Below are 56,603 nucleotides of genomic sequence, written 5' to 3'. Positions count from 1 at the left end.
GTTGGCCAGGATTTCCTGCGCGCTGCGCCCGGAGTAGACGCGCAGCGCGAGATACACCAGTCCGGAGACGATGGCCGAGTCACTGGCGGCGGCGAAGTCCAGTCGCGAGGCATCGCCCGAAGGCACGATCCAGACCATCGACTGGCAACCGTGCAGGCGGTGCGCCTCGGTGCGGAATTCAGCGGGGAATTCAGGCAGCTTGCGGCCGAGGTCGATCAGGTACTGATAGCGCTCGGACCAGTCGCTGAAGAAGGCGAATTCGTCGCGGATCGTGGCCTGGGCTTCGGCGGCGGTGGTTTCGATCGGGAAGTGTGTCCTGGCATCCATGGGTTCAGCCTCGCTTCCAGCGTACGCCCTGCGGCGTGTCTTCAAGAAGAATGCCCTCGCCGGCAAGCTGGTTGCGGATGGCGTCGGCGCGGGCGAAGTCGCGCGCCTGCTTGGCCGCACCCCGCTCGTCGACCAGGGCCTGGATGCGGGCGTCGTCATCGCCGGAGGTGCCGCGGGCGAACCAGGCTGCCGGTGCCTGCTGCAGCAGGCCGAGCGCGCGGCCGCCGGCGCGCAGGCTGGCGCCGAGCGTGGCCAGCGCCAGCAGCGGGCCGTCGCCGCTGGCGTCACCGTTGGCGATCGTGCTGCGCAGCACGCGCGCGTTGCCGGCGATCGCCGCCAGCTCCGCCAGCGCCTGCGGGGTGTTCAGGTCATCGTCGAGCGCGGCTTCGATGGCATTCGGGATCGCGACGTCCACCGGGGCGGCGATCCCGCCGTCCACGGCGCCGTGCTGCGCCAGCAGCGCATCGACGTCGCGCAGCGTCCCGTACAGCCGGTCCAGCGTGCGCACGCTCTGCTCGACCAGGCCGTCCGACCACTCCAGCGGCTGCCGGTAGTGCGCCGACATCAGCGCGTGGCGCAGCGCCTCGGGCGGATGGCGCTGCACCAGGTCGTGGACCTTCTCGATGTTGCCCACCGACTTCGACATCTTGGCGCCGCCGAAGTTGAGCATGCCGTTGTGCAGCCAGAAGCGCGCGAAGGGCGCGCCACCGTGGGCGCACTCGCTCTGCGCGATCTCGTTCTCGTGGTGGGGGAACTGCAGGTCGACGCCGCCGGCGTGGATGTCGATGGTCTCGCCCAGGTGGGCGGCGGCCATCGCCGAGCATTCGATGTGCCAGCCAGGGCGGCCGCGGCCCCAGGGCGAGTCCCAGCCGGGCAGGTCGCCGGTGGAGGGCTTCCAGAGCACGAAGTCGCCCGGGTCGCGCTTGTACGGCGCCACGTCCACGCGCGCGCCGGCGAGCATGTCATCGAGCTCGCGGCGGGAGAGCTTGCCGTAGCCGTCGAAGCTGGCGACCGCGAACAGCACGTGGCTTTCGGCGGCATAGGCGTGGCCGCTTTCGACCAGCCGTTCGATCATGGCGATGATCTCGGCGATGTGCGCCGTGGCTTCGGGTTCGATGTCCGGCGGTGCCACGCCCAGGGCGGCCATGTCTTCGCGGTAGGCGGCGGCGAAGCGGTCGGTGATGGCCGAGATCGGCACGCCCTGCGCGGCGGCGGCGGCGTTGATCTTGTCGTCGACGTCGGTGATGTTGCGGGCGTAGGCCAGCGCGCCGAAGCGGCGGCGCAGGACGCCGGCCAGCACGTCGAACACCACCGGCCCGCGGGCGTTGCCGATGTGCACGTAGTTGTAGACCGTGGGCCCGCAGACATACATCGTGGTGCGGGCGGGGTCGCGTGGCTGGAAGGCCTCGAGCGTGCGGCTGAGGCTGTTGAAGAGTCGGAGGGTCATTTCGCGGGCCGCTTGGCAGACCCGGGATTCTACCGGCGGGGCGCCGTGACAGCCACGATTCAGCCCTCCGGCAGGCCCAGCGCCTACACTCCGCGTTCACCATGCCTGCCTACTTTCCCGCAAAGCGGTGGCTGCCGCTGCTTCTGGCCCCCGCGCTCCTGGTCCCGGTGTTCGCGGCGCAACCCGCGTGGGCGCAGCACACGGTGATCCAGGACGAGAACGTGCGCTACGAGTACGCCCAGGTACTGCGCGCGGAGCCGGTCTACCAGACACTGCGCGCCACCAGCATGGTCGAGCGCTGCGAGCAGTCGAGCCTGGTCCAGCCCGAGGACAGCGAGGAGCGGCGCGGCTTGTCGCGCGTGGTCGGCGCCGTCCGCGACGTGTTGACCCCCGGGAACCGCCGCGATGCGGCGCCGGATACCGACGGTGACGGCGAGGGCGACTGCCGCATGGTGCCGGTGGAGCGCGAGTTCCGCCGCCCGATCGCCTATGACGTCGACTACGTGGTCCGCGGGGTGAAGTACCGCTCGCGGCTGCCGCGCGACCCGGGCAACCGGCTCCGGGTGAAGGTGGCGGTCACCCCGGTCGTGCCCGAAGGCAACGACGACTGAAGGCCTTGCCCGCTGCTGGCCGGCATGGGAAGATCGCTGCAATGCAACACGCCGACGCCCGAGTCCACGACCTCCTGACCTCCGCCCGCATGGCGGCAGGCATGACCTCGCGCGCGCGTCGACCGGAATCCGACCTTTCCCTGGGTTAGACCGGACCGCAGCTGTGTTCCGTCGTTCGAAGCCCGGCCCGAGCCGGGCTTTTTCGTTTCCGTTTCCCATGGACCAAGCCATGACTCCCACGCCGCAGCACTTCCTCAACACCCAGGACTGGACCCGCGCCCAACTCGACGCTGTGCTCGCCGAGGCCGCGCGCATGAAGCGCGAGCCGATCGGCGATGCGCTGAAGGGCAAGTCGATCGCCCTGGTGTTCTTCAATCCATCGATGCGCACCCGCACCAGCTTCGAGCTCGGCGCCTTCCAGCTCGGCGCGCACGCGGTGGTGCTGCAGCCGGGCAAGGATGCCTGGCCGATCGAGTTCGAGCTGGGCACGGTGATGGACGGCGAGACCGAGGAACACATCGCCGAGGTCGCGCGCGTGCTGAGCCAGTACGTCGACATGATCGGCGTGCGCGCCTTCCCGAAGTTCATCGACTGGGCGGTGGACCGCGAGGACCGGGTGCTGAAAGGCTTCGCGAAGTACGCCACGGTGCCGGTCATCAACATGGAGACCATCACCCATCCCTGCCAGGAGCTGGCGCATGCGCTGGCGCTGCAGGAGCACTTCGGCACCAGCGACCTGCGCGGGAAGAAGTACGTGCTGACCTGGACGTATCACCCGAAGCCGCTCAACACCGCGGTCGCCAATTCTGCGCTGACCATCGCCACGCGGATGGGCATGGACGTGACCCTGCTGTGCCCGACGCCGGAGTACGTGCTGGACGGGCGCTACATGGATTGGGCCGAAGCCAACGTGGCCGAGAGCGGCGGCTCGCTGGCCGTCAGCCACGACATCGAATCCGCCTACGCCGGCGCCGACGTGGTCTACGCCAAGAGCTGGGGCGCGCTGCCGTACTTCGGCAACTGGGCCCCGGAGAAGCCGGTCCGCGACCAGTACCGGCACTTCATGGTCGACGAGGCCAAGATGGCGCGCACCAACGGTGCCGTCTTCAGCCACTGCCTGCCGCTGCGCCGCAACGTCAAGGCCAGCGACGCGGTCATGGACTCGCCGGCCTGCATCGCCGTGCAGGAGGCGGGGAACCGGCTGCACGTGCAGAAGGCGGTGATGCGCACGCTGGTGGGCGCGCGCTGACGGTCTACCCACCATCCCCCGACTCTTATGGGAGCGGCTATAGCCGCGATCCGGCGACAACGATCGCGGCTGCAGCCGCTCCCACAGTTCCCCCATCCAGAGATCCGACATGACCGCTTCCGCTTCCGAATCCAAAGACATCGTCCTCGCCTTCTCCGGCGGCCTCGACACCAGCTTCTGCGTGCCGTGGCTGCAGGAGCGCGGCTGGGCCGTGCACACCGTCTTCGCCGACACCGGCGGCGTGGACGCGGCCGAGCGCGAGGCGATCGAAGCGCGGGCGGCCGAGTTGGGCGTGGCCAGCCACGTCACCATCGACGGCGGCCCGGCGATCTGGGAGGGCTTCGTGAAGCCCTTCGTCCACGCCGGTGAGGCCTACCAGGGCCAGTACCCGCTGCTGGTCTCCGACCGCTACCTGATCGTCGACGCCGCGCTGGCGCGCGCGAAGGACCTCGGCACCAACGCGATCGCCCACGGCTGCACCGGCATGGGCAACGACCAGGTGCGCTTCGACCTCGCGGTCAAGGCCAGCGGCGACTACCGCATCGTGGCGCCGATCCGCGAGATCCAGAAGGAACACACGCAGACGCGCGCCTACGAACAGGCCTACCTGGAAGCGCGGGGCTTCGGCGTGCAGTCCAGGCAGAAGGCCTACACCATCAACGAGAACCTGCTGGGCATCACCATGTCCGGCGGCGAGATCGATCGCTGGGAAGCGCCGGGTGAGGGCGCGCGCGGCTGGTGCGCGCCGCGCAGCGCCTGGCCGGCCGAGCCGCTGCAGGTCGCGCTGCGCTTCATCGGTGGCGAAGCAGTGGCGATCGATGGCCAGGACATGCCGGGCGAACAGATCCTGGCCCGGCTCAACCGCATGTTCGCCTCCTATGGCGTCGGGCGCGGCATGTATACCGGCGACACCACCATCGGCCTGAAGGGCCGCATCGTGTACGAAGCGCCGGGATTGGCCGCGCTGCTGGTCGCGCATCGCGCGCTCGAGGAAGCCGTGCTCAGCAAGCAGCAGAACCGCTTCAAGCCCGACGTCGGCCGCAAGTGGGTGGAGCTGGTGTACGAAGGCTTCTACCACGACCCGCTGAAGACCGACCTCGAGGCCTTCCTGGCCTCGTCGCAACGCATGGTCAACGGCGAGGTGATGCTGGAAACCCGCGGCGGGCGGGTCGACGCCGTGGCCGTGCGTTCGCCGCACATCCTCAACGCCAGCGGTGCCACCTATGCGCAGTCCGCCGACTGGGGCGTGGAAGAGGCCGAAGGCTTCATCAAGCTGTTTGGCATGAGCAGCACCCTGTGGGCCGAGGTCAACAGGTCGTGACCGGATTCTCTGGCAGCGCTTCCCACAGGAGTCTGGCGTCGTGATCGACAGGGTTCTTGAACACCTGGCCGCGCTGGTGTCTTTCGATACCCGCAATCCGCCGCGGGCGATCGGCACCGGCGGCATCTTCGACTACATCCGCGCGCAGCTGCCGGACTTCGAAGTGACCGTGACCGACCACGGCGCCGGCGCGGTGTCGCTGTTCGCGCGCCGCGGCGCTCCGTCGCTGCTGTTCAACGTGCACCTGGACACGGTGCCGGATTCGCCGGCGTGGACGGCCGATCCGCACGTGCTGCGCGTCGAAGGCGACCGTGCGATCGGCCTCGGCGCCTGCGACATCAAGGGCGCGGCCGCGTGCCTGGTCGCGGCTGCGCAGGCCGTGGACGGCGATGCCGCCTTCCTTTTCTCCAGCGACGAGGAGGCCAACGACCCGCGCTGCATCGCTGCCTTCCTGGCCACCGACCACGGCTTCCGCCAGGTGCTGGTGGCCGAGCCCACCGGTTGCGAGGCCGTGCTCGCCCATCGCGGCATCGCCGCCGTGCAGCTGCGTTTCCACGGCGAGGCCGGCCATGCCTCGGGCGCGCAGGCGCTCTCGGCGAGCGCCGTGCACAAGGCGATGCGCTGGGGCGTGGATGCATTGGCGCTTGCCGAAGCCGAGGCCCACCAGCGCTTCGGCGGCCTGACCGGCTTGCGCTTCAACATCGGTCGCGTCGAAGGCGGCATCAAGGCCAACGTGATCGCGCCCGCGGCCGAAGTGCGCTTCGGATTTCGTCCGCTGCCTTCGCACGATGTGGCGCAGCTGCACGCGCGCTTCCAAGCCCTGGCGCCGGAAGGCAGCGACTACACCGCCACCTTCCACGGCCCTTCGCTGCCCGCGGGCGACACCGCAGCCGCCGAAGAACGCCGCCTGGCCGCCCGCGACCTGGCGGAAGGCTTCGACCTGCCCATCGGCAACGCCGTCGACTTCTGGACCGAAGCCTCGCTGTTCTCCGCCGCCGGCCTCGACGCCATCGTCTTCGGACCCGGCCACATCGCCCAGGCCCACACCGCCGATGAATGGGTGTCGCTTGACCAACTGCGCACCTATGCCGCGGCGGTGGTGGGGATCATTAAAAGCCAGAGCATTTCAGCCACGGATTTGCGCGGATGAACGCGGATAAAGCAAAGACAGAAAAGGAGCGCTCTTTTGCCACGGATTCGCGCGGATTACGCGGATTGGGTCAAGGCGAGTTCGAAGAGGAAATCCCTGTGAAACATGTGTTGTGGGGCAGGGCGCGATAATTCGGCTGGCCTCGCCATGATCCGCGTAATCCGCGCAAATTCGCGGCAAAAAGGGCTCTTGCTCCACCCGCGTTCATCCGCACGATCCGTGGCATAAAGGCCGTTGCTCTATCCGCGTTCATCCGCGCAAATCCGTGGCAAAAAAGCTTTTGCCTCTCTCCCAGCCCCACGAAGCAGCAACCCATGCAAGCACACGTACAGACCCGCCAGACCATCGTTCGACTGTTGTCGGGGATGGGCAGCGCGAAAGAGATCAGCCAGTACCTGAAGCGCTTTTCGCAGCTGGATGCGAAGCGCTTCGCGGTGGTGAAGGTCGGCGGCGCGGTGCTGCGCGACGACCTCGAGGCGCTGACCTCGTCGCTGGCCTTCCTGCAGCAGGTGGGGCTGACGCCGATCGTGGTCCACGGCGCCGGGCCGCAGCTCGACCAGGCGATGCGCGAGGCCGGCATCGAGAAGCGCACCATCGACAACCTGCGGCATACCGATGCCGCGGGGCTGGCGATCGTGCGCCGGGTGATGCGGCAGCAGAACCTGCGCCTGGTCGAGGCACTGCAGGTGGAGGGCGTGCGCGCGACCTCGATCCAGTCGGGCGTGTTCGAGTGCAGCTTCCTCGACCGCGAGCGCTACGGCCTGGTGGGCCAGGTGGTGCGCGTGGACACCGACGGCATCGGCGCGGCGATCAAGGCCGGTTCGATCCCGGTGATCACCTCGCTTGGCGAGACCGCCGAAGGCCAGATCGTCAATGTCAACGCCGACTGGGCCGCCAACGAGCTGATCAAGGCCATCCAGCCCTACAAGATCGTCTTCCTCACCGGCACCGGCGGCCTGCTGGGTCCGGATGACAAGGTGATCGATTCGATCAACCTCAGCACCGAGTACGAGGAACTGCTGGCGCAGCCCTGGCTGCACTCGGGCATGCGCCTGAAGATCGAGCAGATCCACGATCTGCTGATGGTGCTGCCGCCGTCATCGTCGGTGTCGATCACCCGGCCCGACCAGCTGGCGCGCGAGCTGTTCACCCACAAGGGCTCCGGCACCCTGGTGCGTCGCGGCGAGCGCGTGCTGCGTGCGGCCGCCTGGAGTGAGCTCGACCTGTCGCGGCTGCGGATGCTGATCGAGTCGGCCTTTGGCCGCAGCCTGCTGCCGGACTATTTCGAGCGCACGCCGCTGCTGCGGGCCTATGTCAGCGAGAACTACCGTACCGCCGTGATCCTGACCGAAGTCGACGGCGTGCCCTATCTCGACAAGTTCGCCGTGCTCGACGATGCCCAGGGCGAAGGCCTGGGGCGCGCCGTCTGGCAGGTGATGCGCGAAGAAACACCGAGCCTGTTCTGGCGCTCGCGCAACGGCAACGCGGCGAATGCCTTCTACTATTCCGAGTCCGACGGATGCTTCAAGCAGGACATGTGGAAGGTGTTCTGGTACGGCATGGACAAGTTCCCGGAGATCGAGCGCGCGGTCGCCCACTGCGCCACGCGCCCGGCCACCCTGGTGGATGTGAAAGAGAAGGAGGAGGGCTTCGATGGCTAGGACCGTTGGCATCGTGGGCGCGCGCGGGCACACCGGCGCCGAACTGATCCGGCTGCTGGCCGCGCATCCCGGCTTCGAGCTCGCGGCGGTGTCATCGCGTGAGCTCGACGGGCAGCGCGTGTCCGACCATGTACCCGAGTATCGCGGCGAGCTGCGCTACCGGAGCCTCGCGCATGAGGAACTCGGTGGCCTCGGGCTCGATGCCTGGATACTGGCGCTGCCGAACGGCAAGTCGGAGGCCTGCATCGCATCGCTGGGCACGGCAGGCGCTCACGCCGATACCGATGCCGACGTCGATGTCCAGGCCGATGCCGTCGACGCCGATGGCCCGGTGATCGTCGACCTTTCGGCCGATCACCGCTTCAGTGACGCCTGGTACTACGGCTTGCCGGAACTCACGCGCGGCACGTACGCGGGCCAGCGTCGCATCGCCAATCCCGGTTGCTACGCCAGTGCCATGCAGCTTGCGGTGGCGCCGATGCTCGGCCTGATCGAGGGCCCGGTGCAGTGCTTCGGCGTGTCCGGCTACTCCGGCGCCGGCACCACGCCGTCGGACCGCAACAACGCCGACAAGCTCCGCGACAACCTCATGCCTTACGCGCTGGTGGACCACCTGCACGAGCGCGAGGTCACCCACCACCTGGGCACGCCGGTCGAGTTCATGCCGCACGTCGCGGCGCACTTCCGCGGCATCACCCTGACCGCGAACATGCACCTGCGCGAGCCGATCGCCCTCGACGCGGTCGCGGCCCGCTACCACGCGCGCTACAACGCCGAACCGCTGCTGCGCGTCACCGACGACGCACCCTGGGTCAGCGCCATCGCCGGCCGCCACGGCGTCGAAGTCGGCGGCTTCACGCTGTCGGCCGACGGTCGCCGGCTGGTGGTGGTGTCCACGCTCGACAACCTGCTCAAGGGCGCCGCCACCCAGGCGTTGCAAAACCTCAACCTCGCCTTCGGCTACCCCGAGACCCAGGGCATCCCGTTCGACTGATCACCCATGCCGCTGACCACCGCCCCACGCCCTCACCACCGCGACCACCATCAGCCCCCTTGTGGGAGCGGCTATAGCCGCGATTCGTCGGGCAAAAAAGGCACGACACCGCCGTGTAGCGGCGCTTGGTCGCGGCTATAGCCGCTCCTACAACAGCAGTAAAAATGGAGAACGACATGACCGACCTCCTCTGGCAGAAGCCCGGTGTCACCGTCGACAGCGACATCCAGGCCTTCCTGGCCGGTGACGACGTCATCCTCGACCGCGACTTCTTCCTGCACGACATCCAGGCCAGCCGTGCCCACGCCGAAGGCCTCGCGCGCATCGGCATCCTGGCCGCGGACGAACTGGCCGGCATCGCGCGCGAACTCGACGCGCTGGCCGACGACTTCCAAAGCGGCGGCTTCGTGCTCGATGCACGCTACGAGGATGGCCACTCCGCCATCGAAGCGCGCCTGACCGAACGCCTCGGCGACGCCGGCCGCCGCATCCACACCGGCCGCAGCCGCAACGACCAGGTGCTGGTGGCCACGCGGCTGTGGCTGAAGGAGAAGCTGGCACGGACCCGCGCGCTGTGCATCGAGACCGCCACTATCGCGCTGGAGCGCGCACACGCCGAGGCCGACGTTCCTCTGCCCGGCTACACCCACCTGCAGCGCGCCGTCGTGTCCTCGCTTGGCATGTGGTGGTCGGCCTGGGCGGAGGCCTTCATCGACAACGCCGCACGCGCCGGCGACACCCTGGCCTGGATCGACGCCAACCCGCTTGGAAGCGCCGCCGGCTATGGCGTCAATCTGCCGCTGGAGCGCGACCACACCACCGCGGCCCTCGGCTTCGGTCGCCTGCAGGTGGCGGCGACCTATGCGCAGCTTTCGCGCGGCAAGTTCGAGATGGCCGCGCTGGAAGCCCTGTCCAGCGCCATGCTCGACCTGCGCCGCCTGGCCTGGGACCTGAGCCTGTTCACCTCGGGCGAGTACGGCTTCGCCAGGCTACCGGCGCAATACACCACGGGCAGCTCGATCATGCCCAACAAGCGCAATCCCGACGTCATCGAGCTGATGCGCGCGACCTATGCCAGTGTCGCCGCCGCGCGCACCGAGATCGAGCAGCTGCTGTCGCTGCCGTCCGGCTACCACCGCGATCTGCAGCTGTCCAAGGGCGCGCTGTTCCACGGCTTCGGCAAGGGCCTGCAGGCGCTGGCGCTCTTGCCCGACCTGCTGCGCAACCTCGACTGGGACACGGAGCGCATGCGCGCCGCGCTGGAGCCGTCGATGTATGCGACCGATCTCGCCGTCGATATGGCGCGCGACGGCCTGCCGTTCCGCGAGGCCTATCGCCAAGCCGCCGATCCGGTGCGCTGGGCTGAAGGTGATCCCGCCGCGAGCCTTGCCGCGCGCACGTCTCCCGGCGCTGCGGGCGATCTGCGGCTGGAAATGCTGCGCGCGCGACTTGAAGCATCGGGCACCGTGTAGCGTGCCGACGCGGCTGGCGTGTGATGCTGTTGCGTCAGCCCCCACCGGGTTGCAGCCAAGGAAGCCTTACGTGGAGCCGACGCAGTGAGTAATGCCAGGACCAGTGCCCGAAAGCGCAGCGTGAGCCTCGCCCTGCAGGGCGGCGGCGCGCATGGCGCGTTCACCTGGGGTGTCCTCGACGCATTGCTCGAGGACGGGCGCCTGGATCTCCGCGGCGCCAGCGGCACCAGCGCCGGCGCGATGAACGCAGTCGTGCTGGCCCATGGCCTGCTCGAAGGCGGCCCCGAAGCCGCGCGCGAAGCCTTGGCCCGCTTCTGGACCGCGGTCGGCGGCAGTGCGCCGCTGCTGCAGGCGGGGGCAGGATCCGCCGATGGCCGGCCCTCGCCCATGGCGTCGCTGATGCTGCAGTGGAGCGGCTTCCTGGCTCCGTCGCAGTTCAACCCGCTGGGCTACGACCCGCTGCGCGACATCGTCGAGGCGCAGGTCGATTTCGAGCGCCTGCGCGCGCAGCGCAAGTTCGATCTGTTCATCGCCGCGACCCATGCCAATACCGGCCGGCTGCGCCTGTTCCGCACGCCGGAGCTGAGCGCCGACGTGGTGCTTGCCTCGTCCTGCCTGCCTGCGCTGTATGCCGCGGTGGAGATCGACGGCGAGCCGTACTGGGACGGCGCCTTCGCCGCCAACCCGCCGGTGCTTCCGCTGCTGGCGGAGTGCAGGGTCGACGACGTGCTGCTGGTGCTGCTGAGCCCGGTCAGCCACGGCGAACTGCCGCGTTCGGCCGCGGACATCCGTGACCGCACCCAGGCGCTGGCGTTCAACGCCGCCTTCCTCGCCGAGATGCGCAGCCTGGTCCGGATGCGCGAGTTCGTGCGCCGCTCGATCGTGCCGTGGCTGGTGAAGGAGCATCCGGTGCGTCGCAAGCGCATGCACATGGTCGCCGACGATGAACTGATGGCGCGGCTCGACGACGATTCGAAGTCGACCACCAGCCTGCCGTTCCTTGAAACCCTGCGCGACCACGGCCGCGCCCGGGCGCGGGAATGGCTGGACGCACACGCGGCCGAGGTGGGGAAGCGCTCGACGGTGGATATCGCGTCGTTTCGCTGACGTTCGCTTCAGCGTACGCGCGCAGCCGAGATGTCTTCCAGACACCTCGGCCGGCACGCCTGCCACGCGCCGCACAGCATCACCAACACGCTCACGGCCAACATCGCGAACGGCCAGGCCAGGCTGCCGCTCGCATCCTTGAGGATGCCGAACAGCAGCGGCCCGAGGCAGGCCAGCGTGTAGCCCAGGCCCTGGGTGAAGCCCGACAGCGCCGCTGACCCCGCGGGGGTGCGCGTGCGCAGGTTGATCAGGGTCAGGCCGAGCGGGAAGGTGCAGCCGCCGATTCCGACCAGGGTCGCCCACAGCCAAGGCGCCGCCATCGGCGCCAGCCAGAGGCCGGCGAAGCCCGCGAACTGCGCCAGCGCGCAGATCACCGCCAGCGCGAAGGTGTTGGGCATGCGCACCGCAAGCGCCGGTACCACCAGTCCGCCAAGCAGGCTGAAGCCTGTGTACAGGGCCACCATGGCGCCGCCGTAGGCCGGCGATGCACCGGCGTCGGTGAAGATCCGGGGCATCCAGGTGAACATGGCGTAGGTCGCCAGCGAGGTCATGCCGAACATCAGCGCCATGCCCCAGCCCAGGGACGTGTGCCAGACCCGGCTGCGCGAACCCGGGGTGGATTCGAGCCCGGTGGCGCCGGCGGAGGACGTCGCGTCGGAGGGTGCCGTGGATCCGTGCCGCAGCAACACCAGCCACGGCAGCATCGCCAGCACTGCCAGCAGCGCCCAGAAGCCCATCGACAGCCGCCAGCCGAAGGCATCCGCCAGCGGAACCGCGAGCAGCGCCGCCATGATCGTGCCCGCCTGGAGCGCGGTGATGTAGACCACGCTCAGCGTGCCCACACGATGCGGGAAATGGCGTTTCACCAGCGGCGGCAGCACCACGTTGCCGATGCCCATGCCCGCCAGCGCCAGCAGCGAACCGCCGATGAGCAGGGGCATGCCGCCGGCCAGCGAGCGCAGCACAAGGCCCGCCGCGGCCAGCGCCATGGCCAGCAGCACGGTGCGCTCGAGTCCGATGCGGCGGGTGATCGCCGGCGTGCCGGCGCCGAAGGCCGCGAACGCCGCGGCGGGCAGCATGCCGATGAAGCCGGCCATGCTGGCGCCGAAGCCAAACTCCCGGCCCACGACATCGAGCAGCGGCGTGATCGAGGTGACGGCCGTGCGCAGGTTGAAGGCCGCAAGCGTGATGCCGGCAAGCGCCAGCAGCCAGCCGCGTGCGTGGGGGCCGCCGGTGGCGGCGTGGGAAGCCGGCATGCTGCAGTGTCCAGGCGCGCCCGGGAGGCGCTGAAAGCAGAAAACCGGCCGTGGGGCCGGTTTTTGCGTGGTCACCAAGTGGTCGGGGAGACAGGATTTGAACCTGCGACTTCTACGTCCCGAACGTAGCGCTCTACCAGGCTGAGCTACACCCCGACAGGTGAGCTGCGCATTTTAGGGACTCCGGGGCCGGAAGGGCAAGCCTTGCGTGCGCCGGCGGCCGGGGCGGCGGCGCCAGTCGCTAGAATGGCGGGCCAATCCGCATGGCCTGCACCGGAGCCCGCCTTGATCAAGCCACGCACGCCCCCGGGCGTCCTCGAACTGCTGCCGCGCGAGCAGGTCGCCTTCCAGCGCATGCTCGACACCATCCGCCGCACCTTCGAGGCATGGGGCTTCCTGCCGGTGGAAACGCCGGTATTCGAGCTCTCCGAGGTGCTGCTGACCAAGACCGGTGGCGAGACCGAGCGCCAGGTGTATTTCGTGCAGTCCACCGGCGCGCTGGAGAAAGCCCAGGGCGGCGGCGGGCAGGACGTGCCGGAAATGGCGCTGCGCTTCGACCTGACGGTGCCGCTGGCCCGCTACGTGGCCGAGCACGAGCACCACCTCGCCTTCCCGTTCCGCCGCTACCAGATGCAGCGCGTGTACCGCGGCGAGCGCGCGCAGCGCGGCCGCTTCCGCGAGTTCTACCAGTGCGACATCGACGTGATCGGCAAGGACACGCTGTCGCCGCGCTTCGAGGCCGAGGTACCGGCGGTGATCAACGCCGTGTTCGATGCGCTGGGCATCGGTGAATTCACCATCCAGCTCAACCATCGCAAGCTGCTGCGCGGGTTCTTCGCCGGGCAGGGCATCGATGACGCGGCGCAGCCGCTGGTGCTGCGCGAGATCGACAAGCTCGACAAGCGCGGCGAAGAGGCCGTGCGCGCGACGCTGGAGGGCGAGGGCTTCGGCCTGTTGCCGGAGGTGGCCGAGCGGCTGCTGGCCTTCTCGCGCATCCGTTCCAACGGCCATGGCGATGCGCTCGCGAAGCTCGATGCGCTCGGCGCCGGCACGCCGCAGTTCGAGGAGGGACGCGACGAGCTGCGCGCGCTGCTCGGCATGCTGAAGGCGATGGGCGTGCCGGAGTCGCGCTACGCGATCAACCTCTCCATCGCGCGTGGCCTGGACTACTACACCGGCATGGTCTACGAGACCACGCTGGACGCGAACCCGGGCATCGGCTCGATCTGTTCCGGCGGCCGCTACGACGACCTGGCCGGTCACTACACCAAGTCGAAGCTCCCCGGCGTCGGCATCTCCATCGGCCTGACGCGCCTGTTCTGGCAGCTGCGCGAAGCCGGCCTGGTGGCCGCGGAGCGCAGTCCGGTGGACGTGCTGGTGGCGCTGTTCGACGACGCCGGCCTGGACGATGCGCTGGCGCTCTCGCAGCGGCTGCGCGCGGCGGGCCTGAACGTGGAGACCCAGTTCGAGCCGCGCAAGCTCGGCAAGCAGTTCCAGTACGCCGACCGCGCCGGCATCCGCCACGTGGTGGTGCGCGGCGCGGACGAGGTCGCGCGCGGCGTGGCGACGGTGAAGGACCTGCTCAACGGCGAGCAGGTCGAGGTCACGCTGGAAGGGCTGGCGGATGCGCTGCTCGCGCGATGCCGGGTGGATGAAGCCAACGCCGTCGTCGGGGCGCTTGCCGGGTCCGCCGCGGGTCCGGCGATCGCATCCGCCAAAGGAGACGCACGATGAAGCCCGTACTTCTTGACGGACTGTCGCTGACCCGCCCGCAGCTGGTGGCCGTGGCCCACGGCGCCCAGGTGTCGCTGGACGAAGGCGCGCTGCGCGCAGTGGCGCGCGCCGCCGATTTCCTCGCCGAGCAGGTGCGGCGCGAAGAGCCGATCTATGGCGTGTCCACCGGCTTCGGCAGCAACGCCGACAAGCTGCTCGGCGCCCATCCGCTGCGCGATGAACTGCCGGGTGGCGCGCCTTCCGGCCGCTCCCTGCACGCCGAGCTGCAGCGCAACCTGATCATCACCCACGCCGTCTGCGTGGGCGAGCCGATGTCGGCGCCGGTGGTGCGCGCGATGATGTGCATTCGCGTCAACACGCTGCTGCGCGGGCACTCGGGCATCCGCGTGTCCACGCTGCAGGCGATGGCTCAGCTGCTCAACGCCGGCGTGGTGCCGGTCGTGCCACAGCTGGGCTCGGTCGGTGCCTCGGGCGACCTGGCGCCGCTGTCGCACCTCGCGATCGTGTTGCTGGGCGGCGGCGAAGCCTTCGTCGAGGGCGAGCGCATGCCGGGCGCCGATGCGCTCCAGCGCGTGGGTCTGGCGCCGGTCGAACTCTCCTACAAGGAAGGCCTGGCCCTCAACAACGGCACCGCGCAGATGCTGGCGATGGGCGTGCTGGCACTGGCGAAGCTGGAGGACCTGCTCGACACCGCGGACCTTGCCGCGGCGATGACGCTCGACGCCTTCGCCGGCCGCCTGGGCGCCTACGCCGAGGACGTGCACGCGCTGCGCCCGCATCCGGGCCAGGTCGCGGCCGCCGCGCAGCTGCGCGCGCTGCTGGGCGGTTCGACGCTGGCCGACATCGCCTACCACCTGGTGCCGCGCTTCCGGCAGTGGTTGCCGGGCAGCTGGGACGAGCCCGGCGCGCAGGCGCTGCCCTTCGACATCGGCTGGGACTGGGTGCCGACCAGCCAGCGCCACGGCCGCGAGAAGTTCTACCAGCGCTTCAAGCCCTTCCGCGGCGGCAAGAAGCACCAGCCGCAGGACAGCTATTCGCTGCGCTGCGTGCCGCAGGTGCACGGCGCGGTGCGCGACGCCGCGGCCCAGGCCGCGCGCGTGCTCGAGGTCGAGCTCAACGCGGTCACCGACAATCCGCTGGTGTTCCCCGACAAGGCCGCCGGGCACGTCGGAGGCGCGTTCGTTGAAAGCACGGTGATCTCCGCCGGGCACTTCCACGGCATGCCGCTGGCGCTGGCGATGAGCTACCTCAAGGCCGCCCTTCCGGTGCTGGCCTCGATCAGCGAGCGCCGGCTCAACAAGCTGGTCGACCCCGCCACCAGCGACGGCCTGCCGGCCTTCCTGATCGGCAACGAGGACGGCACCGAGTCGGGCTTCATGATCGTGCAGTACACCGCCGCGGCGATCGTCAACGACCTCGCCAGCCGCGCGCATCCGGCCAGCGTCTACTCGGTGCCGACCAGCGCGAACGCGGAAGACCACGTGTCGATGGGCGCCAACGAGGCGCGCCACGTGCTGGCCATGGCCGACGACCTGGGCAAGGTTCTGGGCCTGGAGCTCTACACCGCCGCGCAGGCGCTGGACCTGCGCCGCGACATGATCAACGCCGCGCGCGACCTGGCGCGGCGCGGCGATGCGGCGGCGCTGGCGGCCAAGGTGTCGGGCGCGCCGGCCGCGGGCACGCCGGACCACGCATGCTTCATGGAGGAAGTCGAAGCGCTGCGCGTGGAGCTCGCGGAGAGCGAACCCTTCCATCCCGGCCGCGCCGTCGATGTGGCGCACGGCGTGATCCGCGGCCGCATCGCGAGCATGGAGCGCGACCGCGCGATGGACGGCGACGTGGCCGAGGCCGTGCGCCTGGTCTGCGACGGCGTGCTGCTGGCCGCCGTGCGCGACGCGGGGCAGGGCGCTTGAACCTGCCCCTGCACCTGGGCTGGCCGGGTGCACTGGAAGCGGGCCTGATCGCACTGCTGGTCGGCCTGTTGGCCTACGCGCTGTTCCACGCCATCGGCCTGCGTGCGCGCTGGCCGGAGGGGCATGCGATCGGCTGGGCCTGCCTGGCCGCGATCGCGATCAGCGCCGGCATCGACACCTGGCACCTGTTCTACATGGGCGTGGTCAAGCTCGAGTCGCCGGTGTACGCGCGCATCGCGCTGTCGAAGATCCATGACCCCGACGGGCTTGGCATCCGCGTGCTGATGGAAGTCATCGGCGCCCTGGCCGGTGTCGCCCTGGGCTGGATGCTGGCGGAGCGCCGCCGGGCCTGAGGGCCGCGACCGCCGCGTCCGCCGCGTCCGCCGAGGCCGCCGGTCCCTTGAACCCGTTACCTGTCTTGGCTGCCCGCCCGCGCCGGGAGGGGTTGCGCGCCCGCGATCGACGTGCGTTAATGTGCTAACGCATTAATACATTGGTCTAGATGAAGCAGCGCCCCGCTCCCGTGCCGAAGAAGGATGCCGATGCCGGCTTCAAGGCCTTGGCCAAGGCGCTTGCGTCCCTGCAGGACCCTGCCGAGGTCGCGGCGTTCCTGCGCGACCTGTGCACCCCGGCCGAACTCGAGGCCATGACCGACCGCTGGCGCGTGGTGCCGCTGCTGCTCGAGGGCGTGCCCTACCGCGAGATCCACCAGCGCACCGGCGTCAGCGTCACCACCGTGGGCCGCGTCGCCCGCACCCTGGAGCACGGCGAAGGCGGCTACGCGGCCGCCGTCCGCGAGCAGTTCCCGCGCCTCCTCGACCGACACTGAAGTCCCCGCCATGAGTCCGATCTCCTCCGCGGCACCGCGCGAGCGGCTGCGCATTGCCATCCAGAAATCCGGCCGCCTGGGCGAACCCGCGCGCGCCCTGCTGGCGTCCTGCGGCCTGTCCTGGCGCGAGGGCCGCGACCGCTTGTTCTGCCACGGCGAATCGCTGCCGGTCGACCTGCTGCTGGTGCGCGACGACGACATCCCCGGCCTGATCGCCGACGGCGTCTGCGACCTCGGCATCGTCGGGCGCAACGTGCTCGACGAGACCAATGCCGGCCGTGAGGCGCTGGGTGCGGCCGCCGCGGCGAGCGAGCTGCGACCGCTGGGCTTCGGCGACTGCCGGCTCGACATCGCCATCCCCGATGGCGTCGAGTGGACCGGGCCGGAGCAGCTCGCCGGGCTGCGCATCGCCACCAGCTATCCGGCGCTCCTGAAGCAGTGGCTGGACGTGCAGGGCATCGTTGCGGGCGCGGTGACGCTGTCGGGCTCGGTCGAGATCGCGCCGCGGCTGGGCCAGGCGGACGCGGTCTGCGACCTGGTGTCGAGCGGCGCGACGCTGGCGGCCAACCGGCTGGTGCCGGTGATGACCCTGTTGCGCAGCGAGGCGGTGCTGGCCGGACCGCTGCACGCCTTCGGCGACGCCCGCGACGACCTCGCGCAGATGCTGCGGCGACGCCTGGACGGCGTGCTGAAGCTGCGCGACAGCCGCCTGCTGATGTTCCAGGCCTCCCGCAGTGCGCTCCCCGGCCTGCTGGCGCTGCTGCCGGACGCCGAACCGCCCACGGTGATGCAGGTCGACGGCAAGGACACGCTCGCGCTGCAGGCGCTGTGCCACGGCGCGATGGGCTGGCAGCGCCTGGAGGACCTGAAGCTGGCCGGTGCACGCGGACTGATGGTGCTGCCGATCGAGAGGACGCTGGCATGAAGCGGCTGGACTGGAATGCGCTCGATTCGATCGGGCGCGCGGAGGCGCTGCGGCGGCCGGTGCAGGACATGGCGGTCGAAGTGACCGCGACCGTGGCCCGGATCATCGATGCGGTGGTCGACGGCGGCGACGCGGCCGTGCGCGACCTGGGCCGCAGGTTCGACGGCGTCGACCTCGAGGATGCCCGCGTCGGCGCGGACGCGTTCGAGGCCGCGATGGCAGCCGTGCCGCCGGCCCTGCTGGATGCGCTGCGCGCCGCCGCCTCGCGCATCGAGGCCTTCCACCGCGCCGGCATGCAGGCCGACTACGCGGTGGAGACGGCGCCGGGCGTGCGCTGCGCGCGCATGGCGCGGCCGATCCGCCGCGTCGGCCTGTACGTGCCCGCGGGCAGCGCGCCGCTGCCGTCGACGGTGCTGATGCTGGGCGTGCCGGCGCGGCTGGCGGGCTGCGCCGGGGTGGTGATGTGCACGCCGCCGCGCGCCGACGGCAGCGTGGACCCGACCGTGCTCGCCGCTGCGCGCCTGTGCGGGATCACGCGCGTGCACCGCGTTGGCGGTGCGCAGGCGATCGCGGCGATGGCCTGCGGCACCGCCACCTTCCCGGCCTGCGACAAGCTGTTCGGGCCCGGCAATGCCTGGGTGACCGAGGCCAAGCGCCAGGTCGCGCAGCGCGGGTTGGCGTCGATCGACATGCCCGCCGGGCCGTCCGAGGTGCTGGTGGTCGCTGATGCGGGCGCGAACCCGGCCTGGGTCGCCGCCGACCTGCTGTCGCAGGCCGAGCACGGGCCGGACTCGCAGGTGCTGCTGGTGTCCGACAGCGACGCGCTGCTCGACGCCGTGGCCGTGGCGATTGCCGCGCAGCTCGAGCGCCTGCCGCGGGCGGCCATCGCGCGCGAGGCGCTGTCGCGCTCGCGGCTGCTCAAGGTCGACGGACTTGCGCAGGCCTTCGACGTCAGCAACGCGTACGCGCCCGAACACCTGATCCTCGCCCTGCGCGAACCGCGCGCGTGGCTGGACCGCGTGCAGGTGGCGGGCTCGGTGTTCCTCGGCGACCACACGCCCGAGGCGCTGGGCGACTACTGCAGCGGCACCAACCACGTGCTGCCCACGGCCGGCGCCGCGGTCGCGACCAGCGGCGTGTCGGTCTCGAGCTTCCAGAACTTCATCAGCGTGCAGGAGGCGACGGCTGAGGGCATCGCGGCCATCGGCCCGGACGCGCTCGCCATGGCCACCGCCGAGGGCCTCGAGGCGCACGCCAGCGCCGTGCGCCTGCGCCTGGAGCGGGCGGCATGAGCGCGCTCGGACTGCTGCGCCCGGACCTGCGCGGGTTCGCCGGCTACCGCTCCGCGCGCTCGGACATCGCTCGAGGCGAGGTGTGGCTCAACGCCAACGAGTCGGCCTGGCCCAACGCCGCCGATCCCGCGGGGCGCTGCCAGCGCTATCCGGAGCCGCAGCCCGACGTCCTGCGCGCCGTGCTGGCAGCGCTGTATGGCTGCGCGCCCGGGCAGCTGCTGGTCGGCCGCGGCAGCGACGAGGCCATCGACCTGCTGGTGCGCGCGCTGTGCCGCCCGGGCGAGGACGCGGTGCTGGTGACGCCGCCGGTGTTCGGCATGTACGCGGTCAGCGCGCGGCTGCAGGGCGCGCGCCTGGTCGAGGTGCCGCTGGAGGAGGCCGGCGGCGATTTCGTGCTCGACCCTGGCGCGGTCATCGGCAAGGCGCTGCGCTCGGGCGCGCGCATCGTCTTCCTCTGCTCGCCGTCCAACCCCACCGGCGGACTGGTGTCGCACGTGGACATCGAGACCATCGCACGCGCGCTGGACGGGCGCGCGCTGGTGGTGGTCGACGAAGCCTACGTCGAATACACGGATCAGCCGTCGGCGGTGGCGCTGCTGTCACGCCTGCCAAACCTGGCCGTGCTGAGGACGCTGTCCAAGGCGCACGCGCTCGCCGCGGCCCGCATCGGCTGCGTGATCGCGGACGCGGCCCTGGTCGCCGCGTTGCGCGCCTGCCAGGCGCCGTATCCCGTGCCGGCGCCCTGCGCCGCGCTGGCGCTGGCCGCGCTTGCGCCCGATGCGCTCGCCGCCACGCGCGCGCGCGCCGCGGATGCCGTGGCGGAGCGCGAGCCGATGCGCTCGGCGCTGGCAGCGCTGCCGAACGTGCGCCGGGTGTATCCGTCACAGGGCAACTTCCTGCTGCTGCGCTTCGCCGACGCCGGCGCGGCGCTCAAGGCGCTGCTGGCCGCCGGCGTGGTGGTGCGCGACCAGCGCGCTGCGCCTGGCCTCGATGACGCGCTGCGCATCACCGTGGGCACGGCCGCGGAGAACGCGCGCGTGCTCGCCGCACTGTCGGCGCTGGAGGTGGCGGCATGACCCCGATCCTCTTCATCGATCGCGACGGCACCCTGATCGAGGAGCCCGAGGACTTCCAGGTCGATGCGCTGGACAAGCTGCGCTTCTGCCGCGACGTGGTCCCGGCCCTGCTCAGGCTGCGCGACGCCGGCTATGCCTTCGTGATCGTCAGCAACCAGGACGGCCTCGGCACGCCGGCGTATCCGCAGGCGGACTTCGATGGCCCGCAGGCGCTGATGCTGCAGGTGTTCGAGAGCCAGGGCATCAGCTTCCGCGAGGTCCTCATCGACCGCAGCCTGCCAGGTGACAACGCGCCCACCCGCAAGCCGGGACTGGGCCTGGTGGTGCCGCTGCTGCGCGACCGCGGCATCGACTGGGCGCGCGCGGCGATGGTCGGCGATCGCGACACCGACCTGGAGTTCGCGGGGAACCTCGGCATCCGCGGCTTCAAGCTGCGCGGCCGCTTCGGCGGCGATTGGGACTGGCCGGCAATCGCGCACGCGCTGGTCGACGCGCCGCGCCAGGCGCGCGTGGAACGCGAGACGCGCGAGACCCGCATCCGCGTCGAACTCGACCTCGACGCCGCCGCGCCGCCGCGCATCCGCACCGGGCTGGCCTTCTTCGACCACATGCTCGAACAGATCGGCACCCACGGCGGCATCGCGCTGGCCATCGAGGCCGACGGCGACCTGCATGTCGACGAGCACCACACCGTCGAGGACACGGCGCTGGCGCTGGGCCAGGCCTTGCGCGAGGCGCTGGGCGACAAGCGCGGCATCGGCCGCTACGGCTTCACCTTGCCGATGGACGACGCCCTGGCCAGCGCCGCGCTCGACTTCGGTGGCCGGCCCTGGCTGCAGTTCACCGGCAGCTTCCGCCGCGAGCGCGTGGGCGACCTGCCGACCGAGCTGGTGCCGCACTTCTTCCGCTCGTTGTGCGATTCCGCTGCGCTCAACCTGCATATCGAGGTCCGCGGCGAGAACGACCACCATATGGTCGAGGCCTGCTTCAAGGCCTTTGCGCGCGCGCTGCGCCAGGCCGTCGCCCGCACCGGCCGCGACCTGCCCAGCACCAAGGGCGCCCTGTGAGCGCGCCGGTCGCGGTGATCGACGCCGGCGGCGCCAACCTCGGCTCGGTCTGCTACGCGCTGGAGCGCCTGGGCGCGATGCCGCGCATCGTGCGCGACGCGGATGGCCTGCGCGGCGCGGCGCGCGTGATCCTGCCGGGGGTCGGCGCCGCGGCGCCGGCGATGCGCCTGCTGCGCGACCAGGGCTTCGTCGAGGCGCTGCCTGCGCTCGAGGTCCCGCTGCTCGGCATCTGCCTGGGCATGCAGCTGCTGTTCGAACACTCCGCGGAAGGCGACGTGGAGTGCCTCGGTCTGCTGCCGGGCGTGGTGCGCCGCATGCGGCCGGCGCCGGGCCTGCGCGTGCCGCACATCGGCTGGAACCGCCTGTGCGCGCGCCGCGCCTCGCCGCTCATGGCAGGCATCGACGACGGCGCCTGGGCCTACTTCGTGCACGGCTATGCGGCCGCGCCGGGTGCCGACTGCGTCGCCTATGCGATGCACGGGTCCGCCTTCTCCGCAGTCGTCGAACGTGGCCGCGTCGCTGGCGCACAGTTCCACCCGGAGCGGTCGGCCACCGCCGGCGCGCGACTGCTGCGCAATTTCCTGGAGGCCGCATGAGCTTCACCGTCTATCCCGCCATCGACGTGCGCGAAGGCCGCGTGGTGCGCCTGGCGCAGGGCGACTATGCGCGCGAGTCGCGCTATCCGGCCGACCCGCTGGCGCAGGCGCTGGCCTATGCCGGCCGCGGCGCGCGCTGGCTGCACCTGGTCGACCTCGACGCTGCGCGCGCGGGCGGCTACACGCAGGCGCCGCTGCTGCGCGCCATCCGCGCCGACAGCGCGCTGCAGGTGCAGACCGGTGGCGGCGTGCGCCACGAGGACGACGTCGCCGCGATCCTCGACGCCGGCGCCGCGCGCGTGGTGGTGGGGTCGCTGGCCGTGCGCGAGCGCGAGCGCGTCGCCGGCTGGATCGAGCGCTTCGGCGCCGAGCGCATCGTGGTCGCGCTCGACGTGCGCCGCGGTGCCGACGGCGCTTGGCGCCCGGGCGTGCACGGCTGGACGGAAGAGGGCACGGAGCGGCTGGAGGACCTCGCCGGTTTCCATGCCCGGGCGGGACTGCGCCACCTGCTGTGCACCGACATCGGACGCGACGGCATGCTGGCCGGACCCAACCTCGCGTTGTACGACACGCTTCGCGCCTGCGTGCCGGGGCTGCAGGTGCAGGCGAGCGGCGGCGCCCGCGACGCCGCCGACGTCGCCGCCGCGCGCCGCGCCGGCTGCGCGGGCATCGTGCTGGGCAAGGCGCTGCTGGAAGGTCGCGTCGACCTGGCGGAGGCGCTGGCCGCGGGTGCGCCCGCCACCGTCGGCCGCGACGCCGGCTTCGGGCGGCCGCCGTGCTGAGCCGCCGCGTCATTGCCTGCCTCGACGTGCGCGACGGCCGCGTGGTCAAGGGCGTGCGCTTCCGCGACCACGTCGACGCCGGCGACATCGTCGAGCTGGCTACGCTGTACGCGCGCGAAGGCGCTGACGAACTCGTGTTCTACGACATCACCGCCAGCCCCGCGGGGCGGACGGTCGACGTCGCCTGGGTCGAGCGCCTCGGGCGCCTGCTCGACATCCCGTTCTGCGTCGCCGGCGGCATCCGCAGCGTGGCGGATGCGCGCAGCGTGCTGCAGGCCGGCGCCGACAAGGTCTCGGTCAACACGCCCGCGCTGGAGCGCCCGGCGCTGGTGTCCGAGCTGGCCGCCGCCTTTGGCCGGCAGTGCGTGGTCGCCGGCGTCGATTCGCTGCGCGACGCCGACGGCCAGTGGCGTGTGCGCAGCCACACCGGCGACGCCGCCGTGATGCGCGACAGCGGCCGGCCCACGCTCGACTGGATCGACGAGCTGCAGGCGCTGGGCGCGGGCGAGATCGTCCTCAACTGCATGGGCAGCGACGGCGTGCGCGCCGGCTACGACATCGCGCAGCTGCGCGCCGCGCGCGCGCGCTGCGACGTGCCATTGGTGGCGTCCGGCGGCGCGGGCGCGATCGGACACTTCGCAGCCGTATTCGAAGAGGCGGACGTGGACGGGGCGCTCGCCGCCAGCGTCTTCCACTCCGGCGAGGTCCGGATCCCGGAACTCAAGCGCGGGCTGCGCGCCCGCGGAATCGAGGTGCGCGATGACTGAACCGCTCGCCATGCCGACGCTCGACTGGGGCAAGCAGGGCGGCCTGGTGCCGGCCGTGGTGCAGGACGCGGGCAGCCACCGCGTGCTGATGCTGGGCTACATGAGCCCGGAGTCGCTGCAACACACGCTCGCCACCGGCTTTGCCACGTTCCACAGCCGCAGCCGGCAGCGGCTCTGGACCAAGGGCGAGACCAGCGGCCACCACCTGCGCGTGGTCGCGCTGGAGGCCGACTGCGACGCCGACGCGCTGCTGCTGCGCGTGGTGCCCGCGGGTCCCACCTGCCATCTCGGCCGCACCAGCTGTTTCCCCGGCGCCGCCGGCAGCGGGCTGGGCGCGCTGGATGCCGTGGTCGCCGAGCGCGCACGCACGATGCCCGAGGGCCACTACACGACGAATCTGCTGGCCGCCGGCGTCCACCGCGTGGCGCAGAAGGTCGGCGAGGAAGGCGTGGAGACCGCGCTCGCCGCCGTGGCCCAGCACGACGCGGCGCTGCTGGGCGAGGCCGCCGACCTGGCCTACCACCTGCTGGTGCTGCTGCGTGCCCGTGGCCTGGGCCTGGCCGACGTCGAGCGCGTGCTGGCGGAGCGCGCGGGCTGAGGCGCCGCTTGCTCAGGCCGCCGAGATCGAAGTGCGCACGCAGTCGCGGCCGTTGGCCTTGGCCGCGTACAGCGCCTGGTCGGCGACCTGCAGCGCGTCGTCGATGTCGTCGATGGTGCCCGGGACCACGGTGTGCACCCCCACGCTCCCGGAGATGCGTACGTTCGGGCCCTGCTGCGACTCGCAGGGCGCGGAGGAGATGGCGCGCCGCACCTCCTCGGCCACGGCGACCGCCGCGCGCAGGTCGATGCCGGGCAGCACGATCACGAATTCCTCGCCGCCGAAGCGCGCGAGAAGCGCCTCGTGGGGCCGCAGCGCCTGGCCGATCCGTCGGGCCGCCGCGCGCAGCACGTCATCGCCCACCAGGTGGCCGTGTTCGTCGTTGATGGCCTTGAAGAAGTCCAGGTCGACCATCAGCAGCGACAGCGGCCGACGGTCCTGGTTGCAGGCCACCAGCAGGCGTTCGAAGGCGTCGTGGAAGTGCGAGCGGTTGTACAGGCCGGTCAGGCCGTCGCGGCGCGAGGACTCGCGCAGGCGCGAATGTGCCTGCTCCAGCTGGTCGAGCGTGCGCTGCAGTTCGCGCGTCCGCGTGGCCACCGTGCGCTCGAGCTGCACGTTGGCCTGGCTGACGATGCGTTCGTTCTCGTTGCGCAGCGAAGCGTAGCGGTAGCTGAGCGCGACCGAGAGGAACAGCATCTCCAGGGCGGAGCCGATCTGCACGCCGTACTCGGTGTAGAAGGTCTTGGGGATCACCCCGAAGGCGACCAGGGTGAAGACCGCCGTGCCGGCGAGGAACATCGACCACGACAGCAGGAACAGCCGCGCCGGCCGGTAGCCCTTGCGCAGCGCCACCACGCTGACCACGGTGATCCAGACGATGCTCGCCAGCACCGCCAGCGACACCGCCGGGGTGATCAGGCGGTAGGGCACGAACACCGCCGCGATGCCGAAGCAGGCGAAGGCGGAGATGGCGATGATGCTCACCCGGTTGCCCGTCGGCCAGCGGTCGCCCAGCCCCAGGAACACGCGCGCGAACTGGTGCATGCCGATCAGCGCCAGGCTGATCGACAGCGGCACCGATTTGTCGGCCAGCCAGACGTTGTTGGGCCACAGGTATTCGAAGCCCAGCCCGTTGAGGCAGAACAGCACCAGGCCGAAGGCGCTGATGTGGAACAGGTACCAGAAGTAGCTGGCGTCGCGCAGCACCAGCCACAGCACCAGGTTGTAGAAGAACAGCGCCAGCAGGATGCCGTAGTACAGGCCGATCGCCAGCTGCGCGTCGCGCGAGAGTTCGGTGAACGCGCCTGGCGTGTACAGCACCAGCGGCACCTGCATCGAACTCTGGCTTTGCACCCGGAACAGGATGTCCACCGGCTGGCCGGGGGGCAGGTCGAGCATGAAGTTGGGATGCCGGTAGCGGATGGCGCGTTCGCTGAAGGGCAGGGTGTCGCCGCCGGCGTGGTGCTCGACGTGGCCGTCGGGGTAGCGCAGGTAGACGTCGAGGTGGTCGCTGAGCGGATAGGTCTGCACCATCAGCCAGCGAGGTTCGTCCGGATTGCGATTGACCACGCGCGCATGGACCCAGAAGGCGCCGTCCTGGAAGCCGAAGGCCGGGTTGCCACCGGGCAAGGGCCTGAAGCCGCCAGCCTCAAGCGCGCGCCATGCATCGGCCAGGGTGTCCGTCGCGGCGGTGTCGTGGCGATAGGTGACATGTGGCGAGAGCGCGATTTCGCCGGTATCGGCGGAGAGTTCGATCACGCTGCTGGCGCTGGCGCTGGCGCTGGCGGTGAGCGGCAGGGCGAACAGCATCAGCAGCGCCAGAAGCACGGCCATTCGCGTCATTCCCGATACCACGACGTTCATCCAGACGTCCCCTCTACCGCGTCCATGACTGCAACGGAAAGCATCGCAGGCCAATCATATGCCTGCAGGACCTCGCAGGGTAAACGGGGGACGACGGCATAATGGGCCATCTCAATCCGCCGGGTGTGTTGATGCAAAGGATCCGATGCCTTGCCGCGATGCTGCTGCTTTTGGCCACCGGAGTTGCCGGCGCGGCGCAATGGCAGGGGCAGGTTTTCGATGATCGCGATGGGGACGGTATCGCCGCCCCGGGCGAAGCGGGCATCGCGGGGGTCATCGTGTCCGATGGCAGGTCGTTGGCGCGGACCGATGGCGAAGGCCGCTACCGCCTGGATGCGGAAGACGGCGCGCCGGTGTTCGTGGTCAAGCCCGCGGGCTGGCGCATGCCGCTGCGCACGGACGGGCTGCCCGCGGCCTGGCTTGCGCCGCAGGCCGGGCTCGGCGTGCAGCGGGGCGATTTCGCGCTGCTGCGCGACACCGGCATGGGTGATGACGCGCTGTCCGTACTGCTGTTCGCGGATCCGCAGGTGAAGTCGGTCGCCGACATCGACTATTACGCGCGCGATATCGTCGCGCCGCTGCTGGGTGGCGATGCGCATGGCGCCGACTTCGGCATCAGCCTCGGCGACATCGTCGACGACGTGGTCGATCTGTACCCGGGGATCAACGCAGTGACCACGCGCCTGGGCGTGCCGTGGCTGCACGTGCCTGGCAACCACGACATCGATCCGGATGCGCTGGGCGACGACGCCTCGCTGTCGGCGTTCCGCGCCAGCTACGGCCCCGACACGTTCGCCTGGGAAGAGGGCGCCGCGAGCTTCGTCGTGCTTGATGACGTGGTACAGCTGCCGGGCGAGCGGCCGGGCTATGTCGGCGGCCTGCGCGAAGACCAGTTCGCGTTCCTCGAAGCCTGGCTGCCGAGCGTGCCGAAGGATCGCCTGCTGGTGCTTGGCGTGCACATCCCGCTGTTCGATACCGCTGCCCCCGGGCGCGCGGAGACCTTCCGCAGCGCCGACCGCGAGCGCCTGTTCGCCCTGCTGCGTCCGTTCCCGAAGCTGCTGGTGCTCAGCGGCCATCGCCATACGCAGCGCCACCATCGCCACGGCGTCGCCGAAGGCTGGCACGGATCAACGCCCTTGCACGAGTTCAACGTCGGTGCCGCCAGCGGCGCGTTCTGGTCGGGCGCACCTGATGCCGAAGGCATCCCCGACGCGACCATGGCCGACGGCACGCCCAACGGCCACGCCCTGCTGGAGGTCGATGCCGACGGCGGTTACCGCCTGTCATGGCATCCGGCGCGTCTCGCGGCCGATGACCCGGCGCGCACGCAGGCCATGCACCTGCACGCGCCGCGCGTGCTGCGGCAGGGCGCGTACCCGGCGTGGGCCGTGTACGCCAACGTCTACATGGGCGAGGCGGACACGCGCGTGGAGTACCGGGTGGACGGGGGCGAATGGCGTGCGATGGTGCGCGTGGAACGGCCCGACCCCTGGCTCATGGCCGAGAACGCACGCGACGATGCCGCGCCCGCGCTGCGCGGCCGTGACCGCTCGCCCGAAGCCGAGCCGTCCGTGCACCTCTGGCGCGGTGCGCTGCCGACCGACCTTGCGCCGGGCGAGCATCGCATCGAGGTCCGCGCCTTCGACCGCTGGCAGGGCGAGCAGCGCGCCGGCACCGGGTACCGCCTGGACGCCGGCTGAGTCGATCGCATGCCCAACAAGCGACCTCTTCCGGCCGGGCCGGCCAATCTCGGCCCGCTTGATCAGCTCAGGGCCGGAAAGATGCCCGAGCGCCTGCTGCGGCTCGCGGTCGGCCTGTGGCTGTATGGCCTTTCCGTCGCGCTGATGATCCGGGGCGCGCTCGGCGCGGCGCCCTGGGACGTGTTCCACCAGGGTGCGGCGCTGCACCTGCCGATGTCATTCGGCGTGGTCATGATCCTGACGTCGGTCGTGGTGCTGCTGGCGTGGATCCCGCTGCGGCAGATGCCGGGACTGGGCACCGTGGCCAACGCGCTCCTGGTCGGGCCGTTCGCGGACCTCAACCTGCGGCTGATCGCGACCCCGGACGGCCTGCTGCCGCGCTGCCTGTTGATGCTCGCCGGAGTGCTGGTATGCGCGTTCGCGACCGGCCTCTATATCGGTGCGCAGCTCGGGCCCGGCCCGCGCGACGGCCTGATGACCGGGCTGGCGCGCCGCAGCGGCCGTTCGATCCGCCTGGTGCGCACCCTCATCGAGCTTGCGGTGCTGGCCGCCGGCGTGCTGCTGGGTGGCGTCTTCGGCGTCGGCACCATCGTGTTCGCGCTCGGCGTCGGTCCGGTGACCCAGTTCTTCATGCAGCGGCTGATGGTGCCCCTGCATCCGCCGGTGGACCGGCCGCGGCCGCTGCCGCGGGAGCGGGGCTGAGCGCCGGGCCGCCGCGGGCTGCCGGGTTGGCGCCCGCGCTGATGGCTCAGGCGGCGTCGACGTCGGCGAAGGATTCCGCGCGCGGGTGGCCGTTGGCGGCTTCACCGGTGCGCGCGTCGGGGTAGTCCTCGCGGCGGTCGACCAGCACGGTGCGCAGGCCTGCTTCGCGCGCAGCGTCCAGTTCCTCGACGACATCGGACAGGAACACGATGTCGCGGGCCTGGCGGCCCAGTTCGCCGGCGATGTTCGCGTAGCTTGCGGCCTCGCGCTTGCCGCCGACCGCAGTGTCGAAGAATGCCGAGAACAGCGGGCGCAGGTCGCCGGCGTCGGAGTGGCCGAAGAACAGGTGCTGCGCCGGCACCGAACCCGAGGAATACACCGCCAGCGGATGGCCCGCTGCGTGCCAGCCCTGCAGCGCGTCGACCGCGTCCGGATACACATGCGCGGTGAAGTCGGCATTGCGGTAGCCGCCGCTCCACATCAGCCCCTGCAGCGCCTTGAGCGCGGTGTGCTTGCGGTCCTCGTCGATCCAGCCCTGCAGCACCTCGACAATCATCGCGTCATCGCACATTGCGCCGTGTTCGGTCGCCACCTGGTCCAGCCAGCGCCGCACCTCGGGGTCCTTGCCATGCTCGCGAACGAAGCGCGGCAGCTCGCGGCGAGCGTAGGGAAACAGCACGTCGCGCACGAACGAGATGCTGCCGGCGGTGCCTTCGATGTCGGTGAGGATTGTCGGTTTCATGGAGAGCCATTTTTTGCCACGGATTTACGCGGATGGACGCGGATCAAGCCAAAGCCGCGAGCGTCGGGAACCGTGCGGTGTTGAAGATTGGAGGAAGAGCTTTTTGCCACGGATCACGCGGATAGGAGCAGATGGAAAATGGTTTCATGTGGCAATGTCCTATCTGCCTTTATCCGCGTGATCCGCGTAATCCGTGGCAAAGAATGCTTTTTCGCCTTATCCGCGTTCATCCGCGTAAATCCGTGGCAAAAAAGCTTCTTGGCTTTCAGCGAGCGCCTTTCTCGTAGCGCGGGAATTTCTGTGCGATGTCGGTACCGGTGAAATGGCCGACCCAGCCGTCGGGCTGCTGGAAGAAGCGGATGGCGACGAATTCGGGGTCCGGACCCATGTCGAACCAGTGCGTGGTGCCGTCGGGGACGGCGATCAGGTCGTCCTTGACGCACTCGATCTCGTACACGCGCTTGTCCACGTGCAGGGTGAACAGGCCGGAGCCGGCGACGAACAGGCGGACTTCGTCTTCCTTGTGGAAGTGTTCGTCGAGGAAGGTCGCGCGCATCTGCTCGCGCTTCGGGTTGTCCGGCGCGATGCTGATCACGTCGACCGTGGTGAAGCCGCGCTCGGCGCTGATGCGGTCGATGTCCTCGCGGTAGGCGGCCAGGACCTCGTCCTGCGACGCGCCGGCGGCGATCGGCCGGTTGGCCTGCCAGCGTTCGAAGGTGACGCCGATGGCGCCGAGTTCGCGGGCGATGGCGTCACCGTCGGAGGTGTCGAGCAGGGCGGCGCCGGGGGCGTCGTCGGCGAAGATGCGCAGGCGGCTCATGGCGGGGTCTCCAGTCAGTGGCCGGCGGTCAGCCGGCGCAGCTCAAGCTCGCAGCCGAGCAGGAATTCGAAGGCTTCCAGATGGCGGCGCGCCTCGGCCATGTCGCGGCCCCAGGCGTACAGGCCGTGGCCATCGATCAGGTAGCCCCACATCGGGCCGCGGTCGAGCAGGGCATCCACCTGGGCGGCGAGCGTCGGCATGTCCTGCGAGTTGGGCAGCACCGGCACGTCGATCGCAGCTTCGTGGGTGGCGTTTCCGCGGAAGGCCTTGAGCAGTTCGTAGCCCTCCAGGCGCACGTGGCCGACGCCGGCATACAGCCGGGATGCGATGGTCTGCGCGCGCGAATGGGTATGCAGTACGCAGCCGACTTCCGGGAAGCGGGCGTAGATCTGCGTGTGCAGCAGGGTCTCGGCGGACGGACGGTGGTCACTGCCCACGGCTTGCCCATCCATGTCGACGACCATGATGTCGCCCTCGCACAGCTTGCCCTTGTCGCGGCCGGACACGGTGATCGCGGCATGGCGCTCGTCCAGCCGGTGCGAGAAGTTGCTGCTGGTCGCCGGCGTCCAGCCGAGCGCGGCCAGCTCACGCACGTTGACGATGAGCTCGCCGGCAAGCTCGCGCAGCCGGTGGCTGTCATAGGGCAGGGCATCGTTCATCCCGCGAGTTTAGCGCTGCCGGGCGACGTTGGCCCACTCGCCGCGATGGCCGCTGGCATGACACTGTCAGGCGGGGATGTGGGTTGGAAGAGCATTTTTGCCACGGATTTACGCGGATGAACGCGGATCAAGCCAGAGCAACGAGCTGGAGCGAAGAGCCAATCAATGCTGAAAGTCCAGAATCAAGAGCTTTTTTGCCGGATTACGCGGATAAGAGCAGATAGGTCATCGCAACATCCAACCCGCTTTTCATCTGCTTTTATCCGCGTGATCCGTGGCAAAGAATGCTTTTTGCTCTATCCGCGTTCATCCGCGTAAATCCGTGGCAAAAAGCTCTTCTGCTTTTCAGGAACCTGCCGCCCGCGGCTCAGGAGCCGCCGCTGCCGCGGCGACAGGGGCGTCCTTCAGCGGCAGGATCTTGAAGCCCGCGTAGGCCATGCCGAGCGCGATCAGCGGCCCCACGAGGTTGAAGAAGGCGTAGGGCAGGTAGTCCAGCGTGGCGACGCCGAGCGTGGCCGCCATGTAGGCGCCGCAGGTATTCCAGGGCACCAGCGGCGAGGTGATGGTGCCGCCGTCCTCCAGCGCCCGCGACAGGTTTTCCGGTGCCAGGCCGCGGCGGCGGTATTCCGGCTGGTACAGGCGGCCCGGCAGCACGATGGCCATGTACTGGTCGGCGGCCACGATGTTCGTGCCGAAGGCGGTGGCGATGGTCGCGGCGATCAGCGAACCGGTCGACTTGGCCGCGCCCACCACGCTGCGGATCATGCGTTCAAGCAGGCCGGTGCGCTCCATCACCGCGCCAAAGCCCAGCGCGGAGACGATCAGCCACACGGTGTTGAGCATGCTGACCATGCCGCCGCGGGTCAGCAGGTCGTCGACGGCCGGGTTGCCGGTGGCGGCCTTGTAGCCTTCGAACATCGCCTTCCACGCGCCCGACAGCAGCGCCATCGGCCGCGAGATCTCCGCGTTGTCGGCCAGCGCCACAGTGAGGCCGGGCTGGAAGATCAAAGCGAACACGCCGCCCAGCAGCGCGCCGACCATGATCGTGGGGTAGGCCGGGAAGCGCAGCACCGCCAGCGCGAACACCACCACCATCGGGATCAGCAGGTACCAGCCAAGCGTGAAGTGGGCGCCCAGCAGCTCCGGCAGGTTGCCGAAGCCGGCCTCGCCCGTGCCGCCGCCGCTGCCGCCAGCCAGGCCGATCACGGTGAACAGCACCAGGGCCACGGCCAGGCTGGGGATCGTGGTCCAGGTCAGGTGGCGGATGTGCGCGAACAGCTCGGCACCGGCCGCGGCCGGCGCGATGATCGTGGTATCGGAGATCGGCGACATCTTGTCGCCGAAGTAGGCGCCGGAGATGATCGCGCCGGCCGTGATCGGCAGCGACATGTCCATGCCCTGGGCCACGCCGATCAGGGCCACGCCGAGGGTGCCTGCGACCGTCCACGAACTGCCGATCGCGAGCGCGACGATGGCGCAGATCAGGCACGCGGCCGGGTAGAAGTACGCCGGATGCATCAGGTGCATGCCGTAGACGATCAGCGTCGGCACCGTGCCGCTCAGGATCCAGGTGCCGATCAGCGCGCCCACCGAGAGCAGGATGAAGATAGGCACCACCGCCAGCGCCACGCCGTGGACCAGGCTGCCCTGGATGTCGTCCCATGCGATGCCGTTGCGCAGCCCGACGATCGCGGCTACGCCGCTGGCCAGCATCAGCGCGACCTGGTTGGCGCCGTAGGACGCGTCGTCGGCGTACAGGTAGACCGCGCAAACCAGCGCCGCCACCAGGAACAGCAGCGGAGTGAGTGCCTGCAGCAGGCTGGGCTCGCGTGGGGCGGAGCCGTGTGGACGCTCGGTCGTCATCTGCCTTGTTCCCGTGCGGCCTCAGGCCTTGTTGAGCTTGCTGTTGCGGTAGCCGTAGCCGAAATAGATCACCTGGCCGATGACCGTCCACAGCACGAAGATCTTCCAGTGCTCCATGAACGACTGCATGAACAGGAACAGGCAGGCGACCACGCCCAGCGGGCAGACCAGCCAGAACAGCGGCACCCGGAACGGACGATGCAGGTCGGGGCGCGTGTAGCGCAGCACCAGCACGCCCAGGCACACGGTGGCGAACGCGATCAGCGTGCCCATGGACACCAGCTCGCCAAGCACGCTGAGCGGCATGAAGCCGGCCAGCAGGCTGGCGACGATGCCGACGAGGATCGTGCCGACGTACGGGGTGTGGAACTTCGGATGCACCTTGCCGAGCACCTTGGGCAACAGGCCGTCGCGTGCCATCGAATAGAAGATGCGCGGCTGCGCCATCAGCATCACCAGGATCACCGACGACAGGCCGGCGATGGCACCGATCTCGACCGCGGTCTTGAGCCATCCCAGGTTGGCGCCGGGGTTGTCGCGCATGGCGAGCTCCAGCGCGGTCGCCACCGGCTTGCTGGTGCCGAGTTCCGCGTAGGGCGCCATGCCCACCAGCACCGCGCACACGGCGATGTAGATCACGGTGCAGATCACCAGCGAGCCGAGGATGCCGATGGGCATGTCGCGCTGCGGGTTCTTGGCTTCGCCCGCCGCGGTGGAGACGGCGTCGAAGCCGATGTAGGCGAAGAATACGATGGTCGCGGCGCGGAACACGCCATCCATGCCGAACTGGCCCGGCCCGACGTTCTCCGGAATGAACGGCGTGAAGTTGGCGGGGTTGATGTACTGGAATCCGAAGGCCAGGAAGGCGGCGATGACCGTGACCTTGATCGCGACCACGATCGCGTTCACGAACGCCGACTGGGTCATGCCGACGTAGCACAGGCCGGTGACCGCGGCGACGATCATGACCGCGGGCAGGTTGATGACGCCTGCAGTGCGCACGAACCCGCCGTCGGCCCAGGTGATGGGTGCCGTGGCGAGCTCCGCCGGGAACGGCAGCCCCAGGGTGGTGGTCAGGAAGCTCACGAGATAGCCGGACCAGCCGACCGCGACCGTCGCGGATGCGAACAGGTATTCAAGCACCAGGCACCAGCCGATGAACCAGGCGGTGAATTCGCCAAGCGTGGCGTAGGAGTAGGAGTAGGCGCTGCCGGAGACCGGCATCATCGCCGAGAATTCGGCGTAGCACAGGCCGGCCAGTGCGCAGGCGAAGCCGGCAAGCATGAAGCTGAGCATGATGGCCGGGCCGGCATGGTTGGCGGCGGCCTGGCCGGTCAGCACGAAGATGCCGGCGCCGATCACCGCGCCCACGCCAAGCAGGATCAGGTGGCGCGCGGTCAGGGTCCGTTTGAGGGTGGCCTCGCCATCGAGGCTGCCTTCGACCGGTTCACCCGCATCGACGTGTGGCGCGGCCTCGACCGGCTTGACCCTCATGAGCCCTTTCAGCATGCGCAGCTTCTCCCCTCGTTGGTTGTTGCCGGAACGGCATCCCCGGGAGCCGTGCCGCTATGGAGGCGCAGCGCGCCGTAGCCGCCGTACCTTGCCAAAGCGCTTGCGCACACACAAGCGGCAGTGCAGCGCGAATGCTTCGGCCGGGCCGGCCGGTGGGGATGGGGCGCGAACGATTCGCGGGAGCCCATAATGGGTGCCGCTTCTTCCCATGGCGCCGCGGATGCGGTGTGCAGAATGACGCACCAGGCACTGGCTTCGCTCGAATCCGCATTCATGATCCACGCCGCGGCCTGCCCCGGCGAAGCGGGCGAGGCGCGCCTGTTCATCGAATTGCTGCGCGACCTCGGCGATCCCTTCGTGCGCGACCGGCTCGACGGCCATTTCACCGCCTCCGCCTGGCTGGTCAGCGCCGATGGCCGGCGCGCGCTGCTCACGCACCACCGCAAGCTCGACCGCTGGCTGCAGCCCGGCGGCCATGCCGACGGCGACGTCGACCTGGCGCGGGTGGCGCTGCGCGAGGCCGGCGAGGAGAGCGGACTGCAGGGCCTGCGGATCGAAGGCGGCATCTTCGACCTGGATCGCCACTGGATCCCCGAGCGCAAGGAGGTCCCAGGACACTGGCACCACGATGTCCGCTACGTGGTGCGCGCCGGAAGCCATGAAGACTTCGTGGTCAGCGAGGAATCACACGCGCTGGCCTGGCTGGAGGTTGAAGTGATCGCCGCCGACGAAACGATGGACCCTTCGCTGCGCCGGATGGCGCGCAAATGGCTTGCGTGCACATCTCCGTAGAAGGTTGCGCCCGTGGCAAGAAAGCTTTTGGCGCGGTCACCGCCGCGGCCGCTCCTTCAGGCTAGTAGAGGATCCGCGTGCGCAGCGTGCCGGTGACTTCGGCCAGCTGGGCGCGCAGCGCCCGGGCCTGCTCGGGCGTCGCCGCGACGTCGATCACCACGTAGCCGACGTTGGCATCGGTGCGCAGGTATTGGCCGTCGATGTTGAGCCCGGCCTGCGAAAACACTTCGTTCACCTGCGACAGCACGCCCGGCACGTTGCGGTGGATGTGCAGGATGCGCTGGCTGCCCTCATGGCCCGGCAGGGTGACTTCGGGGAAGTTGACCGCCGACAGCGTGCTGCCGTTGTCGCTGTAGCGCACCAGCTTGGCCGCGACCTCCAGGCCGATGTTGTCCTGCGCCTCCAGGGTGCTGCCGCCGACGTGCGGGGTCAGCAGCACGTTGTCGAAGCGGGTCAGCGGGGATTGGAAGGCCTCGTCGTTGCCCTTGGGCTCGACCGGGAACACATCGACCGCGGCGCCGCCCACGTGCCCGCTTTCAAGCGCCGCGGCCAGCGCGTCGATGTCGACCACGGTGCCGCGCGACGCGTTGACCAGGTGCACGCCGGGCTTCATCGCCGCAAGCTCGGTGGCGCCGATCATCATCCGCGTGGCCGCGGTCTCGGGCACGTGCAGGGTGACCACGTCGGCGCGCGCGAACAGGTCGTCCAGGCCGGCGGCGGCGCGCGCGTTGCCCAGCGACAGCTTGGCTTCGACGTCGTGGAACAGCACCCGCATCCCCAGGCCCTCGGCCAGCAGGCCCACCTGGGTGCCGATGTGGCCGTAGCCGATGATGCCAAGCGTCTTGCCGCGCACCTCGTGGCTGCCGGTGGCCGACTTCAGCCAGCCGCCGCGCAGGCAGGCGGCGTGGCGCGCGGGCACGCCGCGCATCAGCATGATGACTTCGGCCAGCACCAGCTCGGCCACGCTTCGGGTGTTGGAGTAGGGCGCGTTGAACACCGGCACGCCCTGGCGGGCGGCGGCCTCCAGGTCCACCTGGTTGGTGCCGATGCAGAAGCAGCCCACCGCCATCAGCCGCCGCGCTTCGCCCAGCACATCGGCGCTCAGCTGCGTGCGCGAGCGGATGCCGACGATGTGCGCCTCGCGGATGCGCTCGCGCAGCATCGCCTCTGGCAGCGAGCCGGCGTGGGTTTCGATGTCGGAATAGCCGGCGTCGCGGAACGCGGCCACTGCGCTCGGGCTCAGGCCCTCCAGCAGCAGCACGCGGATGTCCTTGCGGGGATAGGAGGTCTTCATCGGGGGCAGCAGGCCGTGGGCGGGCCCTCAGTGTGCCAGCGGCAGGGCCATGCTGCACTGCAGCGCTGGACGCTGGCCGGTCCCGCTGGCAGGCTGCAGTTCCTACCCGGGCGGTTTGCGATGAGCGACGCGAAACTCGAATCCCTGCGCATGGCGGTGCCCGGCTTGCGGGTGCTCACCGCGCCCGACGAACTGCTGCACTACGGACGCGACTGGACGCGGCGCTGGACGCCGGCACCTTTGGCGATTGCGCTGCCCGGCGATGTCGGACAGGTGCAGGCCGTGCTGCGATGGGCCAGCGCGGAAGGCGTGGCGGTGGTGCCCTCGGGCGGCCGCACGGGCCTGTCCGGTGGTGCGGTCGCGGCCAGCGGCGAGCTGGTGCTGAGTCTTGAGCGCATGCGCCGGGTGCTGGCCTTCGACCCGGTCGATCGCACGCTCACCGTCGAGGCCGGCGCGGCGCTGGAGGCCGTGCAGGAGGCCGCGCGCGAACATGGCCTGCAGTACCCGGTCGACTTCGCCGCGCGCGGCTCCTGCACCATCGGCGGCAACATTGCCACCAATGCCGGCGGCATCCGCGTGCTGCGCTACGGCAACACCCGCGAGTGGGTGGCGGGGCTGAAGCTGGTCACTGCCGGCGGCGAGCTGCTCGATCTCAACCGCGGGCTGGTCAAGAACTCCAGCGGCTACGACCTGCGGCACCTGGCGATCGCCTCGGAAGGCACGCTCGGCGTGGTGGTCGAGGCCACGCTGAAGCTTGCGCCGCCGCCGCCGCCGGTGGCCACGCTGCTGCTGGCGCTGCCCTCGTTCGAGGTGCTGCTGCAGGTGTTCCAGGCGCTGCGCGGGCGGCTGGCGCTGGAGGCGTTCGAGTTCTTCACCGACGTGGCGCTGCGGCACGTGGCAGCGCACGGGGCGCAGGTGCCGTTCGAGCGCGGGTATCCGTATTACGTGGTGCTGGATGCGGCGGCCACGGGGCCGGATGACGCGCAGTTGCTCGAGGCGTTCGCGCACTGTGCGGAGCAGGGCTGGGTGGAGGATGGCGTGGTCGCGCAGTCGCAGGCGCAGGCAGCGCAGCTGTGGCGCCTGCGCGAGGGCATCACCGAGGCGCTGGCGCCCTTCGTGCCCTACAAGAACGACGTCGCGGTGCGGGTGTCGGCGATGCCGGCCTTCCTGGACGAGGCACGGGGGCTGCTGGCGGCGGAGTATCCGGAGTTCGAGGTCGTCTGGTTCGGGCACATCGGCGATGGCAACCTGCATATCAACGTGCTGAAGCCGGCCGCTCTGGACCAGGACACGTTCGTCGCGCGCTGCGGCGATGTCACCGCGCATCTGGCAGGGTTGGTTCAGCGCCACGAGGGCACCATCTCGGCGGAACACGGTATCGGCCTGGTCAAGAAGTCGTACCTGGGTTCCACGCGCAGCACGGCGGAGATCGCGGTGATGCGTGCGCTGCGTGCAGCACTTGACCCGGCAGGTATCCTCAACCCCGGAAAACTTTTCGATCCCCCATCCAGGTAACCACGCATGATCCGTATCGCACTTGCCTGCGCGTTCGCGCTCGCCATCGCCGCTCCCGTCCACGGGTCCAGTTTCGCCGGTACGTCGGCGGGTGCTGGCTCTGCGTCCAGTGGGGCTTCGTCCGGGTCGACTTCGGGCAACGACAAGGTCGTGCTGCAGGCGCGCGAGGATGCGGCGGGCTTCGTCGCCAGTGATGGGCGGATCCGCGGGGCGCGGCTGGAGGCGGCATTGCGCCATCTGCGCGAGCATTCGGTCGAGGCGCGGGCGGCCGGAGATCTCGAGCTGGCGCGGGCGATTCTGGCGCGTTGATTTGGCGGCCCGCTGGAAAGCAACAGCCGGCATCGCCCCTGCATCCAGCATCGCCCCTGTCTTTGTGGTCCGCCTTTGTGGGAGCAGCTATAGCTGCGATTCCCACATGACGCGACGTCTCGCCAAAGGCGCGCGGTACGGCGGGTCGGTGGGTACTCCGTGGGCTGCCCCGCTGCGCGGGCCTTTATGCCCACTGCGCACCCCCCAACCCGCCTTGCAGCGCCTTCCCGCGGGCCGCCGGAAGGCAACAGCCGGCATCGCCCCTGCCTCCAACATCGCCCCTGCCTTTGTGGTCTGCCTTTGTAGGAGCAGCTATAGCTGCGATTCCCACATGACGCGACGTCTCGCCGAAGCCGCGCGGTACGGCGGGTCGGTGGGTACTCCGTGGGCTGTCCCGCTTCGCGGGCCTTTATGCCCACTGCGCACCCCCCAACCCGCCTTGCGGCGCCTTCCCGCGGGCCGCTGGGAAGCAACAGCCCGGATCGCTTCCCCTGCCTTTGCAGGAGCAGCTGTAGCTGCGCTTTCCACATGACGCGACGTCTCGTCGAAGCCGCAGCCGCGCTGGTGGCAGCGGGTTTGCTGTTGCTGGTGGCAATGCCCGTGTACGCGCAGTCGGTGAGCTTGGAGCCGGCAGTGGCGCAGCCGGTGGACGTGCAGTTGGAAGGCACGAGGCAGCACGCGGCTGGGCTCGGGATCGAGCCGGTGTCGGCGCTGTCGGTGTCGGAGGCTGCCGCCACGGAGATGCTGGTGGTCGAGGTGCTGGGGCTGCTGCCGCCGCGTTGGCGTGCGCGCGAGCGTGCGCTGCGGCTGTCCTGGCGCGATGACCTGCCGGTGGATGTGCACGGGCGGATCCGGGGCGACCGCATCGCGCTGTCGCGGGCGCTGCTTGACGGCTTGCTGGTCGACAGCATTCCGCCTGACAGCAGGCTGCCCGACGACATGCTGATCGCCCGGGACTGGGTCGATGAACAGGCCACTGTCGGGGGAAAGGGCAGCGATGTCGTGCCGCGCGCGGCCGTGGCGGCGCTCGTGCACGAGCTTGCACACGACTGGGACCGGGAGCAGGGGCTGTCACGGGATCCGAGGCTGCTTGATCTGGCGGGCTGGCAGGTGCGTCCGCTGTGGCCGGGGCGCAGTGCGGCCAATGCCTTCGGTGAGCGCAGTCCGGATGCCTACGAGCTGCACTCGCCGGCGGAATTCGTGGCGGTGAACCTCGAATACTTCCTGCTCGATCCCGGCTACGCCTGTCGGCGGCCGGCGTTGCACGCGCATTTCGCTGCGCATTTCGAGTGGGCGCCTGAGAGGCAGGACTGCGCGGCCACGCTGCCCTACGTCGATGCGGGCGCGCTGGCCGATGCGGACGCGGAGCCGTTGCTGGAGCTCGATCCGGCGCGCGTGGTGGCGGTGGACTACCTGCTGGCCGGCAACGGCGAGGCGATGATGAGCCGCTGGGGGCACACGATGCTGCGCCTGGTGGTCTGTGCGCCGGGCAGGACGCCAGGGCCGGACTGTCGCCTGGATCTCGAGCATCATCGGGTGCTGTCGTTCCGGGCGTTCGTCGACGATCTGCAGCTGTCGAGCTGGCGGGGGCTGACGGGTGGCTATCCGTCGCGGCTGTTCGTGCTGCCGCTGCAGCAGGTGGTGGACGAGTACACGCGCGTGGAGCTGCGGCCGCTGGATTCGATCCCGTTGCGCCTGTCCGCCGACGAGATCACCGCACTGCTCGAGCGCGCGGCACGCGTGCACTGGAGCTATGACGGGCGGTATCGCTTCGTGGGCAACAACTGCGCAGTCGAAACGTGGAAGCTGCTGCATGACGGCCTGCCGCGCGCGGCCGCGGCGGACCTCGACAGCATCACGCCCAAGGGCCTGCTGCGGCGGCTGCGCCGCGAGGGCCTGGTGGATGACGCGCAAGTGCCGGCCGATCCCGGTGAGGCGCGCAGGCTGGGGTATCGCTTCGAACCCTGGAGTGCGCACTACCAGGCGTTGTACGACACCGCGCGCGAAGGTCTGGGGCTGGAGGAGGCCAACGTGGAGGGCTGGCTGCGCACCGATCCTGCGCAACGTGCGCGGTGGTTACAGCGGGGCGACATGCGTGTCTCGGCGGCGCTCTTGCTCCTGGAGGAAGCCGCGCTGCGGCGCGAGGAGCAGGGCGCGCGTGATGCGCTCAAGCGTCGCATGTTCCAGGCCGGAAGCCAGCGTGCGGCCGGCGCCACGGAGGCGGGTGTGGACGCGGATGCAAGTGCACGTGCGAGTGCGAGTGCAGGTGCGGGAGAAATGCTGCCCCTGCTGACCGAGGCGCTGCGCGAGGGCGGCGTGCTCGCAAGCCCCGCGGGACTGCTGTCGCTCCCGGGCTACGGCCTGCCGCAGGCTGCGGAGCGCGAGCAGGCTCGCGACAGTGCCGGAGAACGCGCCGCCCGCCTGCGTGACCTGGACACGCGCCTGCACGCGGCCGCACGCGATTGGTTGCCGCCCACGGCGCGCGAATCACTGGAACAGACCGAAGCCAACGTCGCCGCACTCGGCGCGCATCTGCGCGAGCTTCACCAGGCCGAAGGCGGCCTCGACCTGTAGGAGCAGCTATAGCTGCGACCCGGCCAGTCCACGCCCTCCACCTGTGGGAGCGGCTATAGCCGCTCCTGTAAAAGCCGCTTGTGTCTTCGCTTTGCCTTGGCGTACAGGTGAGAGCGGCGGCGCTCAGTCGGCGCGGCCGGAGAACTCGCCGCTGGTGGTGTTGACCAGCACGCGCTCGCCGTTGGCGATGTACTCGGGCACCTGGATTTCCAGCCCGGTCGACAGCCGCGCCGGCTTCGGGCGCTTGGTCGCAGTGCCGCCCTTGAGCTCGGGCGGGGTTTCAACGACTTCCAGCGCCACCGTCTGCGGCAGCTGCACGGCGATCGGCATGTCGTCGATGATCTGCACGAAGCAGCCGCCGAGTCCGTCGCTGATGTAGCCCGCGTCGTCGCCGACCACGTCGGGGTCGAGGGTGTAGGGCGTGAAGTCTTCGTCGTCCATGAACACGAAGGCCTCGCCGTCCCTGTACGAGAAGCTGGCCTGGCGGCGCAGCAGCTCGACTTCCTTCAACTCGTCGTCGCCGTCGAACGAGGCGTCGGTCTTGTTGCCGCCGGGCACGCTGTACATGGTGAAGCGGAAGCGAACGTTGCCGCCGCGGCCCTGCGGCGAGCTGCGGTCGATGTCGCGCACCTGGTAGACGGTGCCGTTGTGCTCGACCACGTTGCCCTTCTTGACGTCGTAAGCCTTCATTGCCGGATCCTTATCGGGGTGCGAGGCGCACGGCGCCGTCGAGGCGGATGGTCTCGCCGTTGATGTAGCGGTTGCGGGCGAGGTACGCGACCACGTCGGCGAATTCTTCCGGGCGGCCCAAGCGCGAGGGGAACGGGATCGAGGCCGACAGCGACTGCTGCACCTCTTCGGGCATGCCTTCCATCATCGGCGTCCAGAAGATGCCCGGGGCGATGGTGTTGACGCGGATGCCGAAGCGGGCGAGCTCGCGCGCCATCGGCAGGGTCATGCCGACCACGCCGCCCTTCGACGCCGAGTACGCGGCCTGGCCGACCTGGCCTTCGTAGGCCGCGACTGAGGCGGTGTTGATGATCACGCCGCGCTCGCCGTCCTCGCCGGCATCGTTGTGCTGCATCAGCGCGGCGCCGGCCTTGGCGACGTTGAAGCTGCCGACCAGGTTGACCATCACCGTCGACTGGAAGCGGCCCAGCGGCATCGCCCCGTCGCGGCCGAGCACGCGGCCGGCACCGAGGATGCCGGCGCAGTTGACGACCATGTTCAGGCCGCCGAGGAACGCCTTGGCCGCATCGACGTTTGCGACCACGGCGTCTTCGCTGGTGACGTCGGTGCTGAAGTAGCGCGCATTGGCCTCGCCAAGCGATGTGATCGCGGCCGCGCCCTTGTCGTCGTTGACGTCGAACAGGGCGACCTTGCCGCCGTCGGCGACGATGCGGGTGGCGACGGCGAGGCCGAGGCCGGAGACACCGCCGGTGACGACGGCGCGGATCGAATCTGCTTGCATGGCGGGTCCGAAGATAGCGGAAACCGTGGATTTTACCGGACTGCGGCAAGTCACGACGGGCCCCGCATTTTGTGGGAGCGGCTATAGCCGCTCCCACAGGGGATCGGTGCCCGCTCCTACAAAAGCGGTGGATCGGTGCGGAGGCGCTTGGCGAGGTCTTCCGGCGGCAGCCCCGGGGCGAACAGGAAGCCCTGGCCCACCTGCACGCCGAGGTCGAGCAGGAAGCTGCGCTGCTCCGTGGTCTCGATGCCTTCGGCAACCAGCCCCAGGCCGAGGCTGCGGGCGATGCCGGCCACCGCCTGGCAAACGGCAACGTCGGACTGGTTGCGCGGCACGCCGGCCACGAACAGCTGGCTCAGCTTCAGGCCCTGGATCGGCAGGCGGCGCAGGTAGTTGAGCGCGCTGTAGCCCTCGCCGAAATCATCGATGGCCAGGCTCACGCCCAGCGCGCGCAGGGCCGCGAAGTTGCCCAGCGTTTCCGGCGCGTCCTCGATCAGCACCCGCTCGGTGAACTCCAGCTCAAGCGCCGACCCGGGCAGCCCGAATTCGCGCAGCAGGCCCTTCACGGACGCCACGAGGTCACTGCCCAGCAGCTGCCGGTACGACACGTTCACCGCCAGGCGCACGATGCCGAGGCCATCGTCGCGCCAGGCCGCGACCTGCCGGCAGGCTTCGCGCAGCACCCAGTGGCCGATGCGCACGATGTCGCCGGTGCCCTCGGCCTGGGCGATGAAATGGTCCGGGCGCATTTCGCCCAGGCGCTGGTTGCGCCAGCGGATCAGCGCCTCGGCGCCGACGATGCGGCCGCTGTAAAGCTCCACCTGCGGCTGGTAGACCAGATGGAACTCGTCGTTGTCGGCGGCGTGGCGCAGCTGGGTCTCGAACTGCAGCCGCTCGCGCTGCGATTGCGCCAGCGCCGGCGTGTACGACAGCCGGCCGTTGCGCGTGCGCCGCTTGCTTTCATACATCGCGGCGTCGGCGTGCTGGATCAGCGATTGCGTGTCGGTGCCGTCCTGCGGCGAGCGCGCGATGCCGATGCTGGCCGTGACCACGAACTCGTCCTTGTCGAAGCCGAAGCCCACCGAGAAGGCCTCGAGGATCGCGTCGGCCAGGCGCTCGGGGCGCCCCTGGTCGCCGCCGCAGTCGCAGGCGACCAGGAACTCGTCGCCGCCGAAGCGCGCGATCAGGCCCTGGTCGCCCACCGCCGCACGCAGGCGTCCGGCGGCCGCGGCCAGCAGGCTGTCGCCGGCGGCATGGCCAAGCACGTCGTTGACCAGCTTGAATCGATCCAGGTCGATGTACAGCACCGCCACCGGCGCCAGGTCGGCGCCGCCGAGGTGCGTGGCGATCTCCTCCAGCATAGCGTCGCGGTTGAGCAGCCCGGTGAGCGGATCGCTGCGCGCCAGCACGCGCAGGGTCTGCTCGCCGTGCTTGCTGGTGGTGATGTCCTGCAGGGTGCCGGTGACCCGCGCCTTGCCGGCTACGCCGGAACCGCTCTCGCCGATCACGCGCACCCAGAACGCCGCGCCGTTCGCACGCGCGCCCTCCAGGTCGAGTTCGAACCCGGTGCCGTCGCTGGAGGTGTCCAGCGCGCTGCGCAAACGGTCTGCGTCGGCCGGCTGCAGGCACTCCATCACCGCGTCCATGGACGCAGGGCGCTGCGCCTGCGACAGGATGTGCGCGGCCTCGTCGGTGAGGTAGAGCCGGCCGCTTGCGCGATCCCATTCCCAGCCGCCGATGCTGGCCAGGGACTGCACGCGGTCGAAGAGGGCGCTGTCGCGCTTGAGCTCGGTGACGTCGGAAAACATCGACAGCACCTGGTCGGGGCTGTCGGCTCCGGCGGCGAAGTGCGGCACCGCGGTCACCGCCAGCCACAGCAGGCGCCGGCGCACGCGGTGGTAGAGGCCGATCAGGGTACTGCCCACCAGGCGCCCCTCGCGCAGCGCGCGCATCGCGGGGAATTCCGACATCGGCATCTCGCTGCCGTCGGCGCGCAGCAGCATCCAGTGCTGCGGCAGGCTGCCGTCGCGCGGGACCCGCTCGCCCTGGTTCAGGGACAGTATCCGCAGCGCGGCGGTGTTGGCGTGCAGCACTGCCGCGTTCGCCGCCTGGATGACGATGCCCTTGTCCATCACCTCCATCAGGTCGTGGTAGCGCGCCTCCGCCTCGCGGCGCCGGCTGAGGTCGCGCGCCACGGCCACGACGCAGCGCTGGCCGCCGTGGTCGAAGCCGGCCGAGTGCACCTCCACCGGGAAGCGCGTGCCGTCGGCGCGCATGTTGCTGACCTCGATGACGAAGGTCTCGCCGCGGTCGAGCGCCTCCAGCACCGGCGTCATGTGGTCTTCGGGCAGGTCCGGGTTGAGGACGTGGATCGGCTGGCCCACGATCTCGTGGCGCGGACGGCGGTAGGCCGCCATGCCGGCCTTGTTGAGGTCGACCACGATGCCGTCGGCGCTGATCAGGCTGACCGGATCCGGCACGGCGTCGAAGAGGGCGTGATAGCGCAGCTGCGCATGCTGGGCGTCGGCGCTGGCCGCGCGCAGCGCCGCGGCGGCCTCGCACAGCAGTGCGCGCACGCGTTCGGGGATCAGGGGGTCGCCGGCGGCGGCATCGAGCGCGTCCAGGACCTGCGCATTGGCACCATCGGCTGATGGCTGCAGGGGCGGGTCCGGTGGCCGCGACCTGTTCACCGCGCGGACAGCGCCCTGGTCACTTTGCTGCCGGTATCACGGCCGAGGATGGCGGACAGCCAGGCCCCGGTGTCGGCCAGCGCATCGAGGTCGACCCCCGTTTCCACGCCAAGCCCCTGCAGCATGTAGACCAGGTCCTCGGTGGCCAGGTTGCCGCTGGCGCCCCTGGCATACGGGCAGCCACCCGTGCCGGAGACCGCGGCGTCGACCACCGCCACGCCTTCTTCGAGGCAGGCCAGCACGTTGGCCAGCGCCTGTCCCCAGGTGTCGTGGAAGTGCACGGCCAGCGCCGGCATCGGCACCTCGGCGGCCACCGCCAGCAGCATCTCGCGCGCCTTGCCCGGCGTGCCGACGCCGATGGTGTCGCCCAGCGAGATTTCGTAGCAGCCCATGCCGTGCAGCGCGCGCGCCACCCGCACCACGTCGGCCAGGGGCACCTCTCCCTGGTAGGGGCAGCCGAGCACTGTGGACACGTAGCCGCGCACGCGCACGCCGTCGGCGCGGGCGCGCTCGAGCACCGGGGCGAATCGCGCAAGCGACTCATCGATGCCGGCGTTGGTGTTGCGCCGGTTGAACGCCTCCGAGGCCGCGGTGAACACCGCTACCTCGTCGGCCCCGGCGGCGTAGGCGCGTTCATAGCCCTGCAGATTGGGCACCAGCACCGGGTAGCGCACGCCGGCGCGGCGCGTGATCCCGGCGTAGACCTCGGCGGCATCGGCCAGCTGCGGGACCCATTTCGGGCTGACGAAGCTGGTCGCCTCGACGGTCTGCAATCCGGTGGCGGAAAGGCGGTCGATCAGCTCGACCTTGTCCGCGGTGGAGACCATCGCGGACTCGTTCTGGAGGCCGTCGCGCGGCCCCACCTCGACGATGCGTACCTGCCGGGGGAGCGTCACCCTCAGTCTTCCAGGGTGACCAGGACGGCGTCGGCCTCGACGAAGTCGCCTTCGCCGGCAAGCAGCTCCGCGACCACGCCATCGCGCGGGGCCTTGAGCGCAAGCTCCATTTTCATCGCTTCCATCACCAGCAATTCCTGTCCCTCGCTGACGTGTTCCCCGGGCTTCACCCTGGTGACCACGATACGCCCGGGCATCGGTGCCGCAACCCGGTTGCCACCGCCGGTTTCACCGCCGCGCGTGGCCTCATAGGCGGCGATCCGCTCGAAGCGCCAGCGCCGGCGCCCGTCATGGACGAGCACGGCAGCGGCATCGATATCGACCGGGAAACGCAGGCCCCGGCCGTTGAAACGTGCCTGCAGGATTCCAGAGGCCATCGTCGCGCCTTCGACTTCCAGCGTCCCGGCATCCTCGAATCCGATCCGGTAGTCGCCGGCGGCGCCGTGTGCGATCGCAACGTGGCGCGCATCGCCTTCGCCCAGCACCAGCCGGCGCAGGCCGGCATGGCCCAGGCGCCAGCCGTCGGCGATCGCCCAGGGCGAGCCCGGGTCGCTACTGCCGGTGGCGGCACGGCAGGCCCCGGCCTCGGCGCCCAGCAGCATCGCCACCGCCGCCGCGGCGCGGGCGTCGGCGTGGCCCTGGACGTCGCCGTCGTCGCCGATGAACTCGTCCAGGTGCCGGTCCAGGTAGCCGGTGTCGATGCGCCCCTCGACCACGGCCGGATGCCGCGCCAGGCGCTCGAGGAAGGCGATGTTCGACTTCGGCCCCTCGATCACGCAGGCCGCCAGCGCCGCGCGCAGCCGCGCCAGCGCACCATCGCGGTCGGCGGCGTGGACGATCAGCTTGGCGATCATGGGGTCGTAGAAGATCGTGACCACGTCCCCCTCGACCACGCCCGAGTCGATGCGCACGCCCTCGGCGTCGCGCGGCAGGCGCAGGCGCTGCAGGCGGCCGGAGCCCGGCAGGAAGCCGGCGTCGGGATCCTCCGCGTACAGGCGCACCTCGATCGCATGGCCGCGCCGTGGCACCGCGTCCTGCGCCAGCGGCAGCGGCTCGCCGGCGGCCACGCGCAGCTGCCATTCGACGAGATCGAGCCCGGTGACCATCTCGGTCACCGGATGTTCGACCTGCAGTCGCGTGTTGATCTCCATGAAGAAGAACTCGCCCGAAGGCGCGACGATGAACTCCACCGTGCCCGCGTTCTGGTAGCCGATCGCGCGCGCGGCCAGCACCGCGGCATCGCCCATGCGCGCGCGCAGCTCGGGGGTCAGGAAGGGCGAGGGCGCCTCTTCCAGCACCTTCTGGTAGCGGCGCTGCGCCGAGCACTCGCGCTCGTTGAGGTGGATCGTGTTGCCCTGCGAATCCGCGAACACCTGGATCTCGATGTGCCGCGGCGATTCGATATAGCGCTCCAGCAGCACCCGGTCGCGGCCGAAGGCGTTGCGCGCCTCGCGCTGGCAGCTTTCCAGCGCCGGCAGGAACTCATCGGCCGCGCGCACGATGCGCATGCCCTTGCCGCCGCCGCCGAACGCGGCCTTGATCATCAGCGGGAAGCCCACGCGCCCGGCCTCGCGCGCCAGCAGCTCCGGCGACTGGTCCTCGCCGGTGTAGCCCGGCACGACCGGCACGCCCGCCGCGGCCATCAGGTCCTTGGCGCCGGCCTTGCTGCCCATGCGCCGCATCGACTCCGCCTTCGGCCCGATGAACACCATGCCCGCCGCCTCGACCGCATCGGCGAAGTCCGCGTTCTCGCTCAGGAAGCCGTAGCCCGGATGGATCGCCTGCGCGCCGCTGGCAAGCGCCGCCTCGATGATGGCGTCGCCGCGCAGGTAGCTGTCCTGCGGCCGCGGCCCCCCGATCGGATGCGCCTCGTCGGCCAGCTTCACGTGCTGCGCATCGGCATCGGCCTCCGAGTACACGGCGACCGTGGCGATGCCCATGCGGCGGGCGGTGCGGATGACGCGGCAGGCGATTTCGCCGCGGTTGGCGATCAGGATTTTGGAGAGCATTTTTTGGCCACGGATTTACGCGGATAAACGCGGATAGAGCAGAGTCTAGGAGAAAACGCGGCGGCGGAACCCGGGACGGGGGCCGAAGTTGAGGAGGAGGTCCACGCGGATGCGGGTGGCCTTGAGGTAGTTCAGGAGTTGCGCGTCGTGGGTCGGGGTCAGGTGGCGGGCGGCCTTGATTTCGACGAGCAGGCAACCCTCAACCAGCATGTCGGCGCGGAACTCGCCCACGACCTGATCGTGGAAGCGGACTGCAATGGCCACCTGCCTCTCGACTCGGAGCCCACACTCCTTGAGCCGTATCGCGAGCGCCGACTCGTACACGCTCTCCAGAAACCCATGCCCCAACTCGTTGTACGAATCAAAGAACGCCCCAATGACCGTTCACTGAGCCCCCGAAGCACCAATCCCTTCCCACTCGCATCCATGCGCACCCATCCTTGGTTCTTGGTTCTTTCTCCTGCTCTTGCCCTATCCGCGTTTATCCGCGTAAATCCGTGGCAAAAAATGCTCTTGATTCACTCCACCCACGAAGCCTTCCGCTTATCGAGAAACGCGCCCAGGCCTTCCTGGCCTTCGGCGGAAACCCGCAGTGCGGCGATGAGTGCGGCGTTGTCCTGGTCCAGGCGGTCGCGGTCGGTGGCGGCGGCGGCTTCGCGGACCAGGCGCTTGGCATCGGCGGAGGCGTGCGGCGCGGCCTTGAGCAGCAGGGCGAGCTGGCGGTCGACCGCGGCGTCGAGGTCTTCCGCGGCGACGACTTCATGCAGCAGGCCGATGCGCAGCGCCTCGGCCGCGTCGAACACCTCCGCCGTGGCGAAGTAGCGCCGTGCATTGCGCGCGCCGATCGCGGTGATGACGTAGGGCGAGATCACCGCCGGCAGCAGGCCGAGGCGGCTTTCGGTCAGGCCGAATTTTGCCTCCGGCACGCCGATCGCGATGTCGCAGCAGGCCACCAGGCCGACGCCGCCGCCGAAGGCCGCACCGTGCACGCGGGCGACGGTCGGCTTGGGCAACTCGTCCAGCGTGCGCATCAGCCCGGCCAGGCGCAGCGAATCCTCGCGGTTGGCGGCTTCGCCCGCGGCGGCCATGCCGCGCATCCAGTTGAGGTCGGCGCCTGCGGAGAACGAGGCGCCGGAGCCTTCAAGGACCACGGCGCGCACCGAACGGTCGCCGGCCAGGCCTTCCAAGGTCGCGGTCAGGTCGGCGATCAGGACGTCGTCGAAGGCGTTGTGCAGGGCCGGGCGGTCCAGGCACAGGCGGGCGATCGCGCCTTCGCGGGCAAGGGTCAGGCTGGATGGCATCGGTGGGTCCCCAAGGGCAAAAAACAAATGATAGCCGTGGCCCGCGGCTGCGTTATGATGAGAACAGTTCCCATTTGGACCCGCCCTTGAGGCTGACAGAACTCCCGCGCCGGGTCCGTGGCGTGGTTGATCGCGTCGAGGCGCGCTCGGACAACGACGCCACCGCACGCCGCCTGCGCGACCTCGGATTCGTCGCGGGCGAGGAGGTCAGGATCACCGCGACCGGCCCGTTCGGCGCCGAACCGCTGCTGGTGCAGGTCGGCTACACGCGATTCGCGCTGAGGCGCGAGGAGGCCGCGCGCGTGGTGCTGGCCGATATCGGCACGGACGCGGACGCGTCGGCATGAGCCCCCCCGCGCAGGCGGTGCCGCGGCTGGCCCTGGTCGGCAACCCCAACTGCGGCAAGACCGCGCTGTTCAACCAGCTCACCGGCAGCCGGCAGAAGGTGGCCAATTACGCCGGCGTCACCGTCGAGCGCAAGGAGGGCCGTCTGCTCGGACCGTCCGGCCGTGCCTACGCGGTGCTGGACCTGCCCGGCGCCTACAGCCTGGCGCCTTCGAGCCTGGACGAGGCGATCACGCGCGATCTCTGCCGCGGCTTCTATCCCGGCGAGCCCGCGCCCGATGTCATCGTCTGCGTGGTCGACGCCACCAACCTGCGCTTGCACCTGCGCTTCGCGCTCGAAGTGCGCGAGCTGGGCGTGCCGATGGTGCTGGCGCTGAACATGGTCGATGTCGCCAAGCGCCGCGGCGTGCACATCGACCGCGCCGCGCTGGAGGCCGAGCTTGGCGTGCCGGTGGTCGAGACGGTCGCCGTGCGCCAGGACGGCACGACCGCGCTGGTCGAGCGGATCGAGGCCATGGCGCAGGCCCCGCACGCCCCCGGCAAGCACCTGGGTGGCGCGGACGCGGCAGCCGGCGAGGACGCGCTGCACGCCGAGACCCGCCGCCTGCTGGCGCTGGCCGTCAGCATGCCCACGCGCACCGCGCACATCGACGACACGCTTGACCGCTGGCTGCTGCACCCGGTGTTCGGGCTGCTGACGCTGGCAGTGGTGATGTTCCTGATCTTCCAGGCGGTCTACGCCTGGGCGACGCCGGCGATGGACCTGATCGAGGCCGGCACCGCGTGGCTCGGCACGACCGTGGGCGGCGCCATGCCCGAGGGGCCGCTGCGCAGCCTGCTGGTCGACGGCATCATCGCCGGCCTGGGCGGCGTGGTCGTGTTCCTGCCGCAGATCCTGGTGCTGTTCGCCTTCATCCTGGCGCTGGAGGAATCCGGCTACCTGCCGCGCGCGGCCTTCCTGCTCGATCGCATGATGGCGGCGGCGGGCCTGTCCGGGCGCTCCTTCATCCCGCTGCTGTCGAGCTTCGCCTGCGCGGTGCCGGGCATCATGTCCACGCGCTCCATCCAGGACCCGCGCGACCGCATCGCCACGATCATGGTGGCGCCGCTGATGACCTGCTCGGCGCGGCTGCCGGTGTATGCGCTGCTGATCGGCGCCTTCATCCCGCAGCGGCAGGTGGGTGGGCTGTTCAACATGCAGGGCCTGGTGCTGTTCGGCCTGTACGTGGCCGGGATCCTGAGCGCGCTGGGGGTGTCCTGGGCGATGAAGCGCTGGCGCCGCGACCAGCGCGAACACCCGCTGATGCTCGAGCTGCCCTCGTACCGGCTGCCGCACCCGCGCGACCTGCTGATCGGGCTGCACGAGCGCGGGATGATCTTCCTCAAGCGCGTGGGCGGCATCATCTTCGCGCTGACGGTGCTGCTGTGGGTGCTGCTGTCGTTCCCGGCGGCGCCGGCGGACGCGGTGGGACCGGCGATCGACTACAGCTTTGCCGGCCGCATCGGGCATGCGCTGGCGGTGGTGTTCGCGCCGATCGGCTTCAACTGGCAGATCTGCATCGCGCTGATCCCGGGGCTGGCGGCGCGCGAGGTCGCGGTGTCGTCGCTGGCCACGGTGTATGCGCTGTCGGCGGTGAACGATGACGCCGCCAGCGAGGCCCTGCTGTCGATCATCAGCGACGGCTGGTCGCTCGCCACCGGGCTGTCGCTGCTGGTGTGGTTCATCTACGCGCCGCAGTGCATCGCGACCTGGGCGGCGATCCGGCGCGAGACCGGATCGTGGGCGCTGATGGCGGGCAATGCGGCGGCCCTGTTCGCGCTGGCCTACCTGGCGTCGCTGCTCACCTACCAGCTCGCCGCGGCGCTGGGGGCGGGCTGATGGATGCCGGGCTGATGCTGCAGTACGTGGTGGTCGCGGCGGTGGTCGCGCTCAGCGCGTGGATGGTGCTGCGCCGGCAGTTCCCGGCCGCCACGCGGCGATTGCGCATGGCCCTGGCGATCCCGCTGGTGCGCGACGGGAGGCCGGAGTGGATGCGGACGATGGGCCGGCGGATCGCGCCGCCGGTGACGCACGGCGGGCAGGGGTGCGGGACGTGTGGAGGCTGCGACTGAGCGGTCAGTGCCGCGAGCGGGAGTTGGGCTTCTTTGGCGTGCGGCGCATGTCGTTGGTGGGCATGAGCTCCACCGCCAGGGTGAAGGTGCGGGCGTCGCCGGGGTGGATGGCGCCGACGCCAACCACCTGGTGCGAGACCTCGGTGCCTTCATCATCGCGGATGGTCAGCACCACCGAGTACTCCCAGGCGCCGCCTTCGGCTGGGTGTCGGATCTCGCCCTCCACCTGCAGCGCACGGGTGACCTGGCTGGGCTCGGACTTGTCGTCGAAGCGCAGGTAATGGCGGCACGACGGGCAGACCGTCGCGCTCTCCAGGATCATGGTCTTGCAGTGCGGGCAGGTGCGCGTGGCACCTGCCGCGCCGGGGCGTGAACTCACGAGACCAGGTCGAGGCCGGCCTTGTCCTTGTCCTTCTGCGACTTGTCGTCCTTGCCCTTGCCCGGGGTGGCGCCGTCGTCCCAGCCGCACTCCACGTTGCCACGGATGCGCGAGCCGGCGGCGACCGTCAGGGTGCCGGCGGAGATGTCGCCGATGACCACGGCGGAGGGCTGCAGCTCGACGCGGTCGGCGGATTCGATATTGCCTTCGAGCTCGCCGGCCACGGTCACGCGCTTGGCGCGGACGCCTCCGTTGAGGCGGGCGCCGCCATCGATGGTCAGGTCGCCCTCGACGTTGACGTCGCCCTTGAACTTGCCGGCGATGCGGACGTGGCCGCTGCCGGAGATCTTGCCTTCGATGGTGAGGTCGGAGGCGATGATCGATTCCCTGGCCTGCGGCGCGGCCGGAGCGGGCGCCGGCCGGCTGGCGGCCTGCTGCTGGAAGGGCGGTTCGACCGGCTGGAAATCGGCCACGGCGGGGTTGGGCTCGCGCGGTGCGGGGGAAGCATCCTTGCCGAAGGGCAGGGAGCTGTCTTTCTTGGCGGAGCCTTGCGGGAAGATGGCCATGGCGCGGGGGGTTCCTCAGGGACGGTCGGGGGATTCGTGGAGGCCGAACATAGCATGCAGGCGCCTTCACGCGCCTGTGACAAGGCTCACCAAATTCGAAGTCCGACAAGGACTTACGGGTGCAATACGGGAAGCGCGAAAGACACCAGCAGGACGGTCAGGAATGCGACGTAGGATCCGATGCGGGTCCAGCGGTTGCCGAGCGTGGACCTGAACGGCAGCGAGTGGCGCCAGGCATAGGCCGCGTCGAGGGCCAAGAAGGCCGTCGCGGCCAGAGCCGTCCCCAGTACCGGCGCCTGGCCGTCGGGCGGGAGCAGCGCCAGCAGCGACCACGACGAAGCCAGATACATGCGCACGGCGTCGAAGATGCGCGAGCGGTGGCGCATCGCCAGCAGCAGTGCGGAGCCGCCGAGCAGCCACGCGGGAACCGGATTGGGCAGCCGCGCCGCCGGTACGGTCAGCACCGCCAAGGCCAGCGGCACTCCCGCGCCCAGCCACCAGTCGAGCTTCTCGCTGGTCATCATGTTTCCCCGCAGCCAGCGGTTGAGCGCGAGCACCGCCAGCAGCGCCGCCGCGACCACGGCGGTGATCGCGCCCACTCCCGCGATCAGGCCGGCCGGGGTCTCGCTACCGGTCATGGCCAGCACCGCGATGGTGGCGCCGGCGATGATGACGCCCCAGACCGGGGCCGTTACCGCGATCGAAAGCCAGCGCTCGCGGCCCATGAACTGCGGATCTGCGAGCCGGGTGTACCACTCGTACTGGCGCTGGTCGATCCCAGGTGGAAGCCCACCGAAATCGCGCGCCAGGCCCCATGCCAGCAGGCCCAGCCTCCGGTTCATGCCCGGCATGGCGCCCAGCAACAGCTCGCGCACCTGTGCGAAGGGTCGTTTCAGCTGCCGGATCGCGAACGGCCTGCGTTCGCCGTAGCGCGTGGTCTTCTCGCTGGCCACGGCCCAGCGGGCCGCGTTCAAGGGCACCAGCCGGCTGCTGAAGTCGAAGGAAAAGAAGCGGTCCAGGTCCTCGTACCAGCCCGAGCGCAGCATCGGTGCCTGGCTGTCGTGGACCAGCCAGTCATGGAGGATCGCAGCGACCTCCTGCTTGAACCCGATGTCGTACAGGGCTTCGATCGCATGCAGCCAGTCGAACAACTCCGCGGGATGCCTTTGGTGGCAGCGCACGGCGAACTCGCGGAGGAAGGCGTCGATGTCGAAGTCGCGCGCGGGTCCGGGGGCCGGCCGGGTCGCCGAAGCGGTCACAGGCATCGCCACCGGCACCGATATCGGCCCCTGTTCCGGCACCTGCATCTGGAACTGCACCTGCACCACCGGCCGCCCGGTCGCCGCCGTCCACGGCCCGGCGCCATCCTCCGTTCCTTGCGCCCGTGCCATCGCCAGCGCCGCCTGGTAGGCCTCGTTGAGGTCCTGGAACGCGACCGGGTCCTCGTCGGGGCGGGTCTGCTTGAGTGCCTTGGCATAGGCGCGCTTGATCTCTCGCTCGCCTGCCTCCGGGCCAAGGCCAAGCCGGTGGAACGGGCTCACGCGTGCCCCTCACGTTCGACTTCGTCGAGGAAACTGCCGAAGTGGTTGCGGTGTTCGGCGATCTGGCGCAGGTCCTGGCCGTCCAGTACGTGCCGAAACCTCGCAAGCGCCTCCTGCAGCGACCCGCGCGCCCACAGCAGCTCTTCGTAGAGGCGCTCGGCGCGCGCGATCAGGGCGATGTTCTCCTGCTGGTCGCGCGGATGGATCCTCAGGGCGGCGAGGGCGGCCAGCCGAGTGCGGATCTCGTCGGGGCCGAGCACGCCCGGGTTCCTTTCCAGGACGACCTCGCGGATGGCGCCGGTGGAGACCACCCTGGCCTCGACCTGCAGCAGCCCGTTGATGTCGTAGGTGAACCGGACATCGACCGGGTTGTCCTCCCGCCGCCTGGGCGGCACCGGCACCGTGATGCTGCCGAGGCGGACATTGCCGGAGACCAGCGGGCTCTCGCCCTGGTAGATCGTGAACTGGACTTCGCGCTGGCCGTCGCGGACCGGGTAGTAGCGCTCCACCCGGCTGACCGGCACCGTGCTGTTGCGGTCGATGATCGGCGAGAACAGCCCTTCCTCGAAGCGTTCGGGAGTGATTTCGCGCGAGGTGTCGACGCCCAGGGTGTACGGGCAGACGTCGGTCAGCACGATCTCCTCGAGCTGCTGGTTCCGCGCCTTCATCCCGGCGGCGACGCATGCCCCTGCGGCAACGGCCTCGTCCGGGTCGACGTGGCGCATGGGAAGCCGGCCGAACATGCGCGACACCAGCTTCGCGCACGCCGGCATCCGCGACGCCCCGCCGATCAGCACGACTTCGTCGAGCTGGGCGGGCCGCAGCCGGGCATCTCGCATCGCGCGCTCCAGCGGGGCGCGGAGGCGTTGCACCAGCGGTTCGCAGATCGATTCGAAGCGCGCCGCGTCCAGCGTCCAGCGGTGGATGTCGTCGCCGGCCTGGAGTTCGATCTCCACGGAGTCGCGCGAGGACAGGTCGCGCTTGGCCAGCTCCAGCCGTCGCATCAGCCCGGCAAGCCCGGTCGCCGACAGGGCCTCGCGGCGCATGCCCAGGTCGCGCAGGCAGGCGTTGGCCATCGCCTGCAGGAAGTCGTCGCCGCCCAGGAAGTTGTCGCCGGCGCTGGCATGCACCTCCATGACGCCGTCGAACAGCTCCAAGATCGAGACATCGAAGGTCCCGCCGCCGAGGTCGAAGACCAGGAAGCGGCCACCCTCGCGCTGCTGCAGGCCGTAGGCCAGCGCCGCCGCGGTCGGCTCGTTGACCAGCCTCTCCACCCGGATGCCCGCCAGCTCGCCTGCGATCCGAGTAGCCTTGCGCTGGGCGTCGGAGAAGTAGGCGGGCACGCTGACCACGGCCTCGGTCACCGGCGCGCCGAGCGCCGCCTCGGCGTCGGCCAGCAGCGACTTCAGCACCAAGGCCGAAAGCTCCTCGGGGCGGAACTCGTGGTCGCCGAGTCGGGTGTTGCGGTCGGTGCCCATCCAGCGTTTGAAGGATGAAACGCTGCGCTGCGGGTGCGAGACCAGCCGCTCGCGCGCGGCCTCGCCGACGAGGATGCCGCCATCGTCGCCGACGCTGACCACCGAAGGCGTCAGCCTGCTTCCGAGCGCGGTTGGAAACAGCTGCGCGCCCGACTCCCCGTACTGGCCGACCAGCGAATGCGTGGTCCCCAGGTCGATTCCAACGATCGTCATGCTGCAAGCCCCCTGCCTGCTTTGGTGTCCAGGAAACGCCGGGCTGGCTCCTACATCCGGAAGACGCCGAAGCGCGCCGGCTCGATCGGGGCGTTGAGGGAGGCGGAGACGGCGAGGCCGAGGACGCGCCGTGTATCGGCGGGGTCGATGATGCCGTCGTCCCAGAGGCGGGCGGTGGAATACCACGGGCTGCCCTGGTGCTCGTACTGATCGCGGATCGGGGTCTTGAAGGCGTCTTCGTCGCCGGCGCTCCATTCGCCGCCGCGGGCTTCGATGCCGTCGCGCTTCACGGTCGCCAGCACGCTTGCCGCCTGCTCGCCGCCCATCACGCTGATGCGCGCGTTCGGCCACATCCACAGGAAGCGGGCGCCATAGGCGCGGCCGCACATCGCGTAGTTGCCGGCGCCGAAGCTGCCGCCGATGACCACGGTGAACTTGGGCACGCTCGAGCACGCCACGGCGGTGACCATCTTGGCCCCGTCCTTGGCGATGCCGGCGTTCTCGTACTTGCGGCCGACCATGAAGCCGGTGATGTTCTGCAGGAACACCAGCGGGATGCCGCGCTGGTTGCACAGCTCGATGAAGTGCGCGCCCTTGAGCGCGCTCTCGCCGAACAGGATGCCATTGTTGGCGACGATGCCCACCGGATAGCCGTGCAGGTGCGCGAAGCCGGTGACGAGCGTCTTGCCGTAGCGCGCCTTGAACTCCTGGAACTCGCTGCCGTCGACGATGCGCGCGATCACCTCGCGGATGTCGAACGGGCGGCGGGTGTCCTTCGGCACGATGCCGTACAGCTCTTCGGCCGCGAAACGCGGCTCGACCACCGGCCGCGTCGCCACCGGAAGGATCTTGCGACGGTTGAAGGTGCCGACGATGTCGCGCGCGATCTGCAGCGCGTGCCGGTCGTCCTCGGCGAAATGGTCGGCCACGCCCGAGACCGAGGTATGCACGTCGGCACCGCCCAGCGATTCGGCATCCACCACTTCGCCGGTCGCCGCCTTCACCAGCGGCGGGCCGCCCAGGAAAATCGTGCCCTGTTCCTTGACGATGATGCTCTCGTCGCACATCGCCGGCACGTAGGCG

Annotated in this window: 51 protein-coding genes and 1 tRNA gene (2 of these 52 cut by a window edge); 29 read left to right on the top strand and 23 right to left on the bottom strand. The window is 70.2% G+C overall.

Translation table 11 applies throughout. The features are described 5' to 3' along the window. A protein-coding gene (locus ACW7GZ_RS06010; RefSeq protein WP_457003246.1) for a SufE family protein crosses the window boundary here: on the bottom strand, positions 1-327 show its 5' portion. 117 nt of this gene lie to the left of the window's left edge; only the first 327 of its 444 coding nucleotides appear in the window; it begins with the start codon at positions 325-327; its stop codon lies beyond the left edge, outside the window. A gap of 4 nt (positions 328-331) precedes the next feature. Further along, entirely contained in the window at positions 332-1,774 is a 1,443-nt protein-coding gene (gene cysS / locus ACW7GZ_RS06005) for a cysteine--tRNA ligase (RefSeq protein WP_457008378.1), read from the bottom strand. Between the two features lie 101 nt (positions 1,775-1,875). Between cysS and ACW7GZ_RS06000 the strand changes: the two genes are divergently transcribed. The 8 genes from ACW7GZ_RS06000 (at position 1,876) to ACW7GZ_RS05965 (ending at position 11,339) form a co-directional block, all read left to right on the top strand. Then, a complete protein-coding gene (locus ACW7GZ_RS06000; protein WP_457003249.1) occupies positions 1,876-2,385 on the top strand; it encodes a hypothetical protein in 510 nt (169 codons plus the stop codon). 229 nt (positions 2,386-2,614) lie between these two features. Continuing rightward, positions 2,615-3,634 carry an N-acetylornithine carbamoyltransferase gene (locus tag ACW7GZ_RS05995; RefSeq protein WP_457003250.1) on the top strand — a complete coding sequence of 340 codons (1,020 nt, stop codon included), beginning with the start codon at positions 2,615-2,617 and terminating at the stop codon, positions 3,632-3,634. Between the two features lie 109 nt (positions 3,635-3,743). Beyond that, positions 3,744-4,955: an argininosuccinate synthase gene (locus ACW7GZ_RS05990; RefSeq protein ID WP_457003252.1), complete on the top strand. Its 1,212-nt coding sequence runs from the start codon at positions 3,744-3,746 to the stop codon at positions 4,953-4,955. A 40-nt stretch (positions 4,956-4,995) separates the two neighbouring features. Next, a complete protein-coding gene (locus ACW7GZ_RS05985) occupies positions 4,996-6,105 on the top strand; it encodes an acetylornithine deacetylase (protein WP_457008376.1) in 1,110 nt (369 codons plus the stop codon). Positions 6,106-6,419: 314 nt separating this feature from the next. Further along, complete coding sequence (locus ACW7GZ_RS05980; RefSeq protein ID WP_457008374.1) at positions 6,420-7,766, top strand: acetylglutamate kinase; 1,347 nt, start codon at positions 6,420-6,422, stop codon at positions 7,764-7,766. Further along, complete coding sequence (argC, locus tag ACW7GZ_RS05975; protein ID WP_457008372.1) at positions 7,759-8,760, top strand: N-acetyl-gamma-glutamyl-phosphate reductase; 1,002 nt, start codon at positions 7,759-7,761, stop codon at positions 8,758-8,760. Before ACW7GZ_RS05980 ends, argC begins: the two co-directional genes overlap by 8 nt. Positions 8,761-8,936: 176 nt before the next feature. Continuing rightward, entirely contained in the window at positions 8,937-10,232 is a 1,296-nt protein-coding gene (gene argH, locus ACW7GZ_RS05970; RefSeq protein ID WP_457003258.1) for an argininosuccinate lyase, read from the top strand. Positions 10,233-10,352: 120 nt separating this feature from the next. Next, positions 10,353-11,339, top strand: a complete 987-nt coding sequence (locus tag ACW7GZ_RS05965) for a patatin-like phospholipase family protein (RefSeq protein ID WP_457008370.1) — start codon at positions 10,353-10,355, stop codon at positions 11,337-11,339. 8 nt (positions 11,340-11,347) lie between these two features. On the opposite strand, the gene ACW7GZ_RS05960 is transcribed toward ACW7GZ_RS05965, so the two are convergent. Both ACW7GZ_RS05960 and ACW7GZ_RS05955 read right to left on the bottom strand, forming a co-directional pair. Continuing rightward, a complete protein-coding gene (locus tag ACW7GZ_RS05960) occupies positions 11,348-12,595 on the bottom strand; it encodes a CynX/NimT family MFS transporter (protein WP_457008368.1) in 1,248 nt (415 codons plus the stop codon). Between the two features lie 79 nt (positions 12,596-12,674). Next, positions 12,675-12,751, bottom strand: a tRNA-Pro gene (locus tag ACW7GZ_RS05955). A gap of 129 nt (positions 12,752-12,880) precedes the next feature. Between ACW7GZ_RS05955 and hisS the strand changes: the two genes are divergently transcribed. The 12 genes from hisS to hisIE all read left to right on the top strand — a co-directional run bounded on the left by hisS (position 12,881) and on the right by hisIE (position 24,174). Continuing rightward, entirely contained in the window at positions 12,881-14,329 is a 1,449-nt protein-coding gene (gene hisS / locus ACW7GZ_RS05950) for a histidine--tRNA ligase (RefSeq protein WP_457008366.1), read from the top strand. After that, positions 14,326-16,242: an HAL/PAL/TAL family ammonia-lyase gene (locus ACW7GZ_RS05945; RefSeq protein WP_457008364.1), complete on the top strand. Its 1,917-nt coding sequence runs from the start codon at positions 14,326-14,328 to the stop codon at positions 16,240-16,242. Before hisS ends, ACW7GZ_RS05945 begins: the two co-directional genes overlap by 4 nt. Then, positions 16,239-16,595 (top strand): hypothetical protein, encoded by a 357-nt coding sequence (locus tag ACW7GZ_RS05940; RefSeq protein ID WP_343278509.1) that lies wholly within the window; start codon positions 16,239-16,241, stop codon positions 16,593-16,595. The genes ACW7GZ_RS05945 and ACW7GZ_RS05940 overlap by 4 nt, the downstream gene beginning before the upstream one ends. Before the next feature lie 149 nt (positions 16,596-16,744). After that, positions 16,745-17,071 carry a YerC/YecD family TrpR-related protein gene (locus ACW7GZ_RS05935; RefSeq protein ID WP_457003275.1) on the top strand — a complete coding sequence of 109 codons (327 nt, stop codon included), beginning with the start codon at positions 16,745-16,747 and terminating at the stop codon, positions 17,069-17,071. A gap of 10 nt (positions 17,072-17,081) precedes the next feature. Beyond that, positions 17,082-17,996, top strand: coding sequence for an ATP phosphoribosyltransferase (gene hisG, locus ACW7GZ_RS05930; protein ID WP_457008362.1), 915 nt, complete (start codon positions 17,082-17,084; stop codon positions 17,994-17,996). Next, positions 17,993-19,288: a histidinol dehydrogenase gene (gene hisD, locus ACW7GZ_RS05925; protein WP_457003278.1), complete on the top strand. Its 1,296-nt coding sequence runs from the start codon at positions 17,993-17,995 to the stop codon at positions 19,286-19,288. The genes hisG and hisD overlap by 4 nt, the downstream gene beginning before the upstream one ends. Continuing rightward, the gene (hisC, locus tag ACW7GZ_RS05920) at positions 19,285-20,364 is read left to right on the top strand and encodes a histidinol-phosphate transaminase (RefSeq protein ID WP_457008360.1); all 1,080 of its coding nucleotides are present in this window, start codon (positions 19,285-19,287) and stop codon (positions 20,362-20,364) included. Before hisD ends, hisC begins: the two co-directional genes overlap by 4 nt. Next, positions 20,361-21,431 carry a bifunctional histidinol-phosphatase/imidazoleglycerol-phosphate dehydratase HisB gene (hisB, locus tag ACW7GZ_RS05915; protein ID WP_457008358.1) on the top strand — a complete coding sequence of 357 codons (1,071 nt, stop codon included), beginning with the start codon at positions 20,361-20,363 and terminating at the stop codon, positions 21,429-21,431. Before hisC ends, hisB begins: the two co-directional genes overlap by 4 nt. Then, positions 21,428-22,027 carry an imidazole glycerol phosphate synthase subunit HisH gene (gene hisH / locus ACW7GZ_RS05910; protein WP_457008356.1) on the top strand — a complete coding sequence of 200 codons (600 nt, stop codon included), beginning with the start codon at positions 21,428-21,430 and terminating at the stop codon, positions 22,025-22,027. The genes hisB and hisH overlap by 4 nt, the downstream gene beginning before the upstream one ends. After that, positions 22,024-22,809 carry a HisA/HisF-related TIM barrel protein gene (locus ACW7GZ_RS05905; protein ID WP_457003285.1) on the top strand — a complete coding sequence of 262 codons (786 nt, stop codon included), beginning with the start codon at positions 22,024-22,026 and terminating at the stop codon, positions 22,807-22,809. Before hisH ends, ACW7GZ_RS05905 begins: the two co-directional genes overlap by 4 nt. After that, the gene (gene hisF / locus ACW7GZ_RS05900; RefSeq protein ID WP_457008354.1) at positions 22,803-23,576 is read left to right on the top strand and encodes an imidazole glycerol phosphate synthase subunit HisF; all 774 of its coding nucleotides are present in this window, start codon (positions 22,803-22,805) and stop codon (positions 23,574-23,576) included. The genes ACW7GZ_RS05905 and hisF overlap by 7 nt, the downstream gene beginning before the upstream one ends. Beyond that, positions 23,569-24,174 (top strand): bifunctional phosphoribosyl-AMP cyclohydrolase/phosphoribosyl-ATP diphosphatase HisIE, encoded by a 606-nt coding sequence (hisIE, locus tag ACW7GZ_RS05895; RefSeq protein ID WP_457008352.1) that lies wholly within the window; start codon positions 23,569-23,571, stop codon positions 24,172-24,174. Before hisF ends, hisIE begins: the two co-directional genes overlap by 8 nt. Before the next feature lie 12 nt (positions 24,175-24,186). Here the strand turns inward: hisIE and ACW7GZ_RS05890 are convergent, their stop codons facing one another. After that, the gene (locus tag ACW7GZ_RS05890) at positions 24,187-26,007 is read right to left on the bottom strand and encodes a sensor domain-containing diguanylate cyclase (RefSeq protein WP_457008350.1); all 1,821 of its coding nucleotides are present in this window, start codon (positions 26,005-26,007) and stop codon (positions 24,187-24,189) included. Positions 26,008-26,168: 161 nt separating this feature from the next. Here ACW7GZ_RS05890 and ACW7GZ_RS05885 point away from each other — a divergent pair, with 161 nt between their 5' ends. Both ACW7GZ_RS05885 and yczE read left to right on the top strand, forming a co-directional pair. Beyond that, on the top strand, positions 26,169-27,737 hold the full coding sequence (locus ACW7GZ_RS05885) for a calcineurin-like phosphoesterase C-terminal domain-containing protein (protein ID WP_457008348.1): 1,569 nt from the start codon (positions 26,169-26,171) through the stop codon (positions 27,735-27,737). Between the two features lie 81 nt (positions 27,738-27,818). After that, positions 27,819-28,439 (top strand): membrane protein YczE, encoded by a 621-nt coding sequence (gene yczE / locus ACW7GZ_RS05880; RefSeq protein ID WP_457008346.1) that lies wholly within the window; start codon positions 27,819-27,821, stop codon positions 28,437-28,439. A gap of 46 nt (positions 28,440-28,485) precedes the next feature. Here the strand turns inward: yczE and mtnC are convergent, their stop codons facing one another. The 5 genes from mtnC to ACW7GZ_RS05855 form a co-directional block, all read right to left on the bottom strand. Beyond that, entirely contained in the window at positions 28,486-29,181 is a 696-nt protein-coding gene (gene mtnC / locus ACW7GZ_RS05875) for an acireductone synthase (protein WP_457003293.1), read from the bottom strand. Positions 29,182-29,446: 265 nt separating this feature from the next. Continuing rightward, the gene (locus tag ACW7GZ_RS05870) at positions 29,447-30,001 is read right to left on the bottom strand and encodes a 1,2-dihydroxy-3-keto-5-methylthiopentene dioxygenase (RefSeq protein ID WP_457003294.1); all 555 of its coding nucleotides are present in this window, start codon (positions 29,999-30,001) and stop codon (positions 29,447-29,449) included. 14 nt (positions 30,002-30,015) lie between these two features. After that, entirely contained in the window at positions 30,016-30,660 is a 645-nt protein-coding gene (locus ACW7GZ_RS05865) for a methylthioribulose 1-phosphate dehydratase (protein WP_457008345.1), read from the bottom strand. A 345-nt stretch (positions 30,661-31,005) separates the two neighbouring features. Beyond that, positions 31,006-32,523 carry a Na+/H+ antiporter NhaC gene (gene nhaC, locus ACW7GZ_RS05860; protein WP_457008343.1) on the bottom strand — a complete coding sequence of 506 codons (1,518 nt, stop codon included), beginning with the start codon at positions 32,521-32,523 and terminating at the stop codon, positions 31,006-31,008. 21 nt (positions 32,524-32,544) lie between these two features. After that, complete coding sequence (locus ACW7GZ_RS05855; protein ID WP_457003298.1) at positions 32,545-34,032, bottom strand: amino acid permease; 1,488 nt, start codon at positions 34,030-34,032, stop codon at positions 32,545-32,547. A gap of 237 nt (positions 34,033-34,269) precedes the next feature. On the opposite strand from ACW7GZ_RS05855, the gene ACW7GZ_RS05850 reads away from it, so the two are divergent. Continuing rightward, positions 34,270-34,827, top strand: a complete 558-nt coding sequence (locus ACW7GZ_RS05850; RefSeq protein ID WP_457003299.1) for an NUDIX hydrolase — start codon at positions 34,270-34,272, stop codon at positions 34,825-34,827. Between the two features lie 61 nt (positions 34,828-34,888). On the opposite strand, the gene serA is transcribed toward ACW7GZ_RS05850, so the two are convergent. Beyond that, a complete protein-coding gene (gene serA, locus ACW7GZ_RS05845) occupies positions 34,889-36,130 on the bottom strand; it encodes a phosphoglycerate dehydrogenase (RefSeq protein WP_457003972.1) in 1,242 nt (413 codons plus the stop codon). 111 nt (positions 36,131-36,241) lie between these two features. Between serA and ACW7GZ_RS05840 the strand changes: the two genes are divergently transcribed. The 3 genes from ACW7GZ_RS05840 to ACW7GZ_RS05830 all read left to right on the top strand — a co-directional run bounded on the left by ACW7GZ_RS05840 (position 36,242) and on the right by ACW7GZ_RS05830 (position 40,519). Then, the gene (locus tag ACW7GZ_RS05840; RefSeq protein WP_457008341.1) at positions 36,242-37,636 is read left to right on the top strand and encodes an FAD-binding oxidoreductase; all 1,395 of its coding nucleotides are present in this window, start codon (positions 36,242-36,244) and stop codon (positions 37,634-37,636) included. Positions 37,637-37,642: 6 nt separating this feature from the next. Further along, positions 37,643-37,945, top strand: a complete 303-nt coding sequence (locus ACW7GZ_RS05835) for a DUF2388 domain-containing protein (protein WP_457003301.1) — start codon at positions 37,643-37,645, stop codon at positions 37,943-37,945. A gap of 528 nt (positions 37,946-38,473) precedes the next feature. Continuing rightward, entirely contained in the window at positions 38,474-40,519 is a 2,046-nt protein-coding gene (locus ACW7GZ_RS05830) for a DUF7844 domain-containing protein (RefSeq protein ID WP_457008339.1), read from the top strand. 123 nt (positions 40,520-40,642) lie between these two features. Here the strand turns inward: ACW7GZ_RS05830 and yeiP are convergent, their stop codons facing one another. The 7 genes from yeiP to ACW7GZ_RS05795 form a co-directional block, all read right to left on the bottom strand. Next, a complete protein-coding gene (yeiP, locus tag ACW7GZ_RS05825) occupies positions 40,643-41,209 on the bottom strand; it encodes an elongation factor P-like protein YeiP (RefSeq protein WP_343254090.1) in 567 nt (188 codons plus the stop codon). Positions 41,210-41,219: 10 nt separating this feature from the next. Next, entirely contained in the window at positions 41,220-41,990 is a 771-nt protein-coding gene (locus tag ACW7GZ_RS05820) for an SDR family oxidoreductase (RefSeq protein ID WP_457008337.1), read from the bottom strand. Between the two features lie 116 nt (positions 41,991-42,106). Next, a complete protein-coding gene (locus ACW7GZ_RS05815; protein ID WP_457008335.1) occupies positions 42,107-44,680 on the bottom strand; it encodes a sensor domain-containing protein in 2,574 nt (857 codons plus the stop codon). Beyond that, positions 44,677-45,576, bottom strand: coding sequence for a hydroxymethylglutaryl-CoA lyase (locus tag ACW7GZ_RS05810; RefSeq protein WP_457003308.1), 900 nt, complete (start codon positions 45,574-45,576; stop codon positions 44,677-44,679). The genes ACW7GZ_RS05815 and ACW7GZ_RS05810 overlap by 4 nt, the downstream gene beginning before the upstream one ends. 2 nt (positions 45,577-45,578) lie before the next feature. Next, a complete protein-coding gene (locus ACW7GZ_RS05805) occupies positions 45,579-47,585 on the bottom strand; it encodes an acetyl/propionyl/methylcrotonyl-CoA carboxylase subunit alpha (RefSeq protein WP_457008333.1) in 2,007 nt (668 codons plus the stop codon). 45 nt (positions 47,586-47,630) lie between these two features. Continuing rightward, positions 47,631-47,963 carry a GxxExxY protein gene (locus tag ACW7GZ_RS05800; protein ID WP_457008621.1) on the bottom strand — a complete coding sequence of 111 codons (333 nt, stop codon included), beginning with the start codon at positions 47,961-47,963 and terminating at the stop codon, positions 47,631-47,633. Between the two features lie 140 nt (positions 47,964-48,103). After that, positions 48,104-48,886 (bottom strand): enoyl-CoA hydratase-related protein, encoded by a 783-nt coding sequence (locus ACW7GZ_RS05795; protein WP_457008331.1) that lies wholly within the window; start codon positions 48,884-48,886, stop codon positions 48,104-48,106. An 86-nt stretch (positions 48,887-48,972) separates the two neighbouring features. Between ACW7GZ_RS05795 and ACW7GZ_RS05790 the strand changes: the two genes are divergently transcribed. From ACW7GZ_RS05790 to ACW7GZ_RS05780, 3 genes are read left to right on the top strand one after another with little or no spacing between them, the layout of a single operon-like run. Next, entirely contained in the window at positions 48,973-49,233 is a 261-nt protein-coding gene (locus tag ACW7GZ_RS05790; protein WP_457003314.1) for a FeoA family protein, read from the top strand. Next, on the top strand, positions 49,230-51,110 hold the full coding sequence (gene feoB / locus ACW7GZ_RS05785) for a ferrous iron transporter B (protein WP_457008329.1): 1,881 nt from the start codon (positions 49,230-49,232) through the stop codon (positions 51,108-51,110). Before ACW7GZ_RS05790 ends, feoB begins: the two co-directional genes overlap by 4 nt. Further along, positions 51,110-51,343, top strand: a complete 234-nt coding sequence (locus ACW7GZ_RS05780) for a DUF6587 family protein (RefSeq protein ID WP_457003318.1) — start codon at positions 51,110-51,112, stop codon at positions 51,341-51,343. The genes feoB and ACW7GZ_RS05780 overlap by 1 nt, the downstream gene beginning before the upstream one ends. Before the next feature lie 4 nt (positions 51,344-51,347). On the opposite strand, the gene ACW7GZ_RS05775 is transcribed toward ACW7GZ_RS05780, so the two are convergent. The 5 genes from ACW7GZ_RS05775 to ACW7GZ_RS05755 all read right to left on the bottom strand — a co-directional run. Next, positions 51,348-51,665 (bottom strand): hypothetical protein, encoded by a 318-nt coding sequence (locus ACW7GZ_RS05775; RefSeq protein ID WP_457003974.1) that lies wholly within the window; start codon positions 51,663-51,665, stop codon positions 51,348-51,350. A gap of 53 nt (positions 51,666-51,718) precedes the next feature. Continuing rightward, positions 51,719-52,288, bottom strand: a complete 570-nt coding sequence (locus ACW7GZ_RS05770) for a bactofilin family protein (protein WP_457003320.1) — start codon at positions 52,286-52,288, stop codon at positions 51,719-51,721. A 113-nt stretch (positions 52,289-52,401) separates the two neighbouring features. Next, a complete protein-coding gene (locus ACW7GZ_RS05765; protein ID WP_457008327.1) occupies positions 52,402-53,829 on the bottom strand; it encodes a hypothetical protein in 1,428 nt (475 codons plus the stop codon). After that, positions 53,826-55,520: an Hsp70 family protein gene (locus ACW7GZ_RS05760; protein ID WP_457003323.1), complete on the bottom strand. Its 1,695-nt coding sequence runs from the start codon at positions 55,518-55,520 to the stop codon at positions 53,826-53,828. Before ACW7GZ_RS05760 ends, ACW7GZ_RS05765 begins: the two co-directional genes overlap by 4 nt. Positions 55,521-55,570: 50 nt before the next feature. After that, positions 55,571-56,603: the 3' portion of a carboxyl transferase domain-containing protein gene (locus tag ACW7GZ_RS05755; protein WP_457008325.1), read on the bottom strand. It continues 575 nt past the right edge of the window; only the last 1,033 of its 1,608 coding nucleotides appear in the window; its start codon lies off the right edge, out of view; the stop codon is at positions 55,571-55,573.

The organism is Luteimonas sp. A537 (genome assembly GCF_054052065.1).
The sequence above is the reverse complement of the archived record's forward strand: the minus strand, read 5'-3'. Positions and strand labels throughout refer to the sequence as shown.

Coding starts and splice junctions, on each gene's coding strand:
- ACW7GZ_RS05960 (WP_457008368.1), bottom strand. CDS start 12,595: ATGCCGGCTTCCCACGCCGCCACCGGCGGCCCCCACGCACGCGGCTGG.
- ACW7GZ_RS05835 (WP_457003301.1), top strand. CDS start 37,643: ATGATCCGTATCGCACTTGCCTGCGCGTTCGCGCTCGCCATCGCCGCT.
- ACW7GZ_RS05890 (WP_457008350.1), bottom strand. CDS start 26,007: ATGGCCGTGCTTCTGGCGCTGCTGATGCTGTTCGCCCTGCCGCTCACC.
- ACW7GZ_RS05840 (WP_457008341.1), top strand. CDS start 36,242: ATGAGCGACGCGAAACTCGAATCCCTGCGCATGGCGGTGCCCGGCTTG.
- ACW7GZ_RS05865 (WP_457008345.1), bottom strand. CDS start 30,660: ATGAACGATGCCCTGCCCTATGACAGCCACCGGCTGCGCGAGCTTGCC.
- ACW7GZ_RS05770 (WP_457003320.1), bottom strand. CDS start 52,288: ATGGCCATCTTCCCGCAAGGCTCCGCCAAGAAAGACAGCTCCCTGCCC.
- ACW7GZ_RS05780 (WP_457003318.1), top strand. CDS start 51,110: ATGGATGCCGGGCTGATGCTGCAGTACGTGGTGGTCGCGGCGGTGGTC.
- ACW7GZ_RS05870 (WP_457003294.1), bottom strand. CDS start 30,001: ATGAGCCGCCTGCGCATCTTCGCCGACGACGCCCCCGGCGCCGCCCTG.
- ACW7GZ_RS05945 (WP_457008364.1), top strand. CDS start 14,326: ATGAAGCCCGTACTTCTTGACGGACTGTCGCTGACCCGCCCGCAGCTG.
- argC (WP_457008372.1), top strand. CDS start 7,759: ATGGCTAGGACCGTTGGCATCGTGGGCGCGCGCGGGCACACCGGCGCC.
- ACW7GZ_RS06000 (WP_457003249.1), top strand. CDS start 1,876: ATGCCTGCCTACTTTCCCGCAAAGCGGTGGCTGCCGCTGCTTCTGGCC.
- cysS (WP_457008378.1), bottom strand. CDS start 1,774: ATGACCCTCCGACTCTTCAACAGCCTCAGCCGCACGCTCGAGGCCTTC.
- nhaC (WP_457008343.1), bottom strand. CDS start 32,523: ATGACGACCGAGCGTCCACACGGCTCCGCCCCACGCGAGCCCAGCCTG.
- ACW7GZ_RS05850 (WP_457003299.1), top strand. CDS start 34,270: ATGACGCACCAGGCACTGGCTTCGCTCGAATCCGCATTCATGATCCAC.
- feoB (WP_457008329.1), top strand. CDS start 49,230: ATGAGCCCCCCCGCGCAGGCGGTGCCGCGGCTGGCCCTGGTCGGCAAC.
- hisIE (WP_457008352.1), top strand. CDS start 23,569: ATGACTGAACCGCTCGCCATGCCGACGCTCGACTGGGGCAAGCAGGGC.
- ACW7GZ_RS05885 (WP_457008348.1), top strand. CDS start 26,169: ATGCAAAGGATCCGATGCCTTGCCGCGATGCTGCTGCTTTTGGCCACC.
- ACW7GZ_RS05795 (WP_457008331.1), bottom strand. CDS start 48,886: ATGCCATCCAGCCTGACCCTTGCCCGCGAAGGCGCGATCGCCCGCCTG.
- yeiP (WP_343254090.1), bottom strand. CDS start 41,209: ATGAAGGCTTACGACGTCAAGAAGGGCAACGTGGTCGAGCACAACGGC.
- ACW7GZ_RS05805 (WP_457008333.1), bottom strand. CDS start 47,585: ATGCTCTCCAAAATCCTGATCGCCAACCGCGGCGAAATCGCCTGCCGC.
- ACW7GZ_RS05775 (WP_457003974.1), bottom strand. CDS start 51,665: ATGATCCTGGAGAGCGCGACGGTCTGCCCGTCGTGCCGCCATTACCTG.
- hisG (WP_457008362.1), top strand. CDS start 17,082: ATGAGTCCGATCTCCTCCGCGGCACCGCGCGAGCGGCTGCGCATTGCC.
- ACW7GZ_RS05980 (WP_457008374.1), top strand. CDS start 6,420: ATGCAAGCACACGTACAGACCCGCCAGACCATCGTTCGACTGTTGTCG.
- ACW7GZ_RS05820 (WP_457008337.1), bottom strand. CDS start 41,990: ATGCAAGCAGATTCGATCCGCGCCGTCGTCACCGGCGGTGTCTCCGGC.
- mtnC (WP_457003293.1), bottom strand. CDS start 29,181: ATGAAACCGACAATCCTCACCGACATCGAAGGCACCGCCGGCAGCATC.
- argH (WP_457003258.1), top strand. CDS start 8,937: ATGACCGACCTCCTCTGGCAGAAGCCCGGTGTCACCGTCGACAGCGAC.
- ACW7GZ_RS05990 (WP_457003252.1), top strand. CDS start 3,744: ATGACCGCTTCCGCTTCCGAATCCAAAGACATCGTCCTCGCCTTCTCC.
- ACW7GZ_RS05855 (WP_457003298.1), bottom strand. CDS start 34,032: ATGCTGAAAGGGCTCATGAGGGTCAAGCCGGTCGAGGCCGCGCCACAC.
- yczE (WP_457008346.1), top strand. CDS start 27,819: ATGCCCGAGCGCCTGCTGCGGCTCGCGGTCGGCCTGTGGCTGTATGGC.
- ACW7GZ_RS05935 (WP_457003275.1), top strand. CDS start 16,745: ATGAAGCAGCGCCCCGCTCCCGTGCCGAAGAAGGATGCCGATGCCGGC.
- ACW7GZ_RS05905 (WP_457003285.1), top strand. CDS start 22,024: ATGAGCTTCACCGTCTATCCCGCCATCGACGTGCGCGAAGGCCGCGTG.
- ACW7GZ_RS05760 (WP_457003323.1), bottom strand. CDS start 55,520: ATGACGATCGTTGGAATCGACCTGGGGACCACGCATTCGCTGGTCGGC.
- hisD (WP_457003278.1), top strand. CDS start 17,993: ATGAAGCGGCTGGACTGGAATGCGCTCGATTCGATCGGGCGCGCGGAG.
- hisC (WP_457008360.1), top strand. CDS start 19,285: ATGAGCGCGCTCGGACTGCTGCGCCCGGACCTGCGCGGGTTCGCCGGC.
- ACW7GZ_RS05830 (WP_457008339.1), top strand. CDS start 38,474: ATGACGCGACGTCTCGTCGAAGCCGCAGCCGCGCTGGTGGCAGCGGGT.
- ACW7GZ_RS05995 (WP_457003250.1), top strand. CDS start 2,615: ATGACTCCCACGCCGCAGCACTTCCTCAACACCCAGGACTGGACCCGC.
- hisB (WP_457008358.1), top strand. CDS start 20,361: ATGACCCCGATCCTCTTCATCGATCGCGACGGCACCCTGATCGAGGAG.